Origin of the sequence: Streptomyces curacoi (genome assembly GCF_001513975.1) — a bacterium.
GTDB classification, from domain to species: Bacteria; Actinomycetota; Actinomycetes; order Streptomycetales; family Streptomycetaceae; genus Streptomyces; species Streptomyces curacoi.
Genome location: NZ_KQ947987.1, coordinates 609,958 through 657,403 on the forward strand (window position 1 = coordinate 609,958; position 47,446 = coordinate 657,403).

Here is a 47,446-nt window from a genome sequence, read left to right on the forward strand (position 1 = left end):
GCGGCCGTCAGCAGAGCTGATCTTGTGCGGTGGGGGTGGGTCACGTGCATCCCTTCTGTCGTCACGAAGGTGGTGCGGTACGGCTCCTTGCAGGGGTGGTGCGTTTCGCGACCGTCCTCAGACCCACGGCCTGGAGGGCGCCTTCGAGTGCGAACGTCGCCGCGCCCAGGCAGACCGGGTCGGTGGGGATGGGGGAGAGGACGATCTGGGTGGCGGCCAGGGGCCGCCTGAGCGCGTGCCGGGCGACGGCCTCGCGCACCTCGTGCAGCAGCGGTTCGCCGAGAGTGGCGGCGACCCAGCTGCTGAGCACGACGACTTCGGGGTTGAACAGGTTGACCAGGTCGGCGATCCCGGCGCCCAGGTAACGGGCGGTGTCCCGGACCACCTTGAGCGCCACCGGGTCGTGCGCGGCGACCCCACGGGCCAGCGCGTCGATCGTGGCCGTCTGGTCCTCGGGGTGCAGCAGGGCGCTGTCGGCGGCCAGTTCCCGCAGGTTCACCATGATTCCGGGGGCGCCGACATACGTCTCCACGCAGCCGTGGTTGCCGCAGTGGCACAGCCGGCCGTCCAGCACGAGCGTCGTGTGGCCCCACTCGCCGGCGCTGTTGCTCACACCCCGGTGCAGCCCGCCGCCGAGGACGAGCCCGGCGCCCACGCCGGTCCCCAGGTTGACCACCACGGCGTCCCCGCTGCCGCGCGCGGCACCGAACCACAGCTCGGCCACCGCGCAGGCACGCAGCGGGTTGTCCATGTAGAGCGGGTAGGCGATGTGCTCGGAGAGCAGGTCGAGCAGCGGCACGTCGTGCCAGTCCCAGTTGGGCGCGTACTCGGCGACCCCGGAGTCCCGGTCCACCTGCCCCGGCACGCTCACCCCGACGCCGAGCACCCGCGCGCCCTCCACCCCGGCCTGCGCCACCACCGAGCCGACGGCGGCGGCGACATGGCCGACGACCTGCTCGGGGCGGCTCTCACCGGGGCGCATGTCCTCGTCGGCGCGGGCCAGGACGTTCAGCGCGAGATCGAAGAGCTCGACCCGGACGTACGTCTCCGCGATGTCGACGCCGATCAGCGCGCCCCCGGAGGTGTTGACGGCCACGAGCCCCCGGGGGCGGCCGCCGGCCGAGTCCTCGAACCCGACCTCCGTGATCATGCGGAGGTCGAGCAGCTCGCCCACGAGGGTGGCGACCGTGGCGAGACTGAGACCGGTGGCGGCCGCCAGCTCCTGCCGGGAGGTGGGTGAGGTGGCGATGATCTGGCGCAGCACCTCGTAGCGGTTCGCGGTGCGGATGTCGCGTGATGTGCGCTTCACCGGATCAGGCCCCCATCCCTTTCGCTCAGGCCGGGTCGTCGTCGGCACCGGCGCGGCGCAAGGCTATGGCGTGCGCGGGCTTTCGACAAGGGGTTAGGAAAGGGGGTTTACGAAGTCTCCCCGAGGTCAGTCACCCAGTATGTCCTGCACGAAGGCGTTGGCGAACTTCCGACCCGGGTCCAGCTCCCGCGCCAGCACCCGGAAGTCGGCCAGCCGCGGATACCGCCCGCGCAGCACCCGCGCCGGCACCGCGAACACCTTCCCCCAGTGCGGCCGCGGCGCGAACGCGTCCAGCGCCTCCTCCAGCCGCCGCACCACCGGCACCACGGCGGCCGTGTCCTCGATCCAGGTGAAGTGCAGCGCCACGGTGTCCCGTCCGTAGGAGGGGCTGAGCCACTGCTCGTCGGCGGCGACCGTGCGCACCTCGCAGGTCTGCAGCACCGGGGCGACCGTGTTGCGGATCTTGTCGATCGCCTGCAGCGCCTCGACGGCGTACGACCGCGGCAGCAGATACTCCGACTGCAGCTCGGCCCCGCTGCTCGGCGTGAACTCAGCCCGGAAGTGCGGCAGCCGCTGGTGCCACGGCCCCGGTGTCCCGAACTGCCGGGTGCAGTTCTCCGCGGGCATCCCCGGCACCGGGTGCATCTGCTCGGTGGCGGGCGCGGCCCACGGGACCTCGGGCAGCGGCTGGTCGGTGCGCCGCTTCAGCCACACCTGCCGGAAGCCCGGCTCCCGCCAGTCGGTGAACAGGCTCACGCTGTACGCGGACGCCATCACCGTCTCGAACCTCCGCGAGTCCAGGCCGTCCAACGGCAGTTCGGTGAAGACGTGCTGCTCGACCTCGAAGGAGGGCTCCAGATCCAGGGTCAGGGAGGTGACGACACCGAGGGCGCCCAGCGAGGTGACGGCACCGCCGAACCGCTGCTCGTCCCGCCCGACGGTCACCACCGACCCGTCCGCCGTGACCAGCTCCACCTCCCGCACCGCCGCGGCCAGCGAGCCGTTGCCGACCCCCGACCCGTGCGTGCCGGTGGCGACCGAGCCGGCCACGGAGATGTGCGGCAGGGACGCCATGTTGGGCAGCGCGAGCCCCTGCGCGTCCACCGCGCGGGCGAGTTCGGCGTACCGTACGCCCCCCGAGACCCGCACCGTACGGGCCGTGCGGTCCACGTCGATCACCGGGGGCAGGCCGGCGACGGACAGCAGGACGCCCTCGGGGCCCGGCTCGGCGAGGTCGTTGAAGGAGTGCCCGCTGCCCAGCACCCGCACCTTCTCGCTCCCGGCCACCAGGGCCCTGAGCGCGTCGAGCGAGTACGGCCGGTGCAGCTCCTTGGTGGTGTAGGTGATGTTGCCCGCCCAGTTGGTGATGGTCTCCGTCATCCTTGCCGTCCTCCCCGGTGAGTGCGTGTGCGTTGACCCTCTCATCCGCGGCTACCTACGGTAGAGATCGTTTTCCATGCCCCTGTTTCCCCTCCCACGTCGCCGATTCGGAGGCCACCTCCTTGCCCCAGCGCCCACAGGCCCTGTTCGCCATGACCGCCGAGTACGTGCCGCAGGTCTTCCCGCCGGAGGTGCTGGAACGGCTGCGGGAGTCGGTGGACATCGACCCCGCCCTGGTGGCCGAGGACCTCACGGACCCGCGCCTCGAAGAGGTGCTCGCCCGCACCGAGATCCTGGTCACCGGCTGGGGCTGCCCCCGCCTCGGCCCGGCCGTGCTCGATGCGGCACCCGGGCTGCGCGCGGTGCTGCACTCGGCGGGCTCGGTCAAGAGCCTGGTCACGCCGGAGCTGTGGCGGCGGGGCGTGGCGGTGAGCTCGGCAGCCGTGGCCAACGCGCAGCCGGTCGCCGAGTACACGCTCGCCATGATCCTGCTCGCCGGGAAGGACCTCTTCGCCGCCCGCGACCGCCTGCGCACCGAGCGGGCCTTCCCCGGCTGGGGGCTCGTCCCCGGCATCGGCAACCACGGCCGCCGGGTCGGCGTGATCGGGGCCTCACGCATCGGCCGCCGGGTGATCGACCTCCTGCGCCCCTTCGACCTGCGGGTGAGCCTCACCGACCCCTACGTCGACGAGGCGGACGCCGCCGCGCTCGGCGTACCGCTGCTGCCGCTGGACGACCTCCTGCGCACCTCGGACATCGTGACCGTGCACGCCCCCGAAACCCCGGAGACCCGCCACCTCATCGGCCGCCGCGAGCTGTCCCTGATGCCCGACGGAGCGGTTCTGATCAACACCGCACGCGGCGCCCTGGTCGACCACGAGGCCCTGACCGCCGAACTCCGCACCGGCCGCCTCTCCGCGATCCTCGACGTCACCGACCCCGAGCCACTGCCCGCCGACTCACCCCTGTACGACCTCCCGAACGCCTTCATCACCCCACACCTGGCGGGCTCCCAGGGCAACGAGGCGGCGCGCCTCGGCCTCGTGGTGGCGGAGGAGGCGGAACGCTTGGTGGCGGGTGGGGCGTTGGCGTATCCGGTCGACCCGGGGGCGCTGGGGCGGGAGGCGTGAGCGGGCGGGGCGGGGTGCGGTGGCTGTGTGGCGCGGGGGGTGCTGGTCGACCGGGGGTTTCGATCGCCGGGGGCTCTGCACCGGTGGTCTCTCCGCGCGGCTTCGATGGCGCCGACCTCGGGGCGGCGGGGTCTCGGGCGGCGAGGCGGGCCGTGTGGGGGTTGTGGTGGTGGAGGCGGAACGGTTGGTGGCGGGTGGGGCGTTGGCGTATCCGGTCGACCCGGGGGCGCTGGGGCGGGGCGGGGTGCGGTGACTGCGTGGCGTGCTGGTCGACCGGGGCGTCTTTGATCGCCGAGGGCTCTGCACCGGTGGTCTTTCGGCGCTCTTCGATGGCGCCGACCTTGGAGCGGCCGTGGGGCGGCGAGGCGGGCCGTGTGGGTGTTGTGGTGGTGGAGGCGGGACGGTTGTTGGCGGGTGGAGGCTCTGGCGTATCCGGTCGTCCCGGGGGGCCGGGGCGGGAGGTGTGAGCGTCTGGAGCGGGGCGTGCTTGCTCGACCGGAGGGGGGCGATCGCTGAGGCTCTGCACCGGTGGTCTTTCCGCGTTCATCGATGGCGCCGACCTTGGAGCGGCGCATGGCGCGGGGCGTGCCGCTTGAGTGCGGGGTCGTGATCGCCGAGTTCCGCGCCGGTCGGCTCTCCGGGGTCCTCGACGTCACCGGTCCCGAGCCGCTGCCCGTCGACTCGCCCCTGTAGGACCTGCCGAACGCCTTCATCGGGCTCCCAGGGCAACGAGGCGGGCCGCCTCGGCGCCGCGACTGGCCCCCAGGGGGCCCCGGCGCCGCTCACGTGGGGGCAGGGGCATACCGTGAGGAGTCGTACGCCTGAGCCGGGAGGAGATACGGATGGGTAGCCGCACGGCACTGGTCGAGGGTCTGATGGAGCGGTTCCCGCACGTTCCGCGGGAAGCCGTCTTCAAGGAGGATCTGCTCCGGGGCGGGGTGGCCTTCGACCCGTCGGCCCTCAGCGACAACGAGGGCGGAGAGGTCAAGCCGAAGTCGTACTTCATCTTCTCCTTCGACCACGGCACCCTGCCCGAGCTCGGCGAGGCCGCGCTGCGTCGCCCGCCGGAGGAGATCATCCTCACCGGTGGGCCGTACGACCTGCGGCGTACCGTCGTGTCGGTGCGGGTGAACCCGTCCTCGCCGTACCGGGTGGCCGCGAACGAGGACGGTGTGCTCGGGCTCTACCTCGACGGCAAGCGGATCGCCGACGTCGGCGTGCCGCCCATGCCGGAGTACTACCGGCACACCCTCGCCAACGGGAAGTCGGTCATGGAGGTCGCCCCGACCATCCAGTGGGGCTACCTGATCTACCTCACCGTCTTCCGGGTCTGCCAGTACTTCGGCGCCAAGGAGGAGTGCCAGTACTGCGACATCAACCACAACTGGCGCCAGCACAAGGCGGCCGGCCGCCCGTACACCGGGGTGAAGGACGTCGAGGAGGTCCTGGAGGCCCTGGAGATCATCGACCGGTACGACACCGCCAAGGCCTCCACCGCCTACACCCTCACCGGCGGCGCGATCACCAAGACGGTCGCCGGGCGGGACGAGGCCGACTTCTACGGCCACTACGCCAAGGCCATCGAGGAGCGCTTCCCGGGGCGCTGGATCGGCAAGGTCGTCGCCCAGGCGCTGCCGCGCGACGACGTGCAGCGCTTCAAGGACTACGGCGTGCAGATCTACCACCCCAACTACGAGGTGTGGGACCGGCGGCTGTTCGAGCTGTACTGCCCCGGCAAGGAGCGCTACGTCGGCCGCGACGAGTGGCACAGGCGCATCCTCGACTCGGCCGACGTCTTCGGCGCCCGCAACGTCATCCCCAACTTCGTGGCGGGCGTGGAGATGGCGGAGCCCTTCGGCTTCACCACCGTCGACGAGGCCATCGCCTCCACCACCGAGGGCCTGCGCTTCTTCATGTCCCACGGCATCACGCCCCGCTTCACCACCTGGTGCCCCGAGCCCACGACCCCGCTCGGCAAGGCCAACCCGCAGGGCGCGCCGCTGGAGTACCACATCCGGCTGCTGGAGGCCTACCGCGCCACCATGGACGACTTCGGCCTCTCCTCGCCCCCCGGCTACGGCCCGCCCGGGCCCGGCCGCGCGGTGTTCTCGGTGAGTTCTTTCATGGACAGTCTTCCGGCGGAGGAGTCCGCGACGGTATAGGTGACGGTACGGCTGAGACGGACGGGGCTCACGTCCGTACAAGAGGCTGGAGTTGCTGGGGCGCGACGGCCTGTCATGACATCTGAACACCACATCTGAACACCGCGCTTGTCAGTTGTGTCGGAAGCGTGAAAGGCTCATGCCCTGCCGCGAGGTTCCCCCCAACTCCGTTGCCAACATGGCGAGTTGACCTCGCATGTGGATGCAGGAGACCCATGCCCGACCTGCCGACCCCCCAGGACGCCACCGAGGCCGCGCTGTTCTCCGAGTGCTGGGACGCCGTGCTGTCGTACGCCGACCTGTGCACGGCCGGCTCCGCCGCTGCGAGCCAGCTGGCCTCGCAGGCGTTCTCGACCGGCATACGCGAGGCCCGCGACGCCGAGGCCGGGACCTTCAGGATCGCCGGCCGCCGCCCGGCCCGCCTGCCCCGAATCCCCCTGCTGCTGACCGCCGTACGCACCACGGCGGCCGCCTGGGAGGAGAGCGGGCAGGGCCACAAGCTCGACCCCGACCTGCGCCTGTGGCTCAACTCCGACAAGGCCGCCCGCTACACCGGCGCGCCGCTGCAGCGCCCGCTCGCGCTGCGCGGACTGCGCGACCTTCAGGAACCGGACGCGGCACTGCTGTGGCTGGCCGAGGTGGAGGCGCTGCCGCCGGCCGTGGTGGCCCGCCGGCTCGGCCTCGACCCGGCCACCCTCTCCGACGAACTCATCCAGGTCCGGGGCCTGTTCAGGGACCGCTGCCAGCGCAACCACCTCGACACGCCGATGGACGCGCAGTGCCGCAGCTACGCCCGCCTCCTCGACGCCGTCACCCGCTCGGCCGCCGCCGACACCCCGCCCGACCTCTCCCGCCACCTCGCCACCTGCGTCCAGTGCGCCGAGGCCGCCGCCTGTCTGCGGCTGCACGGCGGCGGACTGCCCGGGGCCCTCGCCGGCGGCGTGATCGGCTGGGGCGGCCTCGCCTACCTGGAGCGCCGCCGCCGAGCCGCCGAGGTGCGCCTGGGCGCCGGACGCCCCGAACCGGCGGACGCGGACGCCGGCCCGCCGAACCCCGGCGCGCACAAGGCCCGCGTCGTGCGCAACGGCCTCCTCGTCGCCGCCGTCCTCGTCTCCCTGCTCGCCCTCGCGGTGTCGATGATGCCCGGCGGCTCCACCGGTGACGGCGGCACGGTGGCCGACGACCCGTCCGACCGCCAGCCGGTCGCCGGCCCCGGCTTCTCCGCACCGGTCACGGCCGCCACCCAGCGCCCCTCGAAGTCCCCGGAGCCGTCGGAGAGCTCGCCCCGGGCCGAGTCGCCCGAGCCGGAGAAGCCCCGCCAGGAACCGCACGGCACCAACTCCGCCACGGCCGGCAAGGACGATCCGGACCCGTCCACGAGCCGGCCGGCGACCTGCAGCGCCCAGTACGACCTCGTCAACGAATGGCCCGACGGCTTCCAGGCCACCGTCACCGTCACCACCGAACGGGCCCTGGACGACTGGCGCGTCGCCTGGTCCTTCCCCGACGGCCAGCGGGTCGGCCAGATGTGGGACGCGAGCTTCGCCCAGAACGGCTCCCGGGTCACGGCCACCGCCGCGGACTACAACCGGACCGTCGCCGAGAACGGCACCCTCTCCTTCGGCTTCATCGCCTCCTGGGAGGAGGAGAACTCGCCGGCGTACGACTTCGCGTTGAACGGGCACAGCTGCACGCGGGCCGACTGACCCGGCCTGGCCGCCGGTCACGGTCCGACGTGCAGGGTCACGGTCCGACGTGCAGATAGGCCGCCCACCGCAGCGGATCCGTCGGGTCCTGCACGCGCTGCGCGGCGACCGCGGCATGCAGCGCGCGGGCGGCCCCGGCGGCGTCCGGCACACCGGTGCCGGTCAGCGTGGCGTAGACCCGCGCGGCCACGTCCGCGGCCGAGCCGTCCTGCACCTCCCACATCGTCGCGATGGCATGCCGGTAGCCCGCCGCCTGCAGGGTCGAGGCGAGATGCATCGCCTCATCGGGCAGGTTCACCGCGCCGAAGGCCGTCTCGCAGGCCGACAGATAGGCCAACTCCGCCTGGGGCAGCTCCAGTTCCAGCAGCTCGGCCGCGGTGAGCCGCCCGTCGTACAGGGCGAGCGAGCTCGCCGCCGGATCCCTCTCGTCCTGCTCCGCGTGACAGGCGAAGTGCACCCAGGCGTGCTCGTGTAGAGCCTGCCGCACGGCCCCGCGGGTCGCGTCCCGCCCGAGCAGTCCGACAGCCCGCACCCCCGCCGGGAGGCCGGCCAGCAGCTGCGCGCACTCCCGCTCCACCGCCGGCAGCACGGGCAGGCCCGGCGCCTGCGGCACACCCACCACGACCAGCCCGCCGAAGGAGCCGCCGCGCGCGCCGCCCTGCCGGGCCCGACGCAGCGCGGTGAGCGTCGAGGCGTACGAGGAGACCACGCGGTCCGGCACGGAGCGGGCGCCGCCCGGGTCCGCGGCGCCGCCATGGCGCGGATACCGCCCGGCGGCGTGCAGGGGCAGCAGCGCCAGCCGCCCCGTCGGACACCACCACAGCCGGGGCGGCTCCCGGTCCGTTGCGCCGCGGATGCCGACACGGTCCAGCACGGGCTCCGCGATGCTGACCCACAGCCACTCCAGCAGGTCGTGCACGGCGTGCCGGTCCTCCTCCCGGCGCAGGAAGGGCCGCTGCGGCCGACGACGGTTCGCCAGGACGTTGAGGAACGTGAGGACCCGCCGGGTGACCGCCTCGTCCGTCAGGCCGGGCAGCTCGACCACCTCGACGGGGGCCGGGGCGCCGCGCACCACAAGGGCGTGGCAGGCGATCGGGCTGACGTTGACCACGACGACCGGCCCGCCGTCCGCCGCCGTGCGCAGGTCCTCGTACGGGACGGGCGCGAGGAACCGCTCGAAGCCGTCCAGCCCGCGTGCTTCGGCGAGCAGTTCGTCCCACTCGCGGCACAGCACGGCCCGCTCCCGTGCCACCCGCTCCCGCGCGAGGGGAGACACCAGGACGGCGTCGGACATCTCCGCCGGATCGGCGTCCGCCGCCAGCCGGCCGGTGTCGAGGCGCTCGCGCACCCGGCGCATGCGGTCCGCCAGCGCCGGGGCCCGTTCGGCGAGCCGTGACAGGTCGCTTCGTGTGCGCAGGAGCTGGTTGTGGACGACCGTCCGGCCCTGTTCGAGCAGTTCCAGCGCCCGCTCGGGCGCCCCGGCCAGGATGTGGCAGGCGGCGGCCGTGGAGGCGATCCCGGACCAGTCGGTCAGATGCCGTTCACGCGCCGTTCTGGGCAGCCCGTGCCAGGCCAGCTCGGGCAGCAGGAGCAGCGCACGGTCGTATCCGTCGGTGGCCAGGGCGAGGTCGCCGAGTTCGACGCCGGCCCGGCCCCAGTCGGAGCGGCATTCCATACGGAGTTGCTGGGTGGCGTAGGGCATCGCGTCGGCCCGGCGCCAGCACTCGACGGCCTCGTGCAGGTCGGCCCGGTCGCCGGTGTGCTGGTAGCGCCGCCGCAGCAGATCGCCGAGCCGCCGCCAGGCCCGGGGCTGGAAGACGTCGTCCGCACGCGCCGTCGCCACGGCCTGCCGGGCGAGGGCCACGGGGCGGTCCAGCGCGTCCCGCTGCCTGCCGTGACCGGCGGCCAGGGCCACGGCCAGACCGCCGAGGAGCGAGCCGTACGCATGGTGGGCGGGGGCGGTGGCGGCCACCGCCCGCTCGGCGGTCTCGATCGCCTCCTCGACGTCCGCGCGGTTTCCGGTCTGCTCGAAGCGGAGCAGGAGTATGCGGCTGAGCAGGGACAGGAACTCTCCGAAGCGCTCGTGGCTGCGCGGGACCGTCCTCGTGGCCTCCCGCTTCCACTTCACGGCCTCGTCGAGGACCGCCGGATCGAAGGTGTTGTCGTACCGCTCCTTCAACGCGTCGGCGAGATCCCCCATGGCCACGGCGCGGTCGCTGTCGGGGGAGGCGGCCGGCTGCACGTCGAGCGCCCTGGTCAGCAGGCGCACCGCACGGTCCAGGTCCGCCTGCTCGAACGTGCGGCGGTACCGGAGCAGATAGCTCCGCGCGAGGCTCTGCAGGGCGATCGGATCCTCCGCCGTGGCGGATACGGCCTGGGCCCCCAGCCGGATCGCCTCCTGAAGGTCCTCGGCCGCGTCCAGCCGTTCGTAGCGGATCCGGTACGCGTTGGCGTGCTCGGCGAGCCGGCGCCCCCGGGCGCGGTCGGTCGGAGCCGTCGCGTCCAGGGCCTGCCGGCCGTGGGCGATCGCGCTCTCCAGGTCCGCGAGTTCACCGGTGCGTTCGTGCTTCCAGAGCAGCGCCCAGGCCAGCTGCGCCCGCGCCTTCGCGCGCTGTGCCTCGGGCGCGGTGGCCAGCAGGGAGCGCAGCAGCCGGAGGGGGGAGTCGAGGTCCGCCGGGTCGCCCAGCCGGTCGTAACGGGCGCTGAGCCGATGGGTCAGCGACGCCGCGAAGTCGAGCCGGTCGGGGTCGTCGGGCCAGGCGCTCTCCACCGCCTCCCGGGCACGGTCGCACGCCTCCTGGAGGTCGGCGAGGTCGTAGGTGTGCTCGTACCGGAGGTACAGGGCGAACGCCAGATGATGGAGGCGGCGCGCCCGGGCGTGGCTGTCGACCGGCGTCGCGTCCACCGCCTCGCGGCCCGCCGACACGGCCCGCTCCAGATCGGGCCGCCGGCCGGTGCGCTGGTAGCGCGTGGTCAGCAAGGTCGACAACAGCATGAGGCGCCGGGACAGTTCGGGGTTTTCCTCCGCGGTGTACGTGATCGACGCCTCCCGCAGCCGGATCGCCTCGTCGAGGTCGGCGGTTCGGCCGCCGAGCTCGAAGCGGTGGAACAGCGCGGTGGAGAGGTGGGACAGGGGCAGCCCGGGTATGTCGGGCCCGCCCAGGGCCAGTCCGACCGCCACCCGGTAGTGGCTCACCGCCTCGTCCAGGGCCGCGGCGTCCGGGTGCCCGGTGCCGATGGTCCGCTCGTACTCCCTGATCAGCCGGAGCGCCTTCTGATGGGCCTCGTAGGCACGCCGGCCGGCCTCCTCGACGGCCTCGTGGAACGTCTCCGGCACATCGGCGGGCAGCAGCCGGGCCCGTAACAGCAGCAGCCGCAGCGCCTCGCCGTAGTCCGCGTATCCGTTGTCCCCCGGCCGGACCTGGTGCCGGGTCATGTGGAACGTGACCAGGGCGTCCAGGGCCTCGATGTCGACGGCGCCGTCGTTCCGCACCATCAGCGACCTGAGCCGGGCGGCCTCGGGCAGGGCCGTGTCCTCGAACAGCGCGGACGTGTCACCTTCGTCCCGGTGTCGCGCCACACGGTCCAGCAACACGGTGATGAGGGAATGAGGCACCGTGTCACTCTAGTGGCGCAACTCACGGCAACGGCAGGGCAGTACGGCAGAGGGGAACGACCGGACCATGGCCGCACCGGAACACCGAACCGGCGAACACTGGGAACACACCTCGGAGTTCGGCTGGACCAGCAAGGCCTACGACCTGCTGGAGCAGGACCTGCTGCGGGCCGAGGTCGCCGTCGTCGACGGCGTGCTGACCACCCGGGTGTGGGGATGCTGCCCGCGCTGCGCCGGGCGGCTCGACGACCGGCAGGTCCCCACCTCCGTCGGCGACTTCACCGGCCCTCCACGGAGCGCGGACGCGGACGCCGACGAGCTTCTGGCGCCCGTCGTGGTGGTCGACGTCACCTGCGGGTGCGGTGCGGTGCACCTCAACGCCCCGGAGGGCACGACCGGGTGCGGGGTCAGCTTCCGTGTGGAGCTCGTGGCCGACAGCGCCTCGGTGCCGGGAACACCGTGACCGGGTACCGGCCGCGGCGGCCGACCAGCGCCCCCTCGGCCTTCGACCTCGCCGAGCGGGACGCCTTCCGCGCGATGTCGGCCGAGTCCCTGGACGCCGTGCGGGCCGGCGCCGAGACCTGGCGCAACGGTCTGACCGCCTTCATCACCCTGGTCACCACCGGTGTGGTCATCAAGGGACGGGACACCACCAGCGCCCTGTCCGACGGCTGGAAGACGGCGCTCACCCTCCTCATCGGCGGCGGCCTGCTCGCCGCGCTCACAGGGCTCTGGCAGGCGCTGGCGGCGCAGGCCGGCACCCGCCCCCGGGCGACCACTCTGAGCGCCGTGCACGAGCGCCACGGATCGATCGCGGCCTACAAGGTCGCCCTGGCCGCCGCCGCGGCACGCCGGCTCAGGCGCGCCCAGTACCTGGTCGCCCTCGCGCTGGCCCTGCTGCTCGCGGGCATCGTCGTCACCTGGTGGGCGCCGGCCGAGACAGGCAAGGAGAAGCCGGTCTACCTGAAGGTGACCCACCCCGGCGGACCCAGCTGCGGAGTACTGCGCTCCGCCGACGGCGGCAAGCTCCGGCTGCAGAGCCCGGGACGGCACGACCCCGTCGTGGTGCCGCTGAGCGGCATCGCCAACATGAGCGTGGTCAAGAGCTGCTGAACGAGTCCGGGGATCCCCCCGAGACGAGCCCTCCGATCCCCCCGAGACGAGCCCCCGTAAAACCATTGGCGGGGTGCGGCCGACCGGTACTAGAGTCACGGGCGTTCCCGCAGCGGCCGGTGGCCGCTGGTGCCGAGTGTGCAAGGTGAGGAGGTGTCGACCGATGGCTGTCATTGCGATGAGCGCTGCCCGCATCCAGTTCATCAAGTCCACCTCCGTGGCCACCGGCTGATCACACCTCATCTCTCCGCGTCCTGCGTACGCGGCTGCCGGGGCCACCCTCTGAAGGGTCACCCGTTGACTTCCACCTCTGTTTTCTCCGCGTTGGCTCCCTACGGCTGGGACTCGGCCTGGGCCGACGCGTTCACCCCGTACGACGCCGAGGGGCTGCTGCCCGGACGCGTCGTGCGGGTCGACCGCGGGCAGTGCGACGTCGTCACCGCCGAGGGTGTCGTACGGGCCGACACGGCCTTCGTCACCCCGCACGATCCGATGCGGGTCGTGTGCACCGGCGACTGGGTCGCCGTCGAGCCCGCGGGCAACCCGCGCTACGTACGGACGTATCTGCCGCGCCGTACCGCCTTCGTGCGCTCCACCTCCTCCAAGCGGTCCGAGGGGCAGATCCTCGCCGCCAACGTCGACCACGCCATCGTCGCCGTGTCGCTGGCCGTCGAACTCGACCTCGGCCGCATCGAGCGGTTCCTCGCGCTGGCGTGGGAGAGCGGGGCGCAGCCTCTGGTCGTGCTCACCAAGGCCGACCTCGTGCCGGACGCGGTGACCCTCTCGCATCTCGTGCAGGACGTGGAGACGACGGCGCCTGGGGTGCCGGTGCTGCCGGTCAGCGCCATGGACGGTGGGGGTACCTCCCTGCTCGAGCGAAGCCGAGAGCTCGGGGGAGGGCTCGATGTCCTCGTCGCGGTCGTCTCCGGCGGTACGTCCGTGCTGCTCGGACAGTCCGGCGCGGGCAAGTCGACGCTCGCGAACGCGCTGCTCGGCGAGGACGTCATGGAGGTCCAGGCCGCGCGTGACGTCGACGGCAAGGGCCGCCACACGACCACCACGCGCAACCTCCTCGCCCTGCCGGGCGGCGGCGTGCTCATCGACACGCCGGGGCTGCGCGGCGTCGGGCTCTGGGACGCCGAGACCGGGGTCGGCCAGGTCTTCGCGGAGATCGAGGAACTGGCCGGGCGCTGCCGCTTCCACGACTGCGCGCACGAGAGCGAGCCGGGGTGCGCGGTGCTGGCCGCGATCGACGCCGGGTCGCTGCCGCAGCGCCGACTGGAGAGCTACCGCAAGCTGATGCGGGAGAACCAGCGGATCGTGGCGAAGACGGACGCGCGGCTGCGGGCCGAGATCAAGCGGGACTGGAAGCGGAAGGGGGCGGAAGGGCGCGCGGCCATGGAGGCGAAGCGGAGCCGTTGGCAGTGACGGATCCGGTGCTCCCGCCGCCGTCCCCGGGGGCTGCGCCCCCGGACCCCCCTTCGGCCTGAACCGCCTCACGGGTCGGCGGGTAGGTCAACGCCATGTCCGATTCCCGCCAGCCCAGCCTCTCCTCACGGGCGAGACTGGAGGGCGTGATGGACGAGGACAGCAGGTACGAGGCGGTGCGCAGCCGTGACGCCCGGTTCGACGGCGCGTTCTTCTTCGCCGTCGAAACGACCGGCATCTACTGCCGCCCCAGCTGCCCGGCGGTCACGCCGAAGCGGCGCAACGTCCGGTTCTTCGCGACGGCCGCCGCCGCGCAGGGCTCCGGTTTCCGGGCCTGCCGGCGGTGCCGGCCGGACGCGGTGCCCGGGTCCGCCGAGTGGAACGTACGGGCCGATGTGGTCGGCCGGGCCATGCGGCTGATCGGCGACGGGGTCGTCGACCGGGAAGGCGTCGCCGGGCTGGCCGCGCGGCTCGGCTACAGCGCCCGGCAGGTGCAGCGGCAGCTCACCGCCGAGCTCGGCGCGGGCCCGGTCGCGCTCGCCCGGGCCCAGCGGGCGCACACCGCGCGGGTCCTCCTCCAGACCACCGAGCTGCCGGTCACGGAGATCGCCTTCGCGGCGGGGTTCGCCAGTGTGCGGCAGTTCAACGACACCGTCCGGGCCGTGTACGCCGCCACGCCGAGCGAGCTGCGGGCCGCCGCACCGAGGGGCGGCCACGGCTCCCGGCGTACAGCCACGCCCTCGGCCGGGATCCCCCTGCGGCTCGCCCACCGGGGCCCCTACCAGGCCGGTGCCGTCTTCGACCTGCTGGCGCACGAGGCGGTACCCGGCATCGAGGAGGTGACCGGCCCGCCCGGCCGACGCACCTATCGCCGCACCCTCCGTCTGCCCCACGGCACCGGCATCGTCGCCGTGGCGGAGCGGCTGGGCGGCGTGGGGAGGCAGGCCCCCTCGGCGCACTCCGGCGGCTGGCTCGACGCCCGGCTCCACCTCACCGACCTGCGCGACCTGACCACCGCCGTGCAGCGGCTGCGGCGGCTGTTCGACCTGGACGCCGACCCGTACGCCGTCGACGAGCGGCTCGGCGCCGACCCCCGGCTCGCTCCGCTGGTCGCCGCCCGGCCGGGGCTGCGCTCGCCCGGGGCCGCCGACGCGGAGGAGCTGGCCGTGCGGGCGCTGACCGGCCGGGCGCGGGCGGAGCAGCTGGTGCGGCGGTACGGCAAGGCGCTCGACGCGCCCTGCGGAAACCTCACGCACCTGTTCCCCGAAGCGGCCGTCCTGGCCGAGGCCGAGCCCCACGGCACCCCGGGAGCCCTCACCGCCGCCCTCGCCGACGGCGTCGTACGGCTGGACCCGGGCGCCGACCGGGACCACGCCCAAGGCGCGCTGCTCGCCCTGCCCGGCCTGGACGCCCGCACGGCCGCCGTGATCCGGATCCGGGCCCTGGGCGACCCCGACGTCCCCCCGCCCGGCGTGGACGTCCCCGACAGCTGGCGCCCCTGGCGCTCCTACGCTTTGCGACACCTGCACACGGCAGGAGAGCTGGAGTTCTGATGAGCATCGCCGACACGCCGACCGGCCCGGCCGCGACCACCGCCCCCACCCACTGGACCGAGCTCGCAAGCCCTCTCGGCCCCCTCCTCCTCACCGCCGATCCGGCCACCGGTGCGCTGACCTCCCTCTCCGTGCCGGGTCAGAAGGGCGGCCGTACCGTCCGGCCCGGCTGGCGGCGCGACCCCGCGCTCTTCCGCGCGGCCGAGGAACAGCTCGCCGCGTACTTCGCCGGTGAGCTGACGGAGTTCCGGCTGGCGCTCAGCACCGAGGGCAGCGAGTTCCGGGAGAAGGTGTGGGCCGCCCTGGACTGCGTCCCCTACGGGGCGACCACGACGTACGGCGAGATCGCCGCGCGGATCGGTGCCTCCAGGGCCGCCGTACGGGCCGTCGGCGGCGCGATCGGCGCCAACCCGCTGCTGGTCCTCCGCCCCTGCCACCGCGTGATCGGCGCCGACGGGTCGCTCACCGGTTACGCGGGCGGCCTGGACCGCAAGGTGCGCCTGCTGACGCTGGAGGGGGCGCTGCGGGCCTCCGCGTGAGGTCGCTCCTCCAGGCATCGGCCCCGGCCATGAAAGTCGGACCTCAGCCCCAGATCACCGCCCCCACCCACGCCCCCGCGATCAGCTGGCAGGTGAACAGCTCCGTCAGCACGCTGGACCCACCCGACCGCATCGCCGTCCGCAGTGCCGCCGCCGCCTCGCCGTGCCGGCCGAGCCGGTGCCGTTCCTCCAGGTAGATGCCGGCCATGAAACCGGGGATGGAGCCGAGCACGGGCAGCAGGAGGAAGCCCAGGAACGACCCGGCCCCGGCGTACACCGCCATGCGGCGGCCGGCCCAGCTCGGGCGCAGCCGGCGGGAAGGGAGTGCCCAGCGGACCACCTGGGAGAGGAACAGCGCGACGGTGGTCCCGACGAGCACCCACCACGCGACCGGCTGGGGATCCTGCAGCGCCCACCACATGACCGCGGCCCACACCAGCCACGAGCCCGGCAGGCCGGGCAGCAGCACTCCGCACAGGCCGAGCAGGAGGACCAGGCCGACCAGCACTAGGTCCCACACTCCCATCTGACCAGAGTGCCGGAGCTCGCGAGAAAGCGCAGATCAGCCTCGTCGGGGCAGGGGGACTCCCCTCACCCCCACCGTCGTACGGGCCGTGTCACCCCTGCCGCTCCCGGGCCACCCACCCCCGCTCGTACGCGTGCCACCCCAGCTGCAACCGCGTCGTCACCCCGGTCAGCTCCATCAGCCGCTTCACCCGGCGCTGCACGGTCCGCAGGCCCAGGTCGAGCTGTTTGGCCACGCTCGCGTCGGTCAGCCCGGCCAGCAGCAGGGAGAGCACCTCCAGATCGGTCTCGTCGGGCCCGTCCGGCGCCTGCTCGGTGACGCCGGACGGGCCGAGGCGTACCGGCAGCGCCTCTCGCCACACCGACTCGAACAGCCCGGCCAGCAGCTCCAGGAGCCCGCTCGCGTGGACGACCAGCGCGGCCGGTTCCGCGGTGTGCGAGGTGAGCGGCACCAGGGCCAGCGTCCGGTCGGCGATCACCAGCTTGGCCGGGACCCGGTCCACGACCCGGATCTGCTCCTCGCGGCCGAGGGCGGCGGACAGCTCGGTGATGCCGTGCGGCTGGTCGAGGACCGAGCGCTCCAGGACCACCCGGTAGCGGACACCGCGTGCGGCGGCCTGCTCCTCGGCCTCGTTCTCCGTGCCGGCGACGGCGACCGGGCTGCCGGTGACCAGCGCGCACACCTCCTCGCTCGCCCCGAGCTGGAGCTGCTGAAAGCGCTGCGCCACCGCGGCCGCGCCGATCACCACCTCGACCAGGTCGTGCACCTCGGGCTCGGCCGCCGCCGCCCGGTACTCCTCGGCGAGCATGGCGGCCGCCAGCTCCGCCTTCTCCAGCTCGTGCCGCTGCTGGGTGAGCAGCGCGCCCAGCGCCACCCCGGGCGGCGCGGCGACCCAACGGCCGGGCCGGGCCGAGGACTGGGCCGCGAGTCCGTGCCGCTCCAGGCGGCGCAGGGCGCGCTCGGTGTCGTACTCGCCGAGCGTCAGCCGCCGCGCGAGATCCGGTACGTCGGCGGCGCCCACGGACACCAGGGCCCGGTACGCCGACTCGTGCGTCTCGTCGAGACCAATCGCTCCCAGCATCGGGCCGCGCCCCTCCCCAAGAGAACACCGTTGTGCGGTCCGTGGCGGAAAACGGCCACGGCGCGAAACCGCCTCCGCACATCATCGCCGTACCATCCGTCACTCTGCCAACGTTCGTCACAGCAGCATCAGCCCCGCCCGCTTTGCCCATGGCCTCGCGCACCGGCGAGGCATACCTCTGCCGTTTCCGCGGTACCCGTCATCCCGCAGTCGCCGGGCGGTTCTCCCGTGGGGGGTGGGACCGTCCGGCGACCTGTTGCGCCGTTGTTTCGCAAGACCGTTCAACACCTCACCCGACACGCGGTTTTCGGTGCCGCGTACGGGGCCGGATTTTCCGGATGCCCCGTTTTCATCCGGCCGGTGCGGTGGACAATTAGGGGCATGAGCCAGCAGGGGGGAAGTCCCACCGGTCACGAGGACGACTGGTGGGGGCAGCTGTACGACGACTCCACCGAGGACACGGGCCCGACGACGGCGCCCGACTCACTGGACGACCGGTTCGCTTCGGCGGCGGGGGCGGTGAACCAGCGGTCGGGCTCGCGGACCCCGGTCCCGCCCCAGCGGGCCGGTACGGATGCCGTGGAGGCCGCGTCGGCCTTCCCACCGGGACTGCCGAAACCGCCGGGGTTCACCGTGGTGGAACCCCAGGACGGCACCCCGCGACCGCCGCGCCACGCGACGGACCCCCCGGCGACGACCCCGGGCGACGAACAGCCGCCCCCGTACGAGCCCGCCGCTCCACGTCGGCCCCTCGACTACGTCGGCAACGGCCCCCCGACGTACGCCCCCGAACCCACCGCCCTCCCGCTCGCGGACCCCGACGACCTCGACGACCTGGTCGCCGACACCGTCCTGGACGGCGCCCGCTACGGCGCCTGCACCCTCCGCGCCGTCTCCCTGCGCGGCGACTCCGCCCGCTACCGGGGCGAACCCCGCCGCGACTCCCTCCTCACCGCCCGCTTCGGCACCGGCGAACAGGCCCTCATCCTGGTGGCGATGGCGACCGGCGCCCGCGCCACCCCGGGCGCGCACCGCGCCGCCGCCGAAGCCTGTCACTGGATCGGCCGGGCCGTCGGCCGCAGTCACGCGAGTCTCGTGGCGGACATCAGGGCCGCACGGCGCGGCGACCTGAAGTCCGGACTGCACCGCCTCACCGACCGCAGCCTCGGCAAACTCCGCGCCACCGCCGCCGAACAGGGCGTCGAGCCCGAGGAGTACGCGGCGACCCTGCGCTGTCTCCTCCTGCCCGCCGACCCCGCCTGCCGTACGCGCGTGTTCTTCGGCGTCGGCGCGGGCGGACTCTTCCGCCTGCGGGACGGCGAATGGCAGGACATCGAGCCCCGGGCCACCGACGTCACCGGCGAACCCGTGGTCGGCTTCGGCTCGCCGCCGGCCGAGACCCCCGAGGGCGACCGCCTCACCATGGACCTCGGCATCACCACACCCCCGAGCCCCTACGACCCCGCCCCGGAACCGCCCCATGAGCCCTTCCGCTTCCGCGCCTCCGTGGCCCGCCCCGGCGACACCCTCCTGATGTGCACCGGCGGCCTCGCCGACCCGCTGCGCGGCGAGCCCGAGCTCTCCGCCCACCTGAGCGGACGGTGGTCCGACCTGGAGCCGCCGGGCCTCGCCGCGTTCCTCGCCGACGTCCAGGTCAGGGTCAAGGGGTACGCCGACGACCGTACGGCCGCCGCCGTCTGGGAGGCGTGACCCGGCCCCACGGCGCTACGGCTCAGCTGTACGGGACCCACTCGCGGGCCGAGGTGTCGTACGTGTGGCGCGGCAGCCCCTTGATGCTCGTCGTACGGAACGGACGGCCGTGGTCGTCGATGCGGACCGTCCCCGTGCGGCCCTGGGAGGACCAGTCCAGTTCCAGGTACCAGCTGCAGTCGCAGCTCTCCGTCTCCGCGGTGACCAGCAGTACCTCCGGGTCCTCGGCGGACACCCGGTACGGCAGCCGCATGGCCGGGATCGGGGTGCCCGTGTCGTTGCCGTCGACCGGACGGGCGATGGGCCGGTCGAGGTCCAGGTCGACGTCGAAGTAACGGGGTGTCAGCGCCCCGCCGCAGCCGTTGTCCATGGCGTACGAGGTGCCCTCGACGGGCGCCGAGCGGCCGACGACACGCACCCGGAGCGCCTCCAGGACGACGGCCGTGGACGTCCGTCCCTGTACGGAGATCTTCACCATGGTCTGCCGCCCGTGCACGGCGCTCTCCGCCGCCGCCCAGGTGCCGGCGTCCTGCGGGGCCGGGGGCGGGGGCACCTGCTGCGGGGACCTGGCGATGACGTAGTCGTGACCGCAACCGCCCTGCCAGACGTGGGAGTCGGCGCTCCAGGTGAGGGGCACCCCGGTCGCGGGCGGCCGCTGTGCGGGCTCCTTCGAGGGGCCGCCGGTGCTCGCGGTGGGCTTCGCCGAGGACTTCTCCGAGGCACGGGCAGAGGGGGACGGCGAGGTGGGGGAGGGGCTCGGAGAGGTGGTGGAGGTGGGGCGCGGGGCCCGCTCCGCCGTCGTACGGGACGGCTCGGCGCCCTGCACGGAGTCGCTCGCCCGGGGACGGTCGTCCGGCAGGGCGGAGAGGCTGCCCAGGGTGGCGAGGAGGGCCGTCGCCACGGCCGCGGAGACCAGGAGGCGCCGGCGTCGGTACCAGGGGCGGTGGGGAGGCTGACCCGGCGTCGGCTCCGAGGGCGTGTCCGGGAGGGAGGCATCCGCTCCTGGGGGAGCGCTGTCCGCTGCGGAAGAAGCCGCGGCAGGTGAACCCGTCGGGGAAGTAGCCACCGCATCGGAACCCGCCGCATCGGAACCCGCTTTAGCGGAGCCCGCCGCGTCGGAACCTGCCGTTGCGAAGCCCGCCGTACGCGACCTCTGACGAGCCGCCACCGCCAGGATCCACAGCCGGTGCAGCTCCAGCCGCTCCTGCGGAGTCGCCCCGCACAGCGCGGCGAAGCGTTCCACGGGGGCGAAGTCGAGGGGGACCGCGTCACCGGCGCAATAGCGGTGCAGCGTCGAGGTGTTCATGTTCAGGCGGCGGGCCAACTGGCCGTAGCTGCGGTCGGTGCGTTCCTTCAGGTGTCTGAGCGACGCCGCGAACTCCTGGACGTCGTCGTCCGGTGCTGCCGACACTGTCCCCCCGTGTCCTCCCCGTCCCGGGACGGCATCCCAGGCACTCCATATACCTGCACGTCAGATGGGCTGGGATGGTTCCATCGTCGCGGATCGGCGGTCGGCTGTTGCGTTCGCCGGAAGTGACGGCTGATGCTCTTGGTGTCGCACCGACCAGGCCTGGACGGACCATCCGGCGTCGGTGACGACCACTCGCGATCGTTCAGCACTTCATCTCACTCACGGGGGACACCCATGCCCAAGCGCACCCGAGCAGGCGCGCTCACCGCACTCGCCGTCGCCGGCCTCACCGCCGGCACCGCACTCGCCGCCGCACCGGCCGGCGCGGCGACGAAGGCGCCCGCGCCGAAGTTCCTGTCGGCCTCCGAACTCCCGCCGCACCCTTCCTCCGCCTGGACCGCCGGCAAGGTCACCGACGGCGTCCCGGAGGAGATGCAGCACTGCTTCGGGGAGGCACTGCTCGCCTACGACTCCCGCTACCGCACCTTCCGCACCGAACTGGAGACCGGCGCCGAACAGCTCAACGTCGTCGTCGGTGACAACGCCAAGGCCAAGGCCCTCGCCACCCGCCTGGACAAGGAGGTCCGGCGCTGCGTCACGCGCATGGACTCCGACCCGGAGATCGAGGCCCGGTACAAGAACTACGGCAGCCTGCGGGTCGAGGAGGGCGCCCGCGTCCACGGCTTCGCGACCCGCGCCTCGTGGGGCGCCATGGACATCCACCTCGTCTCGGTCGGCCGGGACGGCGGCACCGTCACGGTCGTGCAGTGGGGGCAGATGGGGGACTTCACGAACGCGCCCGTGAAGGCCTTCAAGAAGACGACCACCACGGCGGTCGACAAGCTCTACTGACCAAGGCACCAACGGACCACCACCACAGCGGGGCCGCCCTCCCGGACGGGGGTCGGGGCGGGCGGCCCCGCGCTGCCATGGCACCGTCCGGGCCGGGGACCGGTGGTTTCCGGACAGTTTCGCAAGCTGCCGAAGGTGGCCGAAGGCGCTCGGGCGCCCGTCGTCGGGCAGGGGGGGAGCCGGGCCCCGGGCAGCGCACCGACTGCCCCATGTCCTCGCCGGGTACGGCGGGCGCGGCAGAGCGCAATCCGTAGTCGGGGCGATCCCGTACGGTCAGGGCGCCGCCAGGGAAGTCGGCTCGATGCCGTGCGGGACCGCCCTGGTCGGCTGCGCCCCGCGCAAGCCGGTCGAACCGCCCCGCTCCTCCGCCGCGGCCATGCCCTCGCCCTGGAAGCCGGGCCCATGGCCGGTGGCCGACACGGTCCGGCCGTCGGCGGGCGGCGGCTCCCGGGCGGCCGGTGGGTGCCGTTCCGGGGCGCGTCGGCCCGGCGCCGGACGCCCCGGCCATGGCCGAACACCTGGTCGTTGACAATTCGACATGACTGTCCCCGGTCCGACTGGGAAATGGTTCCCGTGAACGTGTTCGAGCCAGGAGGGGAACCGACATCGGCACGCGGGCGGGGGTCATGAAGAGGCAGGCACGAGGAGGCGGTCCCATAGCAGTCGGGGCCTCCTCGGTGGAGACGGTGGAGGGCAAGGCCGCGAGCGCCGGGGAACACACGCGGACGCCTCAGCTCAGGCGCAGACTCGGACGGGCGGACCTACGGGCCGTACCGGAGGCACGCAGGGCGCTGCGCGAGCTGTTACGGCACTGGGGGAGGCCCGGACGATCGGACATAGCCGAACTGCTCACCAGCGAGCTCGTCACCAACGCGCTCGTCCACACCGACCATGACGCGGTCCTGACGGCCACGGTCGGACCGGGCGGACTCAGGGTGGAGGTAAGGGACTTCGTGGCCCGCCGGCCCAGACTGTGCGTACCGAACGCCGACGACGGTACGCACGGCAGAGGCATGATCCTGGTCCAGTCCCTCGCGGACGCCTGGGGTGTGCGGGCGCACGGGGTGGGGAAGGCGGTCTGGTTCGAACTCGACGCGGGCGCCGCGTGAGCCGTGAGCCGTAAGCCGTAAGCCGTAGGACGACCGGAAGGGGCGCGACCCGAGCTGCGGGTCGCGCCCCTTCCCGTCGGATTCCCCCGGGGGGAACGGCGTTCTCAGCCGAACTGCTGCTCAAGATCCTTGAGCTTGCGCTCCAGGGAGTCGAGTCGCGGCAGCGCCATTGTGTCGTCCTCCGCGGTGAGGTCGACGGTCACCGGATCAGAACCGGTGCGTACGGGCTGCAGTGAGGGACGCGACCGCACGGGCAGTTGTTCCGGCGTGGATATGGCAGGCTCCGCGGTGACCCGGTCGGCCCGTTCCAGGGTCGCCTGCGGCTCGGCGTGCCGGCCGGCGCCGCGGCCGACGAAGCCGCGGTGGCCCCGGCTGATGGCCTTCAGCTGGGCGCGCTCCATGCGCTGCTGCTCGCGGCGGCGCAGGCGCGCCTCTTCCTTCTGCCGCTTGTCCTCGCGGACCTCGTCGACCGCCTCGTCCAGGCTGCGCACGCCTTCCAGGAGCATCAGCGACCAGGCCTTGTAGGTCTCGCGCGGCGCCCGCAGCCAGCGGACGATCCGGATCTGCGGGAGCGGCCTCGGCACCAGACCCTGCTCGCGCAGTGCGGCCCGGCGGGTCTGCTTCAGCGCCCGGTCGAACAGCACCGCCGCGGACAGGGACATGCCGGCGAAGAAGTGCGGGGCGCCGTCGTGGCCGACGCCCCTGGGTGCGTGCACCCAGTTGAACCAGGCCGCCGCGAACGCGAACGTCCACACGAGTATCCGGGAGCCGAGTGCCGCGTCACCGTGGCTGGCCTCGCGCACGGCGAGCACGGAGCAGAACATCGCCGCGCCGTCGAGGCCGAACGGCACGAGGTACTGCCAGCCGTTGGAGAGGCCGAGGTTCTGTTCACCGAAGCCGACCAGGCCATGGAAGGAGAGGGCCGCGGCCACCGCCGCACAGCAGAACAGCAGGACGTAGGAGACGGTGCCGTAGATGGCCTCCTTGCGCCTGCGGCGCTCCTCGCTGCGCTCCCACGAGTCGTCCGCGCTCGTGTCCTTCCCCGAGGCCTTCCCGCGCCGAAGCACCGCTATCGCCGCCAGCAGGCCCAGGAGCAGGACGGCGCCCGGAAGCAGCCAGTTCAGCGATATGTCGGTCAATCTCATCTGGGGGTCCCTTGCATTGGGATAGGGCGTAACGCCCGCCATAGTGGCCCAATCCCGCTGGCCCTCAGGGGGTTTCGGGGCAAGAGGCCGCCAAGGAAGTGCAAGGGAATGCCCAGGGCGGCGTTCTGCTCGAACTGCCGCGCGAGGGGCGGGAGTTGAGTTCGAATAAGACTACCGGTACGGGTGGTTCCACGAAAAGTTCCGGCACCTGGTGAGGGATTTGTGAAACGCCTGTAACCGTAACGGGTGTCCCGCTAGCGGGTGATCTTACGACACGGGGTGCTGCGCACCCGCCTGAGGGGGCCTCAACTCGCGGTGTGCAAAGGGAGTTCGACTGTGACGAGGGGCGTGTTCAGCTCGCCGTGGCCAGGAGTTTGGTGACCCGGTCCGCGTCGCAGGTGCGCGGGCAGGTGGCGCAGGTGTCCTCGGGGCGCAGTGTGTAGAGCATGCAGCAGCTCGCCCGGTCCCGGGTGGGCAGCGACTCGCCGCTCGGGCCGGTGAGTTCGCGGAAGGCGGCCGAGCCGACGTACGGCTTCGTCGCGCCCGGCAGCAGCAGCTCCAGCTCGCGCCGCGCCCGGTCCTGCTCGCCGTCGCCGAACAGGTGGGCGACGTACCACAGGCCCTCCACGACCTCGTCGGTCGCCATGCCCCACAGGGCGCGCCCGCGCCGCCGCATACGGGGCCCGAAGCCGGCGAGTACGGGTTCGAGGTGCTCGGCGACCGCGGCCCGCACTTCGGCGCGCAGCGCCTCCTCGTCGGGTACGACCCTGGCGCCGGGCAGCAGGGCCGCCGGGTCGCCGGGCAGGCAGGCGAAGGTGGTGGGACGGGCGGCCAGGCGGCCCAGGGGGAGGCCGGGGGCGGTGCGGTCGTACGAGACATGCGTCACGGGGTAGCGGGGGACGCGGCGGAGCAGGAACCAGGGCGCGGTGATCAGCAGGCAGGCCGACCAGGCGTACCGGTGCAGGCCGAAGCTCGCGACGACGTCCGGGCGGGCCGACTGCCCGTAGTCCCGCAGTATCTGTGCGTCGTCCCAGGCCAGGAACGTGTCGAGGCCGCTGCCGCCCTCCGCGAGCGAGGCGGCGGTGTGCCAGCCGTGGGTGTGGGGGAGCTCCTCGTCGGCGGTCGGCTGGGTGATGTCCAGCCCCGGCAGGGCCTCGGTGAGACGGGTGTACGCGTCCGTGAGGGCCGAGGGGGGCACGGGCATACTGGACCGCCGATCCGGGAGGCTCAAAAGGTAAGGCTTACCTTACCCAAGATCGCTGCAATTTGAACTGTCGAGTTCTGCGCCTAAGGTGCTTGACGGGTGAGTAACAACCCGCCGTAATGGCCCCAAGTACCGACACGTCCGGAGGAGGACCCGTGAAGCAGGGCGCGCAGGGCTCCGCGAGGACGGGGATTCCGCAGGTCGCGGAGGGCGCTGTCGGTGCGCCGCGGGTGCCGCGGGTGCCGCCGCAGGGGCGGGCCGTGGAGGTGGACCTGGCCCGGGGCGCGATCGTGGATCCGGCCCCGGGGGCCTCGGCTCCGACGGCCCGTGGTGAGCACACCCACAATGAGCAGCCCATCCTGCGGCCGCGGCCGGTCGTCCAGCGGGCCTCGGTGCGCGGTCAGATCCTCGACGCGCTGCGCACCGCGCTCGTCACCGGTGAGCTGACGCCCGGCGTGGTCTACTCCGCCCCCGCGCTCGGCGAACGCTTCGGCGTCTCCGCGACGCCGGTCCGCGAGGCCATGCAGCAGCTCGCGCTGGAGGGCGCCGTGGAGGTCGTCCCCAACCGAGGGTTCCGGGTGGTCGAACGCGGTGCCCGGGAGCTGGCGGAGCTGGCCGAGGTGCGTGCGCTGGTCGAGGTTCCGGTGATGCTCCGCCTCGCTCGTACGGTCCCCGCCGAACGCTGGGCGGAACTGCGTCCGTTGGCCGAGGGGACGGTCCGCGCGGCGTCGACCGGCTGCCGGGCGACGTACGCGGAATCGGACCGCGCCTTTCACCGTGCCGTGCTGTCCCTCTGCGGCAACGAGCAACTCGTGCAGATCGCCGACGACCTCCACCGCCGCGCCCAGTGGCCCTTGGTGAGCCCCACCCGCCAGCCCGGCCGAAACCACGCCGACCTCATCGCCCACGCCGCGGAACACATGGCACTGCTGGACGCGCTGATCGCCGGGGAGCTGGATGTGGTGCGGTCGCTGGTGGGGGAGCACTTCGCGGCGCGCTGAGCGTGCGGCTGCGGGTGGCCGATGCCTGCGGCGGCCTGTGGGGGTGGGGTGGGGGTTCGCGTAGCGCCTGCGGTGTGGTTGTGGGTCGGGGCCGCGCCGGGGGGTGTCCGTCCTCGGACCGGCGGCTGGGGTGGGCCAGGAGGTGCCGCGTGTTGACGCCGGCCACTGCGGGCGGACACCCCCCGACACGTCCCCTTCCCGCCGTGGGCGACTGCGGGTCCGTGGGGGTACGCCGCCTCCTCCGGAGCGGCAGGCACTTCCCAGCGCCGGTCGTGTATTTCAGCCTGTCCGGCGTTTGAGGACGAGGCCCCTTCAGGGCCGAAGCGGGGGTCCAGGGGGCGGCAGCCCCCTGGCGGGGTCGAAGGGGCGGAGCCCCTGGGATGGGACGGGTAGGGGCGGCGGGGGCGAGGAAGCTCGGGGCGGCCCCCGGCGTCACGCCGTGGCCGCTCCCGCCGCCGGAGGCGCCGCGGCCAGCTGGCGCGCCAGCCACGTCGGTACGCCGCCCAGCAGCCGGAACAGCCGCCGGGCCTCCTCGCGCAGACGTGACGCCTCCGGCTCGGTCTCCGTATCGGCCAGGGACGCCAGCGCGGGAGCCGTACCCACCAGGTAACCCAACTCCTCACGGATCCGCAGGGATTCGGCGAAGCCATGGCGGGCCTCCGCCAACTCGCCGTCCCGCAGGGCCAGTCCGGCCAGGTGGCGCCAGGTGAACGAGAGCAGCAGAGGATCCGCGGCAGCGGTCGCGCCCGCGTGGGCGCGGCGGTATGCCGCACGTGCCGCCTGGGGCGAGCGCGCCAGGTTCTCCGCCAGCAGGCCTCGGCGGAAGTCCAGCAGGGCGCGGGCCGGTGCCCCCGGCGGGATCAGCGCCGCGGCCCGGCCCAGCGCCGCCCGCGCCTCGTCGGCCCGGTCGCGCACTGAGTGCAGGGTCGCCGCGTAGGCAAGTTGCCCGCGTTCACAAGCGGCCGCTCCCCGCTCGTCGTCGCTGTGGGCGAGTGCCTCGGCCGTGCGCAGCGCGTCCTCGGCCTCCTCCCAGCCCTGCTCGGTGTAGAGACAGCGCTCCACCAGCAGCGCGGCCCGCTGGAGCGCCGCCTGAGCGGTGACCGGCTGCAGCAGGGCCGCCGCGTCCGACCAGCAGGCGCGTGAGCGCAGCCGCCATACCGCGGTCTGGAGTGGATCGTCGCCGGCGGTCGTTCCGTTACCAGACATGGCGGTATACGCCACCTCGCCCTCCCCGAGCACGCCATCGAGCTGTTGAGTGGTGGCGGCATCTCAGCACGAATCGACGGGCCCGGCCAAGAGGGTGGGTGAAGGATTTCACAAAGTCGTGGGACAGCGGCGGCACTTGGTGCCATCGGGCCGGGGGTGTGGTCGGGGTCAACTCATCCGCAATGCCAAGAAGAAATCCAGCTTGTCCTCCAGGCGGGAGAGGTCCCGGCTCGTCAACTGCTCGATCCTGCCCACTCGGTAGCGCAGCGTGTTGACGTGCAGGTGGAGGCGGGTCGCGCAGCGGGTCCAGGAGCCGTCGCAGTCCAGGAAGGCTTCCAGGGTGGGGATGAGCTCGGCGCGGTGGCGGCGGTCGTAGTCCCGCAGGGGGTCGAGCAGGCGTGCCGTGAAGGCTCGGCGGACGTCGTCGGGGACGAAGGGCAGGAGCAGGACGTGCGAGGCCAGTTCCTGGTGGCCGGCCGCGCAGACCCTGCCGGGGCGGGCCGCCGCCACCCGGCGGGCGTGCCGGGCCTCCTCCAGGGCGCCGCGCAGACCCTCCGCCGAGTGCACGGCCGCGCTCACGCCGAGCGTGACCCGGCCGTCGCCGTCCAGGCCCGCGGCGAGCGGGTGGCGCACCGACTCCAGGAGCGCGTCGGCGTGGATCCCGGCCTCCGAGCCGTCGTGCTCCGAGGAGACCGCCGGGAGGGGGACCAGGGCGATCGCCTCGTCGCCCGTGTGGGCCACGGCGATGCGGTCGGAGGGCTCGGGGCCGGTCGCCAGCGGGTCGACCAGGATCTCCTCCAGGAGGGACTGGGCGATCGGGCCCGCCTCGATGCCGCCGTCCTCCCACTCGACGCGGGCGACGACGACCTGCCAGTGCGGGGCGGCCCCCAGGCCGGGGAGGAGGACCGGAGCCGCGACCCTGAGGCGCGCGGCGATCTCGGCGGGCGCCGCGCCCGTCTGGACCAGTTCGAGGACCTCCTGCGCGAGACGGCGGCGGACCGTGCGCGCCGCGTCCCGGCGGTCCCGTTCCACCGCAATCAGCTGGGTGACGCCCTGGAGCAGGTCCAGCCGCTCCTCGGGCCAGTCGCTCGCGTCCGCGTCCACGGCCAGCAGCCAGTCCGACAGCACCGTCTCGCGCACGTCCCGCGCGGCCTGCGGGGAGCGGCCGCTGCTGCGGATCGGGAAGAGCGAGTACGGGGTGGTGTCGAGGGTCATGCGGTGGGGGGCGCGGCGGCCCGTGCGGGTGGCCGCCAGGTGCTCCGCCGCCAGCTTGCCGCACACGTCGGCGGGCAGGGCCGGGCCGGCGACCTTCGGGCCCGCGATGAGCCGTCCGGTCGGCGACAGCACCCACGCCCGCAGGTCCAGGTCCGAGCCGAGGAGATCGAGGACCACGTCCGGGCCGCCGCCCGCCGGGCCCGAGGTCATCATCCGGCGGTGCCGGTCGACCACGGCCGCGAGGTCCCCGGCCCGCTCGCCCGACACCTGCCGTACGACATGCTCGGTGATCGTCGCGAACGCCACCGACTCGTGCACCGCGAAGAGCGGGAGGCGGTGGCGGGCGCAGGCCAGGACGAGGTCGTCGGGTACGTCCCCCAGCTCGGCCTCGCCGGCCGCCAGCGCGGCCACCCCGGCCTGCACCAGGATCCGTACGAACGGCTCGGAGTCCGCGGCGTCGCGGCGCCAGGCGAGCCCCGTGAGCACCAGCTCACCGCCCGAGAGATAGCGGCTGGGGTCCCTGAGGTCGGTGGTCATCACACCCCGCACGGTGCGGTCCAGCTCGTCCTCGCCGCCGAGCAGCCTGAGGCCCAGCGCATCGGTTTCCAGCAGTGCGCGCAGCCGCATTCTCGTCGCCGCCGTTCTTTGTCTCGAAATCTACGATGAATCTTGAGGGTCTTGTGGGGGAGGGCCCGGTCGGCGGGCCGAGGAGCGGTGCCGGGGGCGCTGCTCGCCGTCTTTCGGACGGTGTCCCAGGTCACAGGGCCGTGCCTGGTGTTTCCGGAGAAAGACGCGGAGGTTACTGGTGACCTCCGTTCATACGAATCTACAAGATGACCTCACTGGCCAGCCAACTCCTTCATGGTTTCCGTGACTGACCCCGGTGGAGCAGGGCGCTGTGTACTGGCTCCAATCCACGTGAACAGCACATGAACGAGCCGGGCCCGCCGCACCAGATCTGGCTCAAACCGTACGACCCATTGAGACGAAGAAGAGAGCCGGTCATGGACTTCCTTCGCCCCGCCAGCTGGGAGGAGGCGCTCGCCGCGAAGGCCGCGCATCCCACCGCTGTGCCGATTGCGGGTGGCACCGATGTGATGGTCGAGATCAACTTCGACCACCGTCGGCCCGAGTACCTCCTCGACCTGAACCGCATCGGCGACCTCTACGAGTGGGAGGTCGGCGAGGACAGCGTGCGGCTCGGCGCCTCCGTCCCGTACACCCGGATCATGGAGAACCTGCGCGCCGAGCTGCCGGGCCTCGCCCTCGCCTCGCACACGGTCGCCTCCCCGCAGATCCGCAACCGCGGCGGCGTCGGCGGCAACCTCGGCACGGCCTCCCCGGCCGGCGACGCACACCCCGCCCTGCTGGCGTCCGGCGCCGAGGTCGAGGTCGAGTCGGCCGAGCGCGGCACCCGCCTCATCCCGATCGACGAGTTCTACAAGGGCGTGAAGCGCAACGCGCTGCAGCCCGACGAGCTGATCCGGGCCGTGCACGTCAAGAAGGCCGACGGACCGCAGCAGTTCTCCAAGGTCGGTACGCGCAACGCCATGGTCATCGCCGTGTGCGCCTTCGGGCTCGCGCTGCACCCCGAGACGCGGACCGTCCGTACGGGGATCGGCTCGGCCGCCCCGACGCCCGTCCGGGCCAAGGCCGCCGAGGAGTTCCTGAACGCCGCTCTGGAGGAAGGCGGCTTCTGGGACAACGGAAAGATCATCACCCCGTCGGTCGCCAAGCAGTTCGCGGACCTGTGCTCCGCCGCCTGCAACCCGATCGACGACGTCCGGGGAACGGCCAGCTACCGCCGCCACGCGGTCGGCGTCATGGCCCGCCGCACGCTGACCTGGACCTGGGAGTCCTACCGCGGCGCCCGCCGCACCACCGAGGGAGCTGCGTAATGCGCGTCAACTTCACTGTCAACGGACGTCCGCAGGAAGCCGACGACGTCTGGGAGGGCGAGTCCCTTCTGTATGTGCTGAGGGAACGCCTCGGTCTGCCGGGCTCGAAGAACGCCTGTGAGCAGGGCGAGTGCGGGTCCTGCACGGTCAGACTCGACGGCGTGCCCGTGTGCTCGTGTCTCGTCGCCGCCGGGCAGGTCGAGGGCCGCGAGGTCGTCACCGTCGAGGGGCTCGCGGATTACGCCAAGCAGCGCGCCGAGCACGGTGGTTGCGCCTCCGGCGCCTGCGGTACGTCGCTCCAGGACGCGCAGCAGTGGGCAGCGAAGGGGCAGGACTCCCAGACCGGTGAGGGCACCGAGCTCTCCCCGATCCAGCAGGCGTTCATCGACGCCGGCGCCGTCCAGTGCGGCTTCTGCACGCCGGGTCTGCTGGTCGCGGCCGACGAGATGCTGGAGCGCAACCCCAACCCGACCGACGCGGACATCCGCGAGGCTCTGTCGGGCAACCTGTGCCGCTGCACCGGTTACGAGAAGATCATGGACGCGGTCCGCCTCGCGGCCGCCCGCCAGTCCGAGGGGGTCTGAGCATGCCGGCCAACGGCGCACCCACGAAGATCACCCAGGGTTCGAAGACCAAGGGCGGCATCGGCGAGTCCACGCTCCGCCCGGACGGCACCCTCAAGGTCACCGGCGAGTTCGCGTACTCGTCCGACATGTGGCACGAGGACATGCTCTGGGGGCAGATCCTCCGGTCGACCGTCGCCCACGCCGAGATCGTGTCCATCGACACGAGCGAAGCCCTTGCGATGCCGGGCGTGTACGCCGTCATGACGTACGACGACCTGCCGACCGACGTGAAGAACTACGGCCTGGAGATCCAGGACACCCCGGTCCTCGCCCACGGCAAGGTCCGCCACCACGGTGAGCCGGTCGCGATCGTCGCCGCCGACCACCCGGAGACGGCCCGCCGCGCCGCCGCGAAGATCAAGGTCGAGTACCGCGAGCTGCCGGTCATCACCGACGAGGCCTCCGCCCTCGCACCGGACGCGATCCTCATCCACGAGAACCGCGACGACCACCACATCGGCCATGTCCCGCACCCGAACATCGTCCACCGCCAGCCGATCATCCGCGGCAACGCCGACGAGGCGGCCAAGAAGGCCGACGTCGTCGTCAAGGGCGAGTACACCTTCGGCATGCAGGACCAGGCCTTCCTCGGCCCCGAGTCCGGCCTCGCCGTGCCGGACGAGGACGGCGGCGTCCACCTCTACATCGCCACCCAGTGGCTGCACAGCGACCTGAGGCAGATCGCCCCGGTCCTCGGCCTGCCCGAGAGCAAGGTCCGTATGACGCTGTCCGGCGTCGGCGGTGCCTTCGGCGGCCGTGAGGACCTGTCGATGCAGATCCACGCCTGTCTGCTCGCGCTGCGCACGGGCAAGCCGGTCAAGATCGTCTACAACCGCTTCGAGTCCTTCTTCGGGCATGTGCACCGCCACCCGGCCAAGCTCTTCTACGAGCACGGCGCCACGAAGGACGGCAAGCTCACGCACGTGAAGTGCCGCATCGTGCTCGACGGTGGCGCGTACGCGTCCGCGTCCCCCGCGGTGGTCGGCAACGCCTCCTCGCTGAGCATCGGCCCGTACGTGGTCGACGACGTCGACATCGAGGCCATCGCCCTCTACACCAACAACCCGCCCTGCGGCGCCATGCGCGGCTTCGGCGCGGTCCAGGCGTGCTTCGCGTACGAGGCGCAGATGGACAAGGTGGCCAGGCAACTCGGCATGGACCCGGTCAGGTTCCGGCAGCTCAACGCCATGGAGCAGGGGACCATCATGCCGACGGGCCAGCCCGTCGACTCCCCGGCCCCGGTCGCCGAACTCCTGCGCCGTGTCAAGGCGATGCCGATGCCGCCGGAGCGTCAGTGGGAGAGCAGCGAGGGCGCGGACGTACGCCAGCTGCCCGGCGGTCTGTCCAACACCACGCACGGTGAAGGCGTCGTACGCGGTGTCGGCTACGCGGTCGGCATCAAGAACGTCGGCTTCTCCGAGGGCTTCGACGACTACTCCACCGCCAAGGTGCGCATGGAGGTCATCAACGGGGAGCCCGTCGCGACCGTGCACACGGCCATGGCGGAGGTCGGCCAGGGCGGTGTCACCGTCCACGCGCAGATCGCCCGCACCGAGCTGGGCGTCGCACAGGTGACGATCCACCCGGCGGACACCCAGGTGGGCTCGGCGGGCTCGACGTCCGCGTCCCGGCAGACGTACGTCACCGGTGGCGCCGTCAAGAACTCCTGCGAGCTGGTCCGCGAGAAGGTGCTGGAGATCGGGCGCCGCAAGTTCGGCTCCTACCACCCCGCCTGGGCGACGGCCGAACTGCTGCTGGAGGGCGGCAAGGTCGTCACCGACGGCGGCGAGGTCCTCGCCGACCTGGTGGACGTGCTCGACGGCGAGTCCGTCGAGGTCGAGGCCGAGTGGCGGCACCGCCCGACCGAGGCCTTCGACCTGCGCACCGGCCAGGGCAACGGCCACGTCCAGTACTCCTTCGCCGCGCACCGCGCCGTCGTCGAGGTCGACACCGAGCTCGGCCTGGTGAAGGTCATCGAGCTGGCCTGCGCCCAGGACGTCGGCAAGGCGCTCAACCCGCTGTCCGTCATCGGCCAGATCCAGGGCGGTACGACCCAGGGTCTCGGCGTGGCGGTCATGGAGGAGATCGTCGTCGATCCCAAGACCGCGAAGGTGAAGAACCCCTCCTTCACGGACTACCTCATCCCCACGATCCTCGACACGCCGACCATCCCCGTCGACGTGCTTGAACTCGCCGACGACCACGCCCCGTACGGGCTGCGCGGCATCGGTGAGGCCCCGACCCTGTCGTCCACCCCGGCCGTCCTCGCGGCGATCCGGAACGCGACCGGGCTGGAGCTGAACCGTACGCCGGTACGGCCGGAGCACCTCACCGGCACGGCGTAGGGAGCCGGCAAGTCTCTCCGGGCGGCGCCGGGAACGTCACACTTCGCCGCGCCGCCCGGAGTACTCGAGTACCACGCCGCTCGCGGCACTCGGGAACCCGCAAGTACCAGCACTAGATCCTGTTCGTTCGTCTCGGGCCGTCCCCCGGGTCGTGCGGCCGAAGCACCTTCCCAAATCCCGCAGCCGCGCAGGCGGTCGACTCAGCCGTCAGGGCGGTTGATGCGGGTGTCCCTATGAACCTTGGGAGTAGGCCCACATGACCCAGCAGTCACTGGAGCCGACGACCGCAGCCGAAGACGCGGGCGAAGGCACCCGCGTCCCGGCCGGCAGGTCGTGGCTCGACCGGTACTTTCACATATCCCAAAGAGGAAGCTCGGTCGCGCGTGAGGTGCGCGGCGGCGTCACCACCTTCATGGCGATGGCGTACATCCTCCTGCTCAACCCCTTGATCCTGTCCGGCAAGGACGTGGCGGGGAGCACCCTGGGCCAGCAGGCCCTGATCACCGCGACCGCGTTCGCCGCGGCCCTCACCACGCTGCTGATGGGCTTCTTCGGCAAGGTGCCGCTGGCCCTCGCCGCCGGCCTCTCCGTCTCCGGCGTGCTCGCCTCGCAGGTGGCCCCGCAGATGACCTGGCCGCAGGCCATGGGCATGTGTGTGATGTACGGCGTGGTCATCATGCTGCTGGTCGTCACCGGCCTGCGCGAGATGATCATGAACGCGATCCCGCTCGCGCTCAAGCACGCCATCACCATGGGCATCGGCCTGTTCATCGCGCTGATCGGCTTCTACAAGGCCGGCTTCGTGCACCAGGGCGAGGCCACCCCGGTCACCCTCGGCCCGGCCGGTGAACTGGCCGGCTGGCCCGTCCTGCTCTTCGCGGCCACCCTGCTCGCCATCTTCATGCTCCAGGCCCGCGGCATCCCCGGCGCCATCCTGATCGGCATCGTCGGCGGCACCGTACTCGCCGTCGTCCTCAACGCACTCGGCGTCATCGACCCCAAGCAGTGGGCCAGCGGCGCCCCCGAACTGCACGGCAGCGCCGTCTCCATGCCCGACTTCTCGATCTTCGGCGACGTCGAGTTCGGCGGCTGGAGCGAGGTCGGCGCGATGACGGTCGGCATGATCGTGTTCACCCTGGTGCTCGCCGGGTTCTTCGACGCGATGGCGACGATCATCGGCGTCGGCACCGAGGCCAAGCTGGCGGACGACAAGGGCCGGATGCCGGGCCTGTCCAAGGCGCTGTTCATCGACGGCGCGGGCGGTGCCATCGGCGGCGTGTCCGGCGCCTCGGGCCAGACGGTGTTCGTCGAGTCGGCGACCGGCGTGGGCGAGGGCGCCCGTACCGGCCTCTCCTCGGTCGTCACCGGTCTGTTCTTCGCGGCCTGCCTCTTCTTCACCCCGCTCACCGCGATCGTGCCGGGCGAGGTCGCGGCGGCGGCCCTGGTGGTGATCGGCGCCATGATGATGATGAACGCGCGCCACGTGGACTGGGCCGACCGGGCCACCGCGATCCCGGTGTTCCTCACCGTCGTGATCATGCCGTTCACCTACTCGATCACGGCCGGTGTCGCGGCGGGCGTCATCTCGTACGTCGCCATCAAGATCGCTCAGGGCAAGGCAAGGGAGATCGGGGCGTTCATGTGGGCCCTGACAGGGATCTTCCTGGTCTTTTTCGCCCTCAATCCCATTGAGACCTGGATGGGCGTGCACTAGTCGGTTCCCGAACCGCCCTCCACACCAACGCTGTTAAGGAGACCGAGAGATGCTGGACATCGCCGAGGAGCTGCACCGGTGGGTCGAGCAGGGACGTGACTTCGCCGTGGCCACCGTGGTGGCCGTCGGCGGCAGCGCGCCCCGCCGGCCCGGCGCCGCGCTCGCGGTGGACGCCGACGGCACGGCGATCGGCTCGGTGTCCGGCGGATGTGTGGAGGGCGCGGTCTACGAGCTGTGCCGGCAAGCGCTCCAGGACGGCGAGACGGTCCTGGAACGCTTCGGCTACAGCGACGATGACGCCTTCGCGGTCGGTCTGACCTGCGGGGGCATCATCGACATCCTCGTCACTCCGGTACGCGCCGGGGACCCGGCCCGCCCGGTGCTCGCGTCCGCGCTGCGGGCGGCCGCGGGCGGGCAGGCCGCGGCGGTGGCCCGCATCGTGTCGGGCCCGCGGGAGCTGATGGGCCGGGCACTGCTGATCCGCCCGGACGGCGCCGGATCCGACGGCGATCCGGCCCACGAGGGCGGCTTCGGCGGCCACCCCGAACTGGACCGCACGGTCGCGGCGGAGGCGGGCGCGTTCCTGGACGCGGGCCGCACCGGCACCCTGGAGATCGGCGAACAGGGCTCGCGCTGCGGAGCCCCGCTCACCGTGCTGGTCGAGTCCTCGGTGCCGCCGCCCCGGATGATCGTCTTCGGCGCGATCGACTTCGCGTCGGCGCTGGTACGCATCGGCAAGTTCCTGAACTACCACGTGACCGTGTGCGACGCCCGCCCGGTCTTCGCGACCAAGGCCCGCTTCCCGGAGGCCGACGAGATCGTCGTCGAGTGGCCGCACAAGTACCTGGAGCGCACCGACGTGGACGGCAGGACCGTCCTGTGCGTCCTCACCCACGACGCCAAGTTCGACGTCCCCCTGCTCCGGCTCGCGCTGCGCCTGCCGGTGGCCTACGTCGGCGCGATGGGCTCGCGCCGGACACACCTGGACCGCAACGAGCGGCTGCGGGAAGTCGGCGTGACCGAGCTGGAGCTGGCGCGGCTCAGGTCGCCCATCGGCCTGGACCTCGGTGCTCGCACGCCCGAGGAGACGGCCCTGTCGATCGCCTCGGAGATCGTCGCCAACCGGCGCGGCGGGAGCGGGGTCTCACTGACGGGCGCGCACATCCCGATCCATCACGACGCGACGTCCACCTCCACGCCGACGGGGCGGATCGGCTCGGTGGCCTGAGCCCGCGGCAGCGGCACGGGAGTCAGACCCGCAGCACGAAGCACCGCACCCCGCCCGCCTCCAGGTCGTACCACTCACCGCGCGCCCACCCCTCGGTCACCACCGCCACGTCCTCGGCCGTCAACCCGATGAACCGTCGCTCCTGCGGCAGCCGTTCCACCAGCGGTGTCGTCACCACCCATGCCCCACCCGGCGCCAGCAGCCCCCGCACCCGGTCCGCGACCGCCCGCTTGTCCGTCATGAAGGCGAGGACCAGCCGCATGGTGACCAGGTCGAAGCCCGCCCGTGGCAGGCGCGCCGCGACCTCGTCGGCGTCCTCGAAGTCCAGGCGGCTCACGCGCAGGCGAGGCTCCAGACCGGCGTACCGGTCGCGGGTCGCCGCCACCGCCGCGTCCGCCCAGTCGACGGCGAGCGTGTCGTAACCGAGGCCGGCGAGCGCGGCCGGGTAGGTGCCGAGCCCGCAGCCGATGTCCAGGGCCCGGGTGCCGGCCCGCGGCCGTACCGCCTCCCTGAGCAGCCGCAGCTCCCGCTCCGCGACGCCCCGGAAGCCCCGTCCCCGTGCGAAGTGGTGCTCCCAGCGGGCGCGTTCGACGGCCGTCATGCCTGCCTCAGCAGCCGGTTCACCGCGCGCCCGAACACGTAGCGCGCCGTCCGCTCCAACAACCCGTCGACGATCCCCGGCACGAAGCTCACCCGCAGCTCCTCCCGCCACACCACCCGCGTCCGCCCGCCCGGGCCGGGCCGTACCTCGATCTCGGCCCACCCCGTGATCACCCGGCCCCGCTTCTCCAGCCGGCACCGGCCCGGTGTGTCGTCCCCCGGCGGCTGCCACACCGTGACCTCCATCGGGTCGTCGAAGGAGAGCGGGCCGACTCCGGAGCGGGCCACGAAGAGCGTGCCCTGGTGCGTCGGTTCGGGGGTGGTGATCCGGACGCGGGTGAGGGGGACGGCGTCGGCATGGCGGGGCCACTCCGTCAGGCGGCGCCACGCCTCGTCGAGGGGCAACGGGACCGTGCGGTGGAGCAGGAAGTTGGCCACGGAACGATCTTAGGGAATCAGGGCTGGTCATCGACGCGGTCGTACACGGGGTTCGGGGGTACGGCGTCTACGGCACCCGTGCGCGCGGCGGACCACCCGGTCACCATGCGACCGACGATGATCCGCCGCTCCCCGTACCGCCTGCGCCTCACCTGGTGAGGCGCCTCACTGGGCGTAGAACGTGGCGTCCGCCCGGTCCGTCGCCGTGCTCGGTGCCTGCACCTGCAGCAGGTAGTTGTAGTGCCGGATGTAGCGCCCGGGGTAGTTGTACGACTCGTACGAGACCCCGGCCGAGTCGGCCAGCCCGGCCCGCCTGTGGAAGCTGGCGTCGGAGGCGAACTGTGCCGTGCCGTCGTTCTTCTCCAGCCACACCTCGAAGTTCTCGTGCCGCAGGTAGTAGCCGGGGAAGTTGGCCGACTCCAGCGAGACCGTGCCGCTGCCGGCGAGACCGGTCACCACACGGAACTGCGAGTCCGCGAGCGGGGACACATTGGCCTCGATCCGGGCCCGGTACTCCCAGTGCCGGACGAACCGGTCCGCGAAGTTGTACGACGAGAAACGCTGCGGGGTGACCCCGTCGGCCACCGGGATGCCGAAGTCGGGCGTGCCGTCGGCCTTCCAGTACAGCTTCTGCACGCGGGTGCGGCGGTTGGGGTCGTTGAGCGGGTCGCCGGAGATGTCCTTGTAGTTGCGGTCGTGGTAGACGAGGATGTCCGACTTGCCGTCCTCGGAGACGGTGAAGGAGTTGTGGCCCGGACCGTACTGGCCGGTGGAGGCGTTGCTGGTGAAGACCGGCGTCGGACTCTTGGTCCAGTTCGCCGCGTTCAGCAGGTCGGCGCTCGCGGAGGCGGACAGCAGGCCCAGGCAGTAGTTGCTGTCGGTGGCGCTCGCCGAGTACGACATGAACACCTTGCCGCCGTGCTGGATCACCGCCGGCCCCTCGTTGACCTTGTAGCCGACGGTCTCCCAGGAGTAGGTGGGCCGCGACAGCATCACCGGGGTGCCGGTGATGGTCCAGGGGTTGGCCATCTTGGCGAGGTATATGTCCGTGTTGTTGTTCACCGACGGATCGCGCTGCGCCCAGGCCAGATAGCGCACGCCGTTCACCACGAAGGTGGTGGCGTCCAGGGAGAAGCTCTCCCACTGGGTCCTGATCTGGCCCTTCTCGGTCCAGGTGGCGGTCAGCGGGTTGGCGCCGGTGCCCTCCAGGACGTACATCCGGATCGCCCACACGTCGTTGGTGGCCCCGGCGGCGAAGTAGACGTACCACTTGCCGTCGATGAAGTGGATCTCCGGCGCCCAGATGTGCGCGCCCATCACCCCGCTGGTGTGCTTGGTCCAGATGGTGACCTCCTGGGCCGTGGACAGGCCCTGGATGGTGGTCGCCCGGCGCAGCACGATGCGGTCGTACTCGGGGACGGTGGCGGTGAAGTAGTAGTAGCCGTCGGTGTGTTTGAAGATGTGCGGGTCGGCCCGCTTCTCCGCGATCGGGTTGGTGTAGGTGACGGCGGGGGAGGCGGGCACGGCGGCCTGGGCGGGGGATGCGGGGCCGACGAGGGCGGCGGCGAGGGCCACCAGCACGGCCATGAGCAGCCGTACGGCTATGCGTCTCAAGGGAGTTCTCCAGAGCAGAGGGGGAGTGATCAGGTCGTGGGGACGAGCTTCCACTGCTGGCAGTTGTTGTTCAGCCACGTCCACTGCCGCACGTCGGTGCCGTTCGCGGTGCCGCAGTCGGCGACGTCGGCGACCTTGCCGGTGGACTCGTTGACGATGCGGACGTAGTCGCCGCTCGCGGTGAGGACGAGGCGGTAGTGCTGGCACTTGTTGTTCAGCCAGGACCACTGCCGGATGTCGGCGCCGTCCGCGGCGGAGCACTCGGCGGTGTCCATCACCTTGCCGGTGGCGACGTTCACCAGCCGGTTGGTGTCGTCGCCGAGGTCCTCGACCTTCCACTTCTGGTTGGTCCCGCCGTTGCAGGTCCACTGGAAGATGTTGGTGCCGTCGGCGGTGTTGCCGCCGTTGACGTCGAGGCACTTGCCGCTGTTGCGGTTGACCAGGGTGTACGCCGTCGGGGTCGCCGCCGTCTCGCCGGACGGGCCGGGGAGTGTGGTGCCGAGCGCGACCGGCGTGCCGAAGTTCGGGGTGCCGTCGGCGTTCCAGGTGAACTCCTGGGCGCGGGTGGTCCGTCCGTTGCCGCAGCCACCGCTCGCCGAGGAGTTGGCGTGGTAGACGATCCAGTTCTCGGTGCCGTCGGGCGAGGTGAAGAAGCCGTTGTGGCCGGGGCCGTAGACACCGTTCGCGTCACTGCGCTGGAAGACGGGCGTCTGCTTCTTGGTCCAGGACGCCGGGTTCAGCGGGTCTGCGCCGGTCAGCTCCAGCTGGCCGAGCTTGTAGTCGGCGGTCTGGCAGGAGCTCGCGGAGTACGTCAGGAAGGTGCGGCCGCCCCGGTAGAGCGGCTCGGGGCCCTCGTTGACCGGGCTGCCGGAGCGCTCCCAGTCCAGGGTCGGGCTGGAGATGATCGTGAACGTGTTGCCGGTGAGGGTGTACGGATTGCTCATCGGCGCGATGACGAGGCTCTGCGTACTGCCGTTGATGAACCCGCTGCCCACCAGGTACAGCTTGTTGTTCGCCTGGAGCACACTCGCGTCGATCAGCCAGCCGCCCGGCGTGAGGTTGGAGCCGGTGAGCGAACCCTTGTAGGTGTACGGCCCCATCGGGTCGGTGCCGGCGCTCTCCAGGACGTGTGTGCGCTGGGAGTCGCAGCAGGCGACGCCGCTCTGTCCGGCCGAGTAGTACACGTACCAGTGGCCGTTGAACAGATGCATCTCCGGCGCCCAGAAGTTGGTGTTGCGTGTCGACGTGGTGTCCGACCACACCTGCACATTGGGCGCGGTGGCGAGGCCCGCGAGGGTCGGTGCCTTGCGGATACCGAGGATGCCGGTGAACGTCGTGGTGATCAGGTAGTAGTTGCCGTCGTGGTACTGGAGCCAGGGGTCGGCGCCCTTGAACGACTTCAGCGGGTTGGTGTACGGGCGCCCGTCCGCCGCGGAGGCCGGCTGGGTGGTCGCCACCAGTGCCAGGAGGGCGGCGAGCGCGCAGAGCAGCAGTGATCTGCGGCGTTTGGTGTGGGGAGTCCGAGGCATACGCCACCGTCCTGTCCGTAATTTCGAACATGGTTCGTGATAGCGATCAGAAGATAGGAGTGGGGCATGACTCCGTCAACGGTTTCGTCATATGCGGTTCATGTGAACGGCCTCGGGCATGGCTCGTCGACGTGAAAACCATGTTCATTTAGCATGGGTGGTCGACGCCGGGACAAGCGAGCGAGGGGCAGGGGATGGCGGAGGCGGAAGCGGAGTCGACGGCGGGCGTTCAGCCGCGCGCCACGGGGCTGCGCAGTACGCGGCAGCGCCGGGCGGTGCTCGAAGTCCTGGGCCGCTGCCCCGAGTTCATCTCCGCGCAGGAGCTGCACGCGCTGCTGGCCGACTCCGGCAGCACGGTCGGGCTCACCACGGTCTACCGCACCCTGCGGGAGCTCGACCGCGCCGGGCTCGTCGACGTCGTACGCGACGAGGGCGGCGAGCGGCTCTACCTCCGCCGCCCGACCGACGAGCACCGCCACTACCTCATCTGCCGCTGCTGCGGCCGCAGTCGGCCCGTCGACGCGGAAGCCGTGGAGCGGTGGGCGGCGGGCCTCGCCGAGCTCACCGGCTTCGCCGAACTGGAGCACACTCTGGAGCTGAGCGGCGTCTGCGCCGACTGCCGCCAGGCCGAGGCGACGGCGCCGTGCCGGCAGGCGCCGCCCCTCCTGGCCGCCGAGTCCGGCACTCAGGACGGCTTGGGCTGAGCGCCGCGCCCCGACGGGCGTACGGCCGTCAGACGGGCCGGCGGACGGCGCCCCAGGCGCAGTCCCTCGGTCAGCCAGGCCGCGAGCGCCTCGGCGTCCCGGACCTCGGTGAGCGGGCCGAGGGTGAGGGCGGGCCCGACGGGTGTACGGTCGCGGGTGCAGGGCTGGACGACCGCGCGAAGTCCCGCCCGGCGTACCCGGTTACCCGCGTGATGCGGGCAGTGCAGATGGCGGGCGAGGCAGCCGGTCCTGACCAGCATGCCGAACGCGGACGCCCGTACGGCGGTGCGCAGCGGCTCCAGGATCTCCTCGCTCGCGCCGCCGCAGCCCTCGGGCGCACCGCACACCGCCATGGTGAATCCCTCGGGGGTCATCAGGTGTGCGCCGTCCCGATCAGGATCCGTACGTCCAGGTCGGTGACCGACGCGGTGTCGAGCCGGCTCGTGAACGCGACGCGCACCCGCTCGACCGCCTCCGGTGACAGTCCGTCGAGCAGGGTGCGCGTACGGCCGCCCACCACCAACTCCCAGGCCGTCTCGGGAGACAGCGGCACATCGAGTCGCCGCTGCTCGACCTGCGCGTCCTCCAGGCCGAGCCCCGCCAGCCAGCCGGCGAGGCCGTCGGCGGAGTCGATCTGGGCGAGTCGGGCGGACTGCGGGGAGTCCGGCCAGTCGCGTTCGCTCTCCACCGCGGCCCTGAGCGCCCGGCGCCAGTCGCCGAGGGCGTCCTTCTCCCACACCGTCACCGCCAGCCGCCCGCCGGGGCGCAGCAGCCGGGTCAGGGCCGTGGTGTCGCGGTCCATGTCGGGGAAGAAGAACACGCCGAGCGCGCACTGCACCAGGTCGTAGCCGCCGTCGGGGGCGGGCCACGCGGTGACGTCGTGGCGGTGGAAGCGGACGTTGTCGAGCTGTTCCCGTCGGGCCCGGTCCCTGGCGATGTCCAGCAACGCCCCGGCGAGGTCGACCCCGTCGACGGTGCCCGCCGGTCCGACGGCGCGCGCGGCGGGCAGGGCCGATGCGCCGGCCCCGCAGCAGGCGTCCAGCACGCGCTCGCCCGGGGCGGGCGCGGCCACTGCCGCCGTGGCCTCGCCGATCGGGTCCCAGAGCAGCGGCGACCAGCGGTGGAACTGTTCGGCGCCGGCGCTGAAGACGTCTCCGACGGTGGGGTGGTGTGCTGCGGTCATGTGAGGGCGGTCCTCCCCGTCGAGGCCTGTGGCGGCCGCATCATTAATGGAAACGGTTTTCGATAAGCCGCACTCTATGTCCTGCGGTGCCGACCGGCCAGCCCCTTTCGACGGCGCCCCCCACTCCAAACCCGGGCGCGGAGGCGCACGCGACGTCGGCCCACGCCGGCGCGCTTACCCGTTCAGGTGATGAACGCACCGACCGGCCGTCCGCCGCCCCCGCGTCCCGTATCCAGGGACGATGGACGATCACCGCGCACCTGCCGACGCCCGCCCGTTGTCCCGGCGGCAGTTCACGACCACCGCCGTCACCACCGCGGCACTCGCCGCTTCAGCCCCCACGGCCACCGCCGCCCCGGCCCTTCCCCGACAAGCCCCCGAGCGCCCACGGTCGACCGCCGACTGGGACACCTGCCTGGCGGTGGCCCGCGCCCTGCTGGTGGTCGACGAGCACGACCGGCCGCTCGTGCCGGCGTACCGGAAGATCCTCGACTCCGGGCTCCCGCGCGCGAAGACCAGGACCGCCAGGAAAGTCCTCGTCGTCGGGGCCGGACCGGCCGGCCTGGTCGCCGCCTGGCTGCTGAAGCGGGCCGGGCACCACGTCACCCTCGTCGAGGCCAACGGCAACCGCGTCGGCGGCCGGATCAAGACCTTCCGCACCGGCGGCCACGAGCAGGCGGCCCAGGCGTTCGCCGACCCGGCCCAGTACGCGGAGGCCGGCGCCATGCGCATCCCCGGCAGCCATCCGCTGGTGATGAACCTGATCGACCAACTCGGCGTCGAACGCCGCCGGTTCCACCTCGTCGACGTCGACGGCGAGGGCAAGCCCGTCAACAACGCCTGGCTCCACGTCAACGGCATCCGCGTGCGCCGCTCCGAGTACGCCAGGGCACCCCGCCGGATCAACCGCTCCTTCGGCGTCCCCCGCGCCCACTGGGACACCCCCTCCTCCGCCATCCTGCGCCGCGCCCTGGACCCCGTACGCGACGAGTTCAGCACCGTCGGCCCGGACGGCAAACGGGTCGACAAGCCGCTGCCCGAGCGGGTGCGGGGCTGGGCACGGGTGGTGCAGAAGTACGGCGACTGGTCGATGTACCGGTTCCTGACCGAGGAGGCCGGCTTCGACGAACGGACCATCGACCTGATCGGCACACTGGAGAACCTCACCTCGCGGCTGCCGCTGTCCTTCATCCACAGCTTCATCAGCCAGTCGCTGATCAGCCCCGACACCGAGTTCTGGGAGCTCGTCGGCGGCACGGCGACCCTCCCGGACGCGCTGCTCAAGCAGGTCGCCGACGTGCTGCGCCTGGACCGGCGCGCGACGCACATCGAGTACTGGGACCCCGCCCGGTCCGGCGCCGGCGACACCACCCACGTCCGCGCCGACGGCCCGCACGTCTGGATCGACACCGTCTCCGAAGGGCGGGACGGCAAGGTCGTGCGCGAGCAGTTCACCGGTGACCTCGCGATCGTCACCGTGCCCTTCTCGGGGCTCAGGCAGGTCCAGGTCAGCCCCCTGATGTCGTACAAGAAGCGACGCGCGGTGGCCGAGCTGCACTACGACAGCGCGACCAAGGTGCTGCTGGAGTTCAGCCGCCGCTGGTGGGAGTTCACCGAGGCCGACTGGAAACGGGAGCTCGACGCCGTACGGCCCGGGCTCCACGACGACTACCGCAAGGGCAGGGCGCCCGCCGACGGCACTCTCCTCGGCGCCCACCCCTCCGTCCCGCACGGCCACATCAGCGACGCCCAGCGCGCCCACTACGCCGCCAACCGCTGGGGCACCCGCGACCAGCCCGAGGCCGCGCACATCATCGGCGGCGGCTCCGTCTCCGACAACTCCAACCGCTTCATGATCAACCCGTCCCACCCGGTCGAGGGCAGAAAGGGCGGCGTCGTCCTCGCCTCCTACAGCTGGGCCGACGACGCCTCCCGCTGGGACTCCCTCGACGAGGACGCCCGCTACCCGCACGCGCTGCGGGGCCTGCAACAGGTCTACGGCCAACGCGTCGAGGTCTTCTACACCGGCGCCGGCCGCACACAGAGCTGGCTGCGCGACCCGTACGCGTACGGCGAGGCGTCGGTCCTGCTCCCCGGCCAGCACACCGAACTCCTCGCCGACATCCGCACCCCCGAAGGTCCGCTGCACTTCGCCGGGGACCACACCTCGGTGAAGCCGTCCTGGATCGAGGGCGCCATCGAGTCAGGGGTGCGGGCGGCACTGGAGGTGCACCAGGCCTGAGCCGCCATCGCGCGGCGCGTCAGACAGGCGCCGCCCGGCCCGCGGCCGCCAGGGGCTGTTCCGTCCAGATCACCTTGCCGTGCGCCGTGTAGCGCGTGCCCCACCGCTCGGCGAACTGGGCCACCAGGAACAGGCCCCGGCCGCCCTCGTCCGTCGTGGCCGCGCTGCGCAGATGCGGGGCGGTGCTGCTGGCGTCCGAGACCTCGCAGATCAGGGCGCGGTCACGGATCAGCCGGACGCGGATGGGGCCGGTGGCGTGCCGGATGGCGTTCGTGACCAGCTCGCTGAGGATCAGCTCGGTCGTGAACGCCTCCTCCGCCAGCCCCCAGCCGTCCAGGGTCCGGGCGGCCACCGCCCGGACCCTGGCCACGGCCGAGGGGTCGTCCGGGACGTCCCAGGCCGCCGTGCGGTCGGCGGGCAGGATCCGCGTCCGGGCGACGACGAGGGCCACGTCGTCGCGCGGCCGCTGGGGCAGCATGGCCTCCAGCACCGCCTGGCACGTCTCCTCCGGCGGCCGGCCACGCGTCGGCGGCTTCGCGGCGAGCGTCCGGCGCAGCAGCGCGAGCCCCTCGTCGATGTCCCGCCCCGGGCCCTCGATCAGCCCGTCCGTGTACAGCACCAGGCCGCTGCCCTCGGGCAGCCGCAGCTCGGTCGCCTCGAAGGGCAGACCGGCGGCCAGACCGAGCGGCGGCCCGCCGGGGACGGCGGGGAACTCGACCTGGCCGCCGGGATGGACGACGGCCGGTTCGAGGTGGCCGGCGCGGGAGAGGGTGCACAGCCCGGAGGACGGGTCGTAGACGGCGTACAGGCAGGTGGCCCCGGTGACCGGCGCGCCCTCGCCGGCGCCGTCGCCCTCGTCCTGGTCGATGCGGGCGACCAACTCGTCCAGATGGCCGAGGAGTTCGTCGGGCGGGAGGTCCAGCGTGGAGAAGTTGTGGACCGCCGTGCGCAGCCGTCCCATCGTCGCCGCCGCGTGCAGGCCGTGTCCCACGACGTCCCCGACGACCAGCGCCACCCTCGCCCCCGGCAGCGGGATGACGTCGAACCAGTCCCCGCCGACCCCGCCCTGCGCCGCCTGCGCCGGCAGATAGCGGTAGGCGACGTCGAGGGCGCTCTGCTCGGGCAGGGCCCGCGGCAGCAGGCTGCGCTGGAGTGTCACCGACAGGGTGTGCTCGCGGGTGTAGCGGCGGGCGTTGTCGATGCTGACCGCGGCGCGGGCCACCAGCTCCTCGGCGAGGGACACCTCCTCCTGCTCGAACGGCTCGGGCCGGTCGGCACGCCAGAAGGTGGCCATCCCCATGATGACGCCGCGGGCGCGCAGCGGCACCGTGAGCATCGAGTGGATCCCGAACTCCACGAGTTTGCGGGCGTTCTCCGGATCCTGCTCCTGCCAGCCGGTGAACGCGGGCATGTCCGCCTCCAGCACGGACCTGCCGGTGCCGAAGCCGAAGGCCTGCGGGGAGCCCGGGACGAAGTGGATCAGCTTGCCGATCGGATAGAGCGGGCTGCCCTCCCGTACCCCCCGGAAGGCGACCCGGCGCATGTCGGTGCGGCCTTCCCTCGGCTCCTCGCCCCGCAGCACCGGATCCGCCAGATCGACGCTGACGAAGTCGGCGAACCGCGGCACGGCGAAGTCGGCCAGTTCCTGGGAGGTGTGCGTGACATCGAGGACGGTGCCGATCTCCAGCCCGGCGTCGTACAGCAGCTTCAGCCGCTCCTGCGCCACGTCCGCCCGGCCGCTCAGCGTGCGCAGCTCGGTGGTGTCCCGCAGCGTCACCACGGTGCCCGGCGGCCCGCCGTCCCGGTCGGTGGACCGCTGGCTGACGGCCAGCAGCCGGCCCCGCGCCAGGTGCACCTCGTCGGTGGCGTCCCGCCCGGAGGCGAACAGCTGGGCGAGGTCGCGTCCGATGTCCAGGTCGAGGCAGAACCGCCCCTCGGCGTCCGCGGTCAGCCCGAGCAGCCGCCGCGCCTCGTCGTTGGCCAGCGCCAGGTGCCCCTGGCCGTCCAGGATCAGCACACCCTCCCGTACGGCGTGCAGGACGGCGTCGTGATGCTCGTACATCCGCGTCATCTCCGCGGGTTCCAGGCCGTGCGTCTGACGCAGCAGCCGCCGGCCGACCAGTGCGGTCCCGGCGGTGGCCACGGCGAGCGCGACCGCCGCCGAGCCCAGCAGCACCGGCAGATGGTTGTCGACGAACCCGCTCACGCTGGCCAGCGTCACCCCGGCGGCCACCAGGCCGACGACCTGGCCGTCGGCGTCGGTCACGGGGACCACGGCCCGCACGGACGGCCCCAGGGTCCCGGTGTACGTCTCCCGTACGACCCCGCCCGCCGCGGCGGCCGCGGTGGTGCCGACGAAGTGCTTGCCGATCTGGTCGGGGTCGGGGTGGGTGTACCGGACCCCGTCCCTGGTCATCACCACGATGAAGTCCACGTCGGTGGCCTCGCGCACGGCCTCGGCCCGCGGCTGGAGCACCGCGCTCGGATCCGGATCCGCCAGGGCCTCCACGACACCCGGCGCGTGCGCGAAGGCCTCGGCCACGGCGAGGGACCGGTTGCGGGCCTCCCGTTCGGTGTCGGTGCGGATTTGCAGCACCAGGGCCACCACGGCCGCGACGATGAGGAGCACGACGATCGCCGCCTGCAGCACGAACACCTGCCGGGCGACGGTACGCACGCTCACCAGCGAGCGCAGGGGGCCGAGGATTCCGGCCATGCCTCTTTTCTAACACGGGGCGCTCCGCGGGGAGAGCCGTGACGGTGAGCGCCGCGCCCGTCAGGGTGCCGCCTTGCGATTCAGGGTGCTGCCGTGCCGGGGGTGGGAAGGGGGTGGTCGGTCTGTGGGTGGCCGAGGGTGTGGAACAGGGCCGTGGTCAGGGCGAGGCCCTCGCGGGCGAGGGGGGCGGGGAGGTGCTCGTCGGGGGGGGGG

39 protein-coding genes (1 of these 39 cut by a window edge) are annotated in these 47,446 nt (G+C 72.6%); 20 read left to right on the forward strand and 19 right to left on the reverse strand.

The genetic code is table 11. The features are described from left to right. The 3 genes from AQI70_RS16090 to AQI70_RS16100 form a co-directional block, all read right to left on the reverse strand. Positions 1-50, reverse strand: partial view of a glycoside hydrolase gene (locus AQI70_RS16090; RefSeq protein WP_062149665.1) — the 5' portion only. Its footprint begins 1,798 nt before the window's first position; the window shows 50 of its 1,848 coding nt (coding positions 1-50); it begins with the start codon at positions 48-50; the stop codon falls past the left edge of the window. 11 nt (positions 51-61) lie between these two features. Next, the gene (locus AQI70_RS16095; RefSeq protein WP_062149668.1) at positions 62-1,309 is read right to left on the reverse strand and encodes an ROK family transcriptional regulator; all 1,248 of its coding nucleotides are present in this window, start codon (positions 1,307-1,309) and stop codon (positions 62-64) included. A gap of 126 nt (positions 1,310-1,435) precedes the next feature. Next, positions 1,436-2,689, reverse strand: a complete 1,254-nt coding sequence (locus tag AQI70_RS16100; protein ID WP_062149672.1) for an FAD-binding protein — start codon at positions 2,687-2,689, stop codon at positions 1,436-1,438. A gap of 122 nt (positions 2,690-2,811) precedes the next feature. On the opposite strand from AQI70_RS16100, the gene AQI70_RS16105 reads away from it, so the two are divergent. The 4 genes from AQI70_RS16105 to AQI70_RS16115 all read left to right on the forward strand — a co-directional run bounded on the left by AQI70_RS16105 (position 2,812) and on the right by AQI70_RS16115 (position 7,687). After that, positions 2,812-3,819, forward strand: a complete 1,008-nt coding sequence (locus AQI70_RS16105; RefSeq protein WP_062149675.1) for a hydroxyacid dehydrogenase — start codon at positions 2,812-2,814, stop codon at positions 3,817-3,819. Positions 3,820-4,368: 549 nt separating this feature from the next. After that, a complete protein-coding gene (locus tag AQI70_RS39170; protein WP_159042667.1) occupies positions 4,369-4,512 on the forward strand; it encodes a hypothetical protein in 144 nt (47 codons plus the stop codon). A 149-nt stretch (positions 4,513-4,661) separates the two neighbouring features. Next, entirely contained in the window at positions 4,662-5,981 is a 1,320-nt protein-coding gene (locus AQI70_RS16110) for a radical SAM protein (protein WP_062149679.1), read from the forward strand. A gap of 215 nt (positions 5,982-6,196) precedes the next feature. Next, positions 6,197-7,687 carry a cellulose-binding domain-containing protein gene (locus AQI70_RS16115; protein ID WP_062149683.1) on the forward strand — a complete coding sequence of 497 codons (1,491 nt, stop codon included), beginning with the start codon at positions 6,197-6,199 and terminating at the stop codon, positions 7,685-7,687. A 37-nt stretch (positions 7,688-7,724) separates the two neighbouring features. Here AQI70_RS16115 and AQI70_RS40655 read toward each other — a convergent pair whose 3' ends face one another. Next, positions 7,725-11,303 (reverse strand): CHAT domain-containing tetratricopeptide repeat protein, encoded by a 3,579-nt coding sequence (locus AQI70_RS40655; protein ID WP_062149686.1) that lies wholly within the window; start codon positions 11,301-11,303, stop codon positions 7,725-7,727. Positions 11,304-11,370: 67 nt separating this feature from the next. On the opposite strand from AQI70_RS40655, the gene AQI70_RS16125 reads away from it, so the two are divergent. The 5 genes from AQI70_RS16125 (at position 11,371) to AQI70_RS16145 (ending at position 15,936) form a co-directional block, all read left to right on the forward strand. Continuing rightward, entirely contained in the window at positions 11,371-11,766 is a 396-nt protein-coding gene (locus AQI70_RS16125) for a hypothetical protein (RefSeq protein WP_062149689.1), read from the forward strand. Beyond that, the gene (locus AQI70_RS16130; protein WP_062149693.1) at positions 11,763-12,416 is read left to right on the forward strand and encodes a hypothetical protein; all 654 of its coding nucleotides are present in this window, start codon (positions 11,763-11,765) and stop codon (positions 12,414-12,416) included. Before AQI70_RS16125 ends, AQI70_RS16130 begins: the two co-directional genes overlap by 4 nt. A 297-nt stretch (positions 12,417-12,713) precedes the next feature. After that, a complete protein-coding gene (gene rsgA, locus AQI70_RS16135; RefSeq protein WP_062149696.1) occupies positions 12,714-13,844 on the forward strand; it encodes a ribosome small subunit-dependent GTPase A in 1,131 nt (376 codons plus the stop codon). A gap of 149 nt (positions 13,845-13,993) precedes the next feature. Continuing rightward, a complete protein-coding gene (locus AQI70_RS16140; RefSeq protein ID WP_107117000.1) occupies positions 13,994-15,397 on the forward strand; it encodes a DNA-3-methyladenine glycosylase 2 family protein in 1,404 nt (467 codons plus the stop codon). Further along, positions 15,397-15,936 carry a methylated-DNA--[protein]-cysteine S-methyltransferase gene (locus AQI70_RS16145; protein WP_062149701.1) on the forward strand — a complete coding sequence of 180 codons (540 nt, stop codon included), beginning with the start codon at positions 15,397-15,399 and terminating at the stop codon, positions 15,934-15,936. Before AQI70_RS16140 ends, AQI70_RS16145 begins: the two co-directional genes overlap by 1 nt. 43 nt (positions 15,937-15,979) lie before the next feature. On the opposite strand, the gene AQI70_RS16150 is transcribed toward AQI70_RS16145, so the two are convergent. Together AQI70_RS16150 and AQI70_RS16155 are read right to left on the reverse strand one after the other, a co-directional pair. Then, positions 15,980-16,462, reverse strand: a complete 483-nt coding sequence (locus AQI70_RS16150) for a DUF456 domain-containing protein (RefSeq protein WP_062149704.1) — start codon at positions 16,460-16,462, stop codon at positions 15,980-15,982. A gap of 91 nt (positions 16,463-16,553) precedes the next feature. Next, a complete protein-coding gene (locus tag AQI70_RS16155) occupies positions 16,554-17,543 on the reverse strand; it encodes a helix-turn-helix transcriptional regulator (RefSeq protein WP_062149707.1) in 990 nt (329 codons plus the stop codon). A gap of 381 nt (positions 17,544-17,924) precedes the next feature. On the opposite strand from AQI70_RS16155, the gene AQI70_RS16160 reads away from it, so the two are divergent. Beyond that, on the forward strand, positions 17,925-19,253 hold the full coding sequence (locus AQI70_RS16160; RefSeq protein ID WP_062149710.1) for a PP2C family serine/threonine-protein phosphatase: 1,329 nt from the start codon (positions 17,925-17,927) through the stop codon (positions 19,251-19,253). 22 nt (positions 19,254-19,275) lie between these two features. On the opposite strand, the gene AQI70_RS16165 is transcribed toward AQI70_RS16160, so the two are convergent. Further along, positions 19,276-20,664: a helix-turn-helix domain-containing protein gene (locus AQI70_RS16165; protein WP_062149713.1), complete on the reverse strand. Its 1,389-nt coding sequence runs from the start codon at positions 20,662-20,664 to the stop codon at positions 19,276-19,278. A 234-nt stretch (positions 20,665-20,898) separates the two neighbouring features. Here AQI70_RS16165 and AQI70_RS16170 point away from each other — a divergent pair, with 234 nt between their 5' ends. After that, on the forward strand, positions 20,899-21,516 hold the full coding sequence (locus AQI70_RS16170; protein WP_062149716.1) for a hypothetical protein: 618 nt from the start codon (positions 20,899-20,901) through the stop codon (positions 21,514-21,516). 273 nt (positions 21,517-21,789) lie between these two features. Here AQI70_RS16170 and AQI70_RS39180 read toward each other — a convergent pair whose 3' ends face one another. Continuing rightward, a complete protein-coding gene (locus AQI70_RS39180; protein ID WP_159042669.1) occupies positions 21,790-21,936 on the reverse strand; it encodes a hypothetical protein in 147 nt (48 codons plus the stop codon). 206 nt (positions 21,937-22,142) lie between these two features. Here AQI70_RS39180 and AQI70_RS16175 point away from each other — a divergent pair, with 206 nt between their 5' ends. Beyond that, positions 22,143-22,625, forward strand: a complete 483-nt coding sequence (locus tag AQI70_RS16175; protein WP_244181654.1) for an ATP-binding protein — start codon at positions 22,143-22,145, stop codon at positions 22,623-22,625. A gap of 104 nt (positions 22,626-22,729) precedes the next feature. Here the strand turns inward: AQI70_RS16175 and AQI70_RS16180 are convergent, their stop codons facing one another. Then, the gene (locus tag AQI70_RS16180; protein ID WP_062149719.1) at positions 22,730-23,770 is read right to left on the reverse strand and encodes a DUF2637 domain-containing protein; all 1,041 of its coding nucleotides are present in this window, start codon (positions 23,768-23,770) and stop codon (positions 22,730-22,732) included. A 352-nt stretch (positions 23,771-24,122) separates the two neighbouring features. Beyond that, entirely contained in the window at positions 24,123-24,974 is an 852-nt protein-coding gene (locus AQI70_RS16185; protein WP_062149722.1) for a (2Fe-2S)-binding protein, read from the reverse strand. A gap of 155 nt (positions 24,975-25,129) precedes the next feature. Between AQI70_RS16185 and AQI70_RS16190 the strand changes: the two genes are divergently transcribed. Then, positions 25,130-25,975, forward strand: a complete 846-nt coding sequence (locus AQI70_RS16190; protein WP_062149725.1) for a GntR family transcriptional regulator — start codon at positions 25,130-25,132, stop codon at positions 25,973-25,975. Between the two features lie 432 nt (positions 25,976-26,407). On the opposite strand, the gene AQI70_RS16195 is transcribed toward AQI70_RS16190, so the two are convergent. Further along, complete coding sequence (locus AQI70_RS16195) at positions 26,408-27,196, reverse strand: hypothetical protein (protein ID WP_037886031.1); 789 nt, start codon at positions 27,194-27,196, stop codon at positions 26,408-26,410. Between the two features lie 153 nt (positions 27,197-27,349). Then, complete coding sequence (locus AQI70_RS16200) at positions 27,350-29,023, reverse strand: PucR family transcriptional regulator (RefSeq protein WP_062149728.1); 1,674 nt, start codon at positions 29,021-29,023, stop codon at positions 27,350-27,352. A 377-nt stretch (positions 29,024-29,400) separates the two neighbouring features. Here AQI70_RS16200 and AQI70_RS16205 point away from each other — a divergent pair, with 377 nt between their 5' ends. The 5 genes from AQI70_RS16205 (at position 29,401) to AQI70_RS16225 (ending at position 36,207) form a co-directional block, all read left to right on the forward strand. Continuing rightward, entirely contained in the window at positions 29,401-30,294 is an 894-nt protein-coding gene (locus AQI70_RS16205) for an FAD binding domain-containing protein (protein WP_062149731.1), read from the forward strand. After that, entirely contained in the window at positions 30,294-30,878 is a 585-nt protein-coding gene (locus AQI70_RS16210; protein ID WP_062149733.1) for a (2Fe-2S)-binding protein, read from the forward strand. The genes AQI70_RS16205 and AQI70_RS16210 overlap by 1 nt, the downstream gene beginning before the upstream one ends. Before the next feature lie 2 nt (positions 30,879-30,880). Further along, on the forward strand, positions 30,881-33,265 hold the full coding sequence (locus tag AQI70_RS16215) for a xanthine dehydrogenase family protein molybdopterin-binding subunit (protein WP_062149736.1): 2,385 nt from the start codon (positions 30,881-30,883) through the stop codon (positions 33,263-33,265). 256 nt (positions 33,266-33,521) lie between these two features. Continuing rightward, positions 33,522-34,979, forward strand: coding sequence for an NCS2 family permease (locus AQI70_RS16220; protein ID WP_062149739.1), 1,458 nt, complete (start codon positions 33,522-33,524; stop codon positions 34,977-34,979). Positions 34,980-35,028: 49 nt separating this feature from the next. Further along, the gene (locus tag AQI70_RS16225; RefSeq protein WP_062149741.1) at positions 35,029-36,207 is read left to right on the forward strand and encodes an XdhC family protein; all 1,179 of its coding nucleotides are present in this window, start codon (positions 35,029-35,031) and stop codon (positions 36,205-36,207) included. Between the two features lie 22 nt (positions 36,208-36,229). Here the strand turns inward: AQI70_RS16225 and AQI70_RS16230 are convergent, their stop codons facing one another. The 4 genes from AQI70_RS16230 to AQI70_RS16245 all read right to left on the reverse strand — a co-directional run bounded on the left by AQI70_RS16230 (position 36,230) and on the right by AQI70_RS16245 (position 40,388). Further along, entirely contained in the window at positions 36,230-36,808 is a 579-nt protein-coding gene (locus AQI70_RS16230) for a class I SAM-dependent methyltransferase (protein ID WP_062149744.1), read from the reverse strand. Next, positions 36,805-37,245 carry an SRPBCC family protein gene (locus tag AQI70_RS16235; RefSeq protein WP_062149747.1) on the reverse strand — a complete coding sequence of 147 codons (441 nt, stop codon included), beginning with the start codon at positions 37,243-37,245 and terminating at the stop codon, positions 36,805-36,807. The genes AQI70_RS16230 and AQI70_RS16235 overlap by 4 nt, the downstream gene beginning before the upstream one ends. Before the next feature lie 165 nt (positions 37,246-37,410). Further along, entirely contained in the window at positions 37,411-38,832 is a 1,422-nt protein-coding gene (locus AQI70_RS16240; RefSeq protein WP_062149750.1) for a family 43 glycosylhydrolase, read from the reverse strand. 56 nt (positions 38,833-38,888) lie between these two features. After that, entirely contained in the window at positions 38,889-40,388 is a 1,500-nt protein-coding gene (locus AQI70_RS16245) for a family 43 glycosylhydrolase (protein WP_062149753.1), read from the reverse strand. Between the two features lie 194 nt (positions 40,389-40,582). Between AQI70_RS16245 and AQI70_RS16250 the strand changes: the two genes are divergently transcribed. Further along, positions 40,583-41,092 (forward strand): Fur family transcriptional regulator, encoded by a 510-nt coding sequence (locus tag AQI70_RS16250; protein ID WP_062149756.1) that lies wholly within the window; start codon positions 40,583-40,585, stop codon positions 41,090-41,092. Here AQI70_RS16250 and AQI70_RS16255 read toward each other — a convergent pair. Then, complete coding sequence (locus AQI70_RS16255) at positions 41,074-41,466, reverse strand: hypothetical protein (protein ID WP_062149759.1); 393 nt, start codon at positions 41,464-41,466, stop codon at positions 41,074-41,076. The genes AQI70_RS16250 and AQI70_RS16255 overlap by 19 nt on opposite strands. Then, a complete protein-coding gene (locus AQI70_RS16260; RefSeq protein ID WP_062149762.1) occupies positions 41,466-42,275 on the reverse strand; it encodes a class I SAM-dependent methyltransferase in 810 nt (269 codons plus the stop codon). The genes AQI70_RS16255 and AQI70_RS16260 overlap by 1 nt, the downstream gene beginning before the upstream one ends. Before the next feature lie 241 nt (positions 42,276-42,516). Here AQI70_RS16260 and AQI70_RS16265 point away from each other — a divergent pair, with 241 nt between their 5' ends. After that, the gene (locus AQI70_RS16265; protein ID WP_062149764.1) at positions 42,517-44,517 is read left to right on the forward strand and encodes a flavin monoamine oxidase family protein; all 2,001 of its coding nucleotides are present in this window, start codon (positions 42,517-42,519) and stop codon (positions 44,515-44,517) included. Between the two features lie 19 nt (positions 44,518-44,536). Here the strand turns inward: AQI70_RS16265 and AQI70_RS16270 are convergent, their stop codons facing one another. Further along, a complete protein-coding gene (locus tag AQI70_RS16270) occupies positions 44,537-47,233 on the reverse strand; it encodes a SpoIIE family protein phosphatase/ATP-binding protein (protein ID WP_062149768.1) in 2,697 nt (898 codons plus the stop codon). Positions 47,234-47,446 lie beyond the last annotated feature (213 nt).

Bases quoted from the DNA above. Each gene is read 5' to 3' on its own strand.
- AQI70_RS16260 (WP_062149762.1), bottom strand. From the start codon at position 42,275: ATGACCGCAGCACACCACCCCACCGTCGGAGACGTCTTCAGCGCCGGC.
- AQI70_RS16175 (WP_244181654.1), top strand. From the start codon at position 22,143: ATGAAGAGGCAGGCACGAGGAGGCGGTCCCATAGCAGTCGGGGCCTCC.
- AQI70_RS16220 (WP_062149739.1), top strand. From the start codon at position 33,522: ATGACCCAGCAGTCACTGGAGCCGACGACCGCAGCCGAAGACGCGGGC.
- AQI70_RS16180 (WP_062149719.1), bottom strand. From the start codon at position 23,770: ATGAGATTGACCGACATATCGCTGAACTGGCTGCTTCCGGGCGCCGTC.
- AQI70_RS16205 (WP_062149731.1), top strand. From the start codon at position 29,401: ATGGACTTCCTTCGCCCCGCCAGCTGGGAGGAGGCGCTCGCCGCGAAG.
- AQI70_RS16240 (WP_062149750.1), bottom strand. From the start codon at position 38,832: ATGGCCGTGCTGGTGGCCCTCGCCGCCGCCCTCGTCGGCCCCGCATCC.
- AQI70_RS16250 (WP_062149756.1), top strand. From the start codon at position 40,583: ATGGCGGAGGCGGAAGCGGAGTCGACGGCGGGCGTTCAGCCGCGCGCC.
- AQI70_RS16230 (WP_062149744.1), bottom strand. From the start codon at position 36,808: ATGACGGCCGTCGAACGCGCCCGCTGGGAGCACCACTTCGCACGGGGA.
- AQI70_RS16265 (WP_062149764.1), top strand. From the start codon at position 42,517: ATGGACGATCACCGCGCACCTGCCGACGCCCGCCCGTTGTCCCGGCGG.
- AQI70_RS16110 (WP_062149679.1), top strand. From the start codon at position 4,662: ATGGGTAGCCGCACGGCACTGGTCGAGGGTCTGATGGAGCGGTTCCCG.
- AQI70_RS16200 (WP_062149728.1), bottom strand. From the start codon at position 29,023: ATGCGGCTGCGCGCACTGCTGGAAACCGATGCGCTGGGCCTCAGGCTG.
- AQI70_RS16170 (WP_062149716.1), top strand. From the start codon at position 20,899: ATGCCCAAGCGCACCCGAGCAGGCGCGCTCACCGCACTCGCCGTCGCC.
- AQI70_RS16150 (WP_062149704.1), bottom strand. From the start codon at position 16,462: ATGGGAGTGTGGGACCTAGTGCTGGTCGGCCTGGTCCTCCTGCTCGGC.
- AQI70_RS16215 (WP_062149736.1), top strand. From the start codon at position 30,881: ATGCCGGCCAACGGCGCACCCACGAAGATCACCCAGGGTTCGAAGACC.
- AQI70_RS16100 (WP_062149672.1), bottom strand. From the start codon at position 2,689: ATGACGGAGACCATCACCAACTGGGCGGGCAACATCACCTACACCACC.
- AQI70_RS16160 (WP_062149710.1), top strand. From the start codon at position 17,925: ATGAGCCAGCAGGGGGGAAGTCCCACCGGTCACGAGGACGACTGGTGG.
- AQI70_RS39170 (WP_159042667.1), top strand. From the start codon at position 4,369: ATGGCGCCGACCTTGGAGCGGCGCATGGCGCGGGGCGTGCCGCTTGAG.
- AQI70_RS16185 (WP_062149722.1), bottom strand. From the start codon at position 24,974: ATGCCCGTGCCCCCCTCGGCCCTCACGGACGCGTACACCCGTCTCACC.
- AQI70_RS16225 (WP_062149741.1), top strand. From the start codon at position 35,029: ATGCTGGACATCGCCGAGGAGCTGCACCGGTGGGTCGAGCAGGGACGT.
- AQI70_RS16255 (WP_062149759.1), bottom strand. From the start codon at position 41,466: ATGACCCCCGAGGGATTCACCATGGCGGTGTGCGGTGCGCCCGAGGGC.
- AQI70_RS16145 (WP_062149701.1), top strand. From the start codon at position 15,397: ATGAGCATCGCCGACACGCCGACCGGCCCGGCCGCGACCACCGCCCCC.
- AQI70_RS16140 (WP_107117000.1), top strand. From the start codon at position 13,994: ATGGACGAGGACAGCAGGTACGAGGCGGTGCGCAGCCGTGACGCCCGG.
- AQI70_RS16115 (WP_062149683.1), top strand. From the start codon at position 6,197: ATGCCCGACCTGCCGACCCCCCAGGACGCCACCGAGGCCGCGCTGTTC.
- AQI70_RS16210 (WP_062149733.1), top strand. From the start codon at position 30,294: ATGCGCGTCAACTTCACTGTCAACGGACGTCCGCAGGAAGCCGACGAC.
- AQI70_RS16125 (WP_062149689.1), top strand. From the start codon at position 11,371: ATGGCCGCACCGGAACACCGAACCGGCGAACACTGGGAACACACCTCG.
- AQI70_RS16155 (WP_062149707.1), bottom strand. From the start codon at position 17,543: ATGCTGGGAGCGATTGGTCTCGACGAGACGCACGAGTCGGCGTACCGG.
- AQI70_RS16245 (WP_062149753.1), bottom strand. From the start codon at position 40,388: ATGCCTCGGACTCCCCACACCAAACGCCGCAGATCACTGCTGCTCTGC.
- AQI70_RS16270 (WP_062149768.1), bottom strand. From the start codon at position 47,233: ATGGCCGGAATCCTCGGCCCCCTGCGCTCGCTGGTGAGCGTGCGTACC.